At 62.1% G+C, this 56,761-nt stretch carries 55 protein-coding genes and 2 pseudogenes (2 of these 57 only partly in view); 47 read left to right on the top strand and 10 right to left on the bottom strand.

Annotated features, from left to right (window positions below; genetic code table 11):
• From fliS to AC3WS7_RS09990, 3 genes are all read right to left on the bottom strand, one after another.
• A protein-coding gene (fliS, locus tag AC3WS7_RS10000; RefSeq protein WP_296471998.1) for a flagellar export chaperone FliS crosses the window boundary here: on the bottom strand, positions 1-344 show its 5' portion. The gene continues 76 nt to the left of window position 1, outside the view; 344 of the gene's 420 nt are visible here — the first part of the coding sequence; it begins with the start codon at positions 342-344; its stop codon lies off the left edge, out of view.
• 94 nt (positions 345-438) lie between these two features.
• Positions 439-1,917 (bottom strand): flagellar filament capping protein FliD, encoded by a 1,479-nt coding sequence (gene fliD / locus AC3WS7_RS09995; RefSeq protein WP_492656245.1) that lies wholly within the window; start codon positions 1,915-1,917, stop codon positions 439-441.
• Between the two features lie 161 nt (positions 1,918-2,078).
• A complete protein-coding gene (locus tag AC3WS7_RS09990; RefSeq protein ID WP_296471995.1) occupies positions 2,079-3,569 on the bottom strand; it encodes a flagellin N-terminal helical domain-containing protein in 1,491 nt (496 codons plus the stop codon).
• 438 nt (positions 3,570-4,007) lie between these two features.
• Here AC3WS7_RS09990 and AC3WS7_RS09985 point away from each other — a divergent pair, with 438 nt between their 5' ends.
• The 12 genes from AC3WS7_RS09985 (at position 4,008) to AC3WS7_RS09930 (ending at position 16,109) form a co-directional block, all read left to right on the top strand.
• Complete coding sequence (locus AC3WS7_RS09985) at positions 4,008-5,540, top strand: flagellin N-terminal helical domain-containing protein (RefSeq protein ID WP_492656244.1); 1,533 nt, start codon at positions 4,008-4,010, stop codon at positions 5,538-5,540.
• 333 nt (positions 5,541-5,873) lie between these two features.
• Positions 5,874-6,200, top strand: coding sequence for a flagellar transcriptional regulator FlhD (gene flhD, locus AC3WS7_RS09980; RefSeq protein ID WP_296471991.1), 327 nt, complete (start codon positions 5,874-5,876; stop codon positions 6,198-6,200).
• A 24-nt stretch (positions 6,201-6,224) separates the two neighbouring features.
• On the top strand, positions 6,225-6,764 hold the full coding sequence (flhC, locus tag AC3WS7_RS09975) for a flagellar transcriptional regulator FlhC (RefSeq protein ID WP_296471989.1): 540 nt from the start codon (positions 6,225-6,227) through the stop codon (positions 6,762-6,764).
• 164 nt (positions 6,765-6,928) lie between these two features.
• Positions 6,929-7,786: a flagellar motor stator protein MotA gene (gene motA / locus AC3WS7_RS09970; RefSeq protein ID WP_296471987.1), complete on the top strand. Its 858-nt coding sequence runs from the start codon at positions 6,929-6,931 to the stop codon at positions 7,784-7,786.
• 18 nt (positions 7,787-7,804) lie between these two features.
• On the top strand, positions 7,805-8,749 hold the full coding sequence (motB, locus tag AC3WS7_RS09965; protein WP_296471985.1) for a flagellar motor protein MotB: 945 nt from the start codon (positions 7,805-7,807) through the stop codon (positions 8,747-8,749).
• Positions 8,750-8,809: 60 nt separating this feature from the next.
• The gene (gene cheY, locus AC3WS7_RS09960; protein ID WP_296471983.1) at positions 8,810-9,199 is read left to right on the top strand and encodes a chemotaxis response regulator CheY; all 390 of its coding nucleotides are present in this window, start codon (positions 8,810-8,812) and stop codon (positions 9,197-9,199) included.
• A gap of 2 nt (positions 9,200-9,201) precedes the next feature.
• Positions 9,202-9,831 carry a protein phosphatase CheZ gene (locus AC3WS7_RS09955; RefSeq protein ID WP_296471981.1) on the top strand — a complete coding sequence of 210 codons (630 nt, stop codon included), beginning with the start codon at positions 9,202-9,204 and terminating at the stop codon, positions 9,829-9,831.
• 94 nt (positions 9,832-9,925) lie between these two features.
• Complete coding sequence (locus AC3WS7_RS09950) at positions 9,926-11,080, top strand: EscU/YscU/HrcU family type III secretion system export apparatus switch protein (RefSeq protein WP_296471980.1); 1,155 nt, start codon at positions 9,926-9,928, stop codon at positions 11,078-11,080.
• Positions 11,077-13,158, top strand: coding sequence for a flagellar biosynthesis protein FlhA (gene flhA, locus AC3WS7_RS09945; RefSeq protein ID WP_296471978.1), 2,082 nt, complete (start codon positions 11,077-11,079; stop codon positions 13,156-13,158). Before AC3WS7_RS09950 ends, flhA begins: the two co-directional genes overlap by 4 nt.
• Positions 13,155-14,600, top strand: a complete 1,446-nt coding sequence (flhF, locus tag AC3WS7_RS09940; RefSeq protein ID WP_492656243.1) for a flagellar biosynthesis GTPase FlhF — start codon at positions 13,155-13,157, stop codon at positions 14,598-14,600. The genes flhA and flhF overlap by 4 nt, the downstream gene beginning before the upstream one ends.
• The gene (locus AC3WS7_RS09935; RefSeq protein ID WP_492656242.1) at positions 14,593-15,393 is read left to right on the top strand and encodes a hypothetical protein; all 801 of its coding nucleotides are present in this window, start codon (positions 14,593-14,595) and stop codon (positions 15,391-15,393) included. Before flhF ends, AC3WS7_RS09935 begins: the two co-directional genes overlap by 8 nt.
• Positions 15,393-16,109, top strand: coding sequence for an RNA polymerase sigma factor FliA (locus tag AC3WS7_RS09930; protein WP_296471971.1), 717 nt, complete (start codon positions 15,393-15,395; stop codon positions 16,107-16,109). Before AC3WS7_RS09935 ends, AC3WS7_RS09930 begins: the two co-directional genes overlap by 1 nt.
• A gap of 10 nt (positions 16,110-16,119) precedes the next feature.
• Here the strand turns inward: AC3WS7_RS09930 and AC3WS7_RS09925 are convergent, their stop codons facing one another.
• From AC3WS7_RS09925 to flgA, 3 genes are all read right to left on the bottom strand, one after another.
• The gene (locus AC3WS7_RS09925; RefSeq protein WP_492656241.1) at positions 16,120-16,503 is read right to left on the bottom strand and encodes a hypothetical protein; all 384 of its coding nucleotides are present in this window, start codon (positions 16,501-16,503) and stop codon (positions 16,120-16,122) included.
• A 39-nt stretch (positions 16,504-16,542) separates the two neighbouring features.
• Positions 16,543-16,875: a flagellar biosynthesis anti-sigma factor FlgM gene (gene flgM, locus AC3WS7_RS09920; RefSeq protein ID WP_296471967.1), complete on the bottom strand. Its 333-nt coding sequence runs from the start codon at positions 16,873-16,875 to the stop codon at positions 16,543-16,545.
• A gap of 94 nt (positions 16,876-16,969) precedes the next feature.
• Positions 16,970-17,707 carry a flagellar basal body P-ring formation chaperone FlgA gene (gene flgA / locus AC3WS7_RS09915; protein WP_296471965.1) on the bottom strand — a complete coding sequence of 246 codons (738 nt, stop codon included), beginning with the start codon at positions 17,705-17,707 and terminating at the stop codon, positions 16,970-16,972.
• 218 nt (positions 17,708-17,925) lie between these two features.
• Between flgA and flgB the strand changes: the two genes are divergently transcribed.
• From flgB to AC3WS7_RS09815, 20 genes and pseudogenes are all read left to right on the top strand, one after another.
• Positions 17,926-18,372 carry a flagellar basal body rod protein FlgB gene (gene flgB / locus AC3WS7_RS09910; protein ID WP_492656240.1) on the top strand — a complete coding sequence of 149 codons (447 nt, stop codon included), beginning with the start codon at positions 17,926-17,928 and terminating at the stop codon, positions 18,370-18,372.
• Between the two features lie 28 nt (positions 18,373-18,400).
• Positions 18,401-18,805: a flagellar basal body rod protein FlgC gene (gene flgC, locus AC3WS7_RS09905; RefSeq protein ID WP_094475704.1), complete on the top strand. Its 405-nt coding sequence runs from the start codon at positions 18,401-18,403 to the stop codon at positions 18,803-18,805.
• A 14-nt stretch (positions 18,806-18,819) separates the two neighbouring features.
• Entirely contained in the window at positions 18,820-19,473 is a 654-nt protein-coding gene (locus AC3WS7_RS09900) for a flagellar hook assembly protein FlgD (RefSeq protein ID WP_296471958.1), read from the top strand.
• A 31-nt stretch (positions 19,474-19,504) separates the two neighbouring features.
• The gene (gene flgE, locus AC3WS7_RS09895; protein ID WP_296471956.1) at positions 19,505-20,905 is read left to right on the top strand and encodes a flagellar hook protein FlgE; all 1,401 of its coding nucleotides are present in this window, start codon (positions 19,505-19,507) and stop codon (positions 20,903-20,905) included.
• 16 nt (positions 20,906-20,921) lie between these two features.
• On the top strand, positions 20,922-21,662 hold the full coding sequence (locus AC3WS7_RS09890; protein ID WP_296471955.1) for a flagellar basal body rod protein FlgF: 741 nt from the start codon (positions 20,922-20,924) through the stop codon (positions 21,660-21,662).
• Between the two features lie 18 nt (positions 21,663-21,680).
• Positions 21,681-22,463, top strand: coding sequence for a flagellar basal-body rod protein FlgG (gene flgG, locus AC3WS7_RS09885; protein ID WP_105261444.1), 783 nt, complete (start codon positions 21,681-21,683; stop codon positions 22,461-22,463).
• A 16-nt stretch (positions 22,464-22,479) separates the two neighbouring features.
• Positions 22,480-23,196 carry a flagellar basal body L-ring protein FlgH gene (locus tag AC3WS7_RS09880; protein ID WP_492656239.1) on the top strand — a complete coding sequence of 239 codons (717 nt, stop codon included), beginning with the start codon at positions 22,480-22,482 and terminating at the stop codon, positions 23,194-23,196.
• Between the two features lie 66 nt (positions 23,197-23,262).
• The gene (locus AC3WS7_RS09875) at positions 23,263-24,405 is read left to right on the top strand and encodes a flagellar basal body P-ring protein FlgI (RefSeq protein WP_296471949.1); all 1,143 of its coding nucleotides are present in this window, start codon (positions 23,263-23,265) and stop codon (positions 24,403-24,405) included.
• 1 nt (position 24,406) lies between these two features.
• Entirely contained in the window at positions 24,407-25,345 is a 939-nt protein-coding gene (gene flgJ / locus AC3WS7_RS09870) for a flagellar assembly peptidoglycan hydrolase FlgJ (RefSeq protein WP_296471947.1), read from the top strand.
• 12 nt (positions 25,346-25,357) lie between these two features.
• Complete coding sequence (gene flgK / locus AC3WS7_RS09865; RefSeq protein WP_492656238.1) at positions 25,358-27,355, top strand: flagellar hook-associated protein FlgK; 1,998 nt, start codon at positions 25,358-25,360, stop codon at positions 27,353-27,355.
• Between the two features lie 20 nt (positions 27,356-27,375).
• On the top strand, positions 27,376-28,626 hold the full coding sequence (gene flgL, locus AC3WS7_RS09860; protein ID WP_296471943.1) for a flagellar hook-associated protein FlgL: 1,251 nt from the start codon (positions 27,376-27,378) through the stop codon (positions 28,624-28,626).
• A 3-nt stretch (positions 28,627-28,629) separates the two neighbouring features.
• Positions 28,630-29,850 (top strand): HDOD domain-containing protein, encoded by a 1,221-nt coding sequence (locus AC3WS7_RS09855; protein ID WP_492656237.1) that lies wholly within the window; start codon positions 28,630-28,632, stop codon positions 29,848-29,850.
• Between the two features lie 357 nt (positions 29,851-30,207).
• On the top strand, positions 30,208-31,872 hold the full coding sequence (locus AC3WS7_RS09850; protein ID WP_492656236.1) for a ShlB/FhaC/HecB family hemolysin secretion/activation protein: 1,665 nt from the start codon (positions 30,208-30,210) through the stop codon (positions 31,870-31,872).
• A 38-nt stretch (positions 31,873-31,910) separates the two neighbouring features.
• Complete coding sequence (locus AC3WS7_RS09845; protein ID WP_492656235.1) at positions 31,911-32,543, top strand: outer membrane beta-barrel protein; 633 nt, start codon at positions 31,911-31,913, stop codon at positions 32,541-32,543.
• 52 nt (positions 32,544-32,595) lie between these two features.
• A complete protein-coding gene (locus tag AC3WS7_RS09840; RefSeq protein WP_492656234.1) occupies positions 32,596-33,174 on the top strand; it encodes a toxin-activating lysine-acyltransferase in 579 nt (192 codons plus the stop codon).
• Positions 33,171-33,233: pseudogene (locus tag AC3WS7_RS09835) on the top strand (ESPR-type extended signal peptide-containing protein); the annotation flags it as partial. The gene AC3WS7_RS09840 and the pseudogene AC3WS7_RS09835, both read left to right, overlap by 4 nt.
• 135 nt (positions 33,234-33,368) lie before the next feature.
• Positions 33,369-39,269: a two-partner secretion domain-containing protein gene (locus tag AC3WS7_RS09830; RefSeq protein ID WP_492656535.1), complete on the top strand. Its 5,901-nt coding sequence runs from the start codon at positions 33,369-33,371 to the stop codon at positions 39,267-39,269.
• Positions 39,266-39,484, top strand: coding sequence for a hypothetical protein (locus AC3WS7_RS09825; protein WP_492656233.1), 219 nt, complete (start codon positions 39,266-39,268; stop codon positions 39,482-39,484). Before AC3WS7_RS09830 ends, AC3WS7_RS09825 begins: the two co-directional genes overlap by 4 nt.
• A 429-nt stretch (positions 39,485-39,913) precedes the next feature.
• Positions 39,914-39,997 (top strand): annotated as a pseudogene (locus tag AC3WS7_RS09820) (XRE family transcriptional regulator); the annotation flags it as partial.
• Between the two features lie 17 nt (positions 39,998-40,014).
• Positions 40,015-40,527, top strand: a complete 513-nt coding sequence (locus AC3WS7_RS09815; protein WP_492656232.1) for a hypothetical protein — start codon at positions 40,015-40,017, stop codon at positions 40,525-40,527.
• A 50-nt stretch (positions 40,528-40,577) separates the two neighbouring features.
• Here the strand turns inward: AC3WS7_RS09815 and AC3WS7_RS09810 are convergent, their stop codons facing one another.
• The gene (locus tag AC3WS7_RS09810) at positions 40,578-40,883 is read right to left on the bottom strand and encodes an NIPSNAP family protein (protein ID WP_296471938.1); all 306 of its coding nucleotides are present in this window, start codon (positions 40,881-40,883) and stop codon (positions 40,578-40,580) included.
• Between the two features lie 44 nt (positions 40,884-40,927).
• On the bottom strand, positions 40,928-42,394 hold the full coding sequence (locus AC3WS7_RS09805; protein ID WP_492656231.1) for an aminotransferase-like domain-containing protein: 1,467 nt from the start codon (positions 42,392-42,394) through the stop codon (positions 40,928-40,930).
• Between the two features lie 99 nt (positions 42,395-42,493).
• Between AC3WS7_RS09805 and AC3WS7_RS09800 the strand changes: the two genes are divergently transcribed.
• From AC3WS7_RS09800 to AC3WS7_RS09755, 10 genes are read left to right on the top strand one after another with little or no spacing between them, the layout of a single operon-like run.
• Positions 42,494-43,129 carry a LysE family translocator gene (locus AC3WS7_RS09800; RefSeq protein WP_296471934.1) on the top strand — a complete coding sequence of 212 codons (636 nt, stop codon included), beginning with the start codon at positions 42,494-42,496 and terminating at the stop codon, positions 43,127-43,129.
• Positions 43,126-44,049: a DMT family transporter gene (locus AC3WS7_RS09795; RefSeq protein ID WP_296471932.1), complete on the top strand. Its 924-nt coding sequence runs from the start codon at positions 43,126-43,128 to the stop codon at positions 44,047-44,049. Before AC3WS7_RS09800 ends, AC3WS7_RS09795 begins: the two co-directional genes overlap by 4 nt.
• The gene (locus AC3WS7_RS09790; RefSeq protein WP_492656230.1) at positions 44,046-44,648 is read left to right on the top strand and encodes a LysE family translocator; all 603 of its coding nucleotides are present in this window, start codon (positions 44,046-44,048) and stop codon (positions 44,646-44,648) included. The genes AC3WS7_RS09795 and AC3WS7_RS09790 overlap by 4 nt, the downstream gene beginning before the upstream one ends.
• 10 nt (positions 44,649-44,658) lie before the next feature.
• Positions 44,659-44,988, top strand: coding sequence for a DHCW motif cupin fold protein (locus AC3WS7_RS09785; protein WP_492656229.1), 330 nt, complete (start codon positions 44,659-44,661; stop codon positions 44,986-44,988).
• A 42-nt stretch (positions 44,989-45,030) separates the two neighbouring features.
• Positions 45,031-46,257: an aminotransferase-like domain-containing protein gene (locus AC3WS7_RS09780; protein WP_296471927.1), complete on the top strand. Its 1,227-nt coding sequence runs from the start codon at positions 45,031-45,033 to the stop codon at positions 46,255-46,257.
• Positions 46,258-46,259: 2 nt separating this feature from the next.
• Positions 46,260-46,883 carry a glutathione S-transferase family protein gene (locus AC3WS7_RS09775; protein WP_296471925.1) on the top strand — a complete coding sequence of 208 codons (624 nt, stop codon included), beginning with the start codon at positions 46,260-46,262 and terminating at the stop codon, positions 46,881-46,883.
• 24 nt (positions 46,884-46,907) lie between these two features.
• Positions 46,908-47,780: a PhzF family phenazine biosynthesis protein gene (locus AC3WS7_RS09770; protein WP_492656228.1), complete on the top strand. Its 873-nt coding sequence runs from the start codon at positions 46,908-46,910 to the stop codon at positions 47,778-47,780.
• A gap of 27 nt (positions 47,781-47,807) precedes the next feature.
• Positions 47,808-48,746, top strand: coding sequence for a PhzF family phenazine biosynthesis protein (locus tag AC3WS7_RS09765; RefSeq protein ID WP_492656227.1), 939 nt, complete (start codon positions 47,808-47,810; stop codon positions 48,744-48,746).
• On the top strand, positions 48,746-49,408 hold the full coding sequence (locus AC3WS7_RS09760; protein ID WP_296471920.1) for a LysE family translocator: 663 nt from the start codon (positions 48,746-48,748) through the stop codon (positions 49,406-49,408). The genes AC3WS7_RS09765 and AC3WS7_RS09760 overlap by 1 nt, the downstream gene beginning before the upstream one ends.
• A 23-nt stretch (positions 49,409-49,431) precedes the next feature.
• Positions 49,432-50,403 carry a threonine dehydratase gene (locus AC3WS7_RS09755; protein ID WP_492656226.1) on the top strand — a complete coding sequence of 324 codons (972 nt, stop codon included), beginning with the start codon at positions 49,432-49,434 and terminating at the stop codon, positions 50,401-50,403.
• On the opposite strand, the gene AC3WS7_RS09750 is transcribed toward AC3WS7_RS09755, so the two are convergent.
• Positions 50,400-51,599, bottom strand: coding sequence for a diguanylate cyclase (locus tag AC3WS7_RS09750; RefSeq protein ID WP_492656225.1), 1,200 nt, complete (start codon positions 51,597-51,599; stop codon positions 50,400-50,402). The genes AC3WS7_RS09755 and AC3WS7_RS09750 overlap by 4 nt on opposite strands.
• A 250-nt stretch (positions 51,600-51,849) precedes the next feature.
• Between AC3WS7_RS09750 and AC3WS7_RS09745 the strand changes: the two genes are divergently transcribed.
• The 5 genes from AC3WS7_RS09745 (at position 51,850) to AC3WS7_RS09725 (ending at position 55,832) form a co-directional block, all read left to right on the top strand.
• Entirely contained in the window at positions 51,850-52,518 is a 669-nt protein-coding gene (locus AC3WS7_RS09745) for a histidine phosphatase family protein (RefSeq protein WP_492656224.1), read from the top strand.
• A 77-nt stretch (positions 52,519-52,595) separates the two neighbouring features.
• The gene (locus AC3WS7_RS09740) at positions 52,596-54,032 is read left to right on the top strand and encodes an ammonium transporter (protein WP_492656223.1); all 1,437 of its coding nucleotides are present in this window, start codon (positions 52,596-52,598) and stop codon (positions 54,030-54,032) included.
• 25 nt (positions 54,033-54,057) lie between these two features.
• The gene (locus tag AC3WS7_RS09735; protein ID WP_296471913.1) at positions 54,058-54,405 is read left to right on the top strand and encodes a hypothetical protein; all 348 of its coding nucleotides are present in this window, start codon (positions 54,058-54,060) and stop codon (positions 54,403-54,405) included.
• 48 nt (positions 54,406-54,453) lie between these two features.
• Positions 54,454-54,849, top strand: a complete 396-nt coding sequence (locus tag AC3WS7_RS09730; protein WP_492656222.1) for a hypothetical protein — start codon at positions 54,454-54,456, stop codon at positions 54,847-54,849.
• Entirely contained in the window at positions 54,849-55,832 is a 984-nt protein-coding gene (locus AC3WS7_RS09725) for a CapA family protein (protein WP_492656534.1), read from the top strand. Before AC3WS7_RS09730 ends, AC3WS7_RS09725 begins: the two co-directional genes overlap by 1 nt.
• Positions 55,833-55,943: 111 nt before the next feature.
• Here the strand turns inward: AC3WS7_RS09725 and AC3WS7_RS09720 are convergent, their stop codons facing one another.
• Positions 55,944-56,761, bottom strand: the 3' portion of a protein-coding gene (locus tag AC3WS7_RS09720; RefSeq protein WP_492656221.1) for a creatininase family protein. The gene runs 13 nt beyond the window's last position; the window shows 818 of its 831 coding nt (coding positions 14-831); its start codon lies beyond the right edge, outside the window; it ends in the stop codon at positions 55,944-55,946.

Below are 56,761 nucleotides of genomic sequence, written 5' to 3'. Positions count from 1 at the left end.
GCGACTTCATCCAGACCGGCCTCGTCGTTGCGCGCATTGGCCATCACCAGGCGGTTCACGCAGTAGTCGTACAAGGCATTCAGATTGGCCGCAATTTCGCCACCCCGCTCCAAATCCAGAGGGGCTTTCAAGCCTTCCTCCAAGATGCGCACGGCAGCGCCAATTTGCTTGCATTTCTGAGGCACGTCTTTGGCCTGCAAAGCCAACTTGGCGGCGGCAATATGACGCTGGAGCGCTTCGAACAGCAGCGTCACGAGCTGGTGGGGGTCAGCCATTTCCACACTCGCCTCTACGCTGGCCCGTTTGTAGGCGGCTGCGGTGCGGCTTTGAACAGAGGTAAACATGGTGCAGATCCTTAGTTTCTTGTACTTAGTATCGGCAGTCTGTGGACCAACTGAAGACCTTCTCTCAGATCATTGCGCTATGCAGACGCGCCACTCAGCTGGTGGACTTGTTCCAAGTGGCCACCTGCTGGCTCACGTAGGCATCCAGCGCGGACAGACTGGCCATCTTGGCATCCAGTGCGCTGTATTGCTTGCGCAGGCGGGCTTCAAAGCTAGCGGCCCGGTTGGTGACACGGGTTTGCTCCTCGATATTGCGCTTCAGGACACCCTCCAGTGCTTCACCCTTGTTCTTGGCCGCGCCACCAGTGGCCAGCACGCCCTGGGCCAGCTCCTTGAACTTCAATGCAAAACCGTTGGTCTGGGCGTTCTTGTTGTCGGTGATGAAGAGTTTCTGCAACTCAGTCCCGTTGTTGGCAGCTGCCGCCAGTTTGGTGGTGTTCATGGACAATGTTCCATCCAATTCACGCGTCAGCCCTACGTCGGCCAAGCGCTGGTAGGCACTGCCAGCACTCACAGAGCTCGCCATGCTGCGCAAGACGCTTTGCATACCCACAATAGTGGAATCCCCCTGAAACAACGAAGCCGTCTTGGTGGCATCGTCGTATTTGGTAATGTCCGCCAGGGTTTGGGCCAGCGCGTTGTACGCTGTCACAAAGTTTTGAACATTCTTGACGGCCAGCGTCACGTCCTCACTCACGGTCATGGTCGCAGGTGCCAGCACTTCGCCGGGCAGCCCATAGTTGGTCGTGGTCGTGGCCAACAGGTTGATGGTGACCCCGGGAATATTGCCCGTAAGGGTGTTGCTCTTGGAGGTCACTGCCAGTCCATTGATTCGCGCCTTGGCGTCTGTGCCGTACTGAACAGCACCGGCCGAAGCACCAGCCATGCCAAAAGCGCCCGACTCCGGGTCAAAAGACAAGCGGGACAGACCCGCATCGTCATTGGTGACCGTGTCAGCGTCCACGGTGGTCTGCACACGAAAGCCGGAAGCCTCCCCGGTTTCCTTGGATCGCAACAGCAATCGGTCCTGCGTACCATCGTTGAAGGCCGTGGCCACCACACCCGAGTTGGTGGCATTGATCTTTGCGGCAATGGTGGCCACAGTGTCCGAGGCAGTGACATCAATGCTCACATCCGCACTGGAGGCGGATGGCGTGAAATCAGCCGGGCCCGTCGTCCACTTGCCCAGGCGCAGCACCAAGGTACCCGCGCCCACAGCCGAACCGGCAGTGATAGGGGCAGATGCGACAGACTGCGACTTGGCCAACTGGTCCACGTCCAGCGTGAACGAAGTTGCCGCTGCGGTGGAGGTAACGGTGATCGCCGCAGCATTGGTATTGGACGACGAGCCGTTGCGGGCCGCCCAGGCGCTGGCTGTTGACATGGCCGCAGCGGCATCCGCCAAGGCTGAAAACTGGGATTTGATTTGGCCGAAAGCCGAAATCTGCTGCTGAATAAACGTGGCCTTGGTTTCCAGCGCCTTGAGAGGCTGCTTCTCCAGGGCCACCAATTTGGTCACGATGGCCTCAGAGTCCAGGCCACTGCCGATGCCGAGGGATGAAATGGTAGCCATAGGAACCCCTTGTTCTGTCTGTAGCCTTGGATTTTGCGTCTTCTACACCACCCCAAAGCCCGGAAAAAGGCCAATTTCCAGAACCAAAGCGGCGACAGGCCCAAGCCCGTCGCCGCTCCCAAGCTTCGCAGTATGACCCGCGAAGCCTTGTGTGACCAGTCTTAACGCAACAGGGCCAGCACACCCTGGGGCAACTGGTTGGCCTGCGCCACCATGGCGGTACCAGCCTGCTGCAGGATCTGGGCGCGGGACAGGTTGGCCGTTTCCACCGCGAAGTCCGCATCCTGCACCCGTGAACGCGATGCGCTCAAGTTTTCAGAAGTGGTATTCAGACTGGCGATGGTGGTCTCAAAGCGCGACTGCAGAGCACCAAACTTGGCGCGCTGGCTGGCCACCGCACCGATGGCAGCATCCACTGTGGACAAGGTGCGCGTTGCGGACTCCACGGTCGACACGTCCAGCGTGCTTACAGCTTGCAGTTGACTGGCAGAAGTGGCACCGGTGAAATAACCAATACCAGCCGCTTGCGCTGCGTTGGCAATACCAAACGACTTGTCGGAGTCCAGTGTCACAGCACCCTTGACAACCGCATCGCCGCCTGCAGCAGCCATCGCGACTGCGCCTGCGGTCACGACTGCCGTCGCAGAATTGTTTTCCAGGATGATGTCATTGCCACTGGCATTGGTCAGTGTCAAGCCTGTACCGGCGGCATTGAGCTTGGCCGTCACGCCAGTTTGAGAGGTCTTCTCGTTGAAGGCTTGGACAGCAGAGGCCAATCCATCCGCATTCAATGCGGCGCCAGTGCTGAACGACACCGCGACAGCAGTACCGTTGTCAGAGGTCACATTAATCGAGAAGGAACCTGCAGTGCTCAGCGCCGTAAGATCGATCTCGGTACGTGCTGTAGCAGTCACGCCGGTAATGCCCGATTGCGCATTGAACAGGGAGGCCACCGTCTTGGCACTGGCACCTGCGGCGTAGGTCACGGTCGTCGTACCAGAGGCACCGTTCACAGTAACAGTATCCCCAGCAATGGTGTCTGTCGCAGTTGCAGTGGATGCGTTGGCACCAGCGGTGGAGCCAACCACCAAATCACCTGCGGCGCCAGCAGAAGCGGCCACCACAGAGCCGATACGGTTGTTGCCGTACTTTTCTGTAGTGAAATTCGCTGTGGTGGCGGTGATGGTTTGGTGGGCATTGGCGCCGACCTGGAAGGTGGCGCTGGCAAAGCTGCCGTCCAACAGGTTCTGGCCGTTGAACTGCGTGGTTTGTGCAATGCGGTTCAGTTCGGATGTCAGCTGCGAGACTTCCTGGTTCAAAGCAGAGCGGTCGCTGGCGCTGTTGGTCGCGTTGGCAGACTGCACAGCCAGTTCGCGGATACGTTGCAGGATGGTACCGGCACCACCCAATGCACCTTCAGCGGTTTGCGCCAAAGAGATGCCGTCGTTGGCGTTGCGAGCTGCTTGCGTCAGACCGCGGATTTGGGAAGTGAAACGCTCGGAGATGCTCAGGCCGGCGGCGTCGTCCTTGGCACTGTTGATGCGCAAGCCAGAGGACAGGCGTGTGATCGAAGTGCTCAAAGAAGACTGGCTGGCTGTCAAGTTGCGCTGGGCTGTCAACGAGTTGATGTTGGTATTGATGGTGGCTGCCATTTTGATAACTCCTAGTAAAAACTCACGTACTCCGGCGAAATGCCGATCTCAACGTCAGCATTGCTGCTGACCGCCATGACCGGTGCGCCGACCTTGACGCCTTCCGGACGACGAGCCCGCTATGAGCCCGTTGCAATTGTTTTCGGGTGGTACGTGGAAAACTTTAGGGCGTTTGCAAAATGCACGCGCAATATCACAGCGATCCGACCCCAGAAAACACAAAAGCAGGGGATTCGTACCGCAATCCATAGATATAAGGGTTTACCCCTATTAAGAATTGCCATCCACTGGCAATTTGGGCCGTTTTTTCCGCGCTTATCTGCCAAATAGCCCAGACGGGCATCTCCAGAATTCACCCATCGTTACTGATTGTCTGCAGGTCAGCAGGCTTTGCAATCGGCGGCGACGCTGATTTCATATCTTTTTAGGAGTTACGCAATGGCCTCAACCATCAACACCAATATTCAGTCGCTGAATGCGCAGCGGAACTTGGCGACCTCGCAAAGTTCCTTGAGCACGTCCATGCAGCGCTTGTCTTCGGGCCTGCGTATCAACAGCGCCAAAGACGACGCCGCTGGCCTGGCCATTGCAGAGCGCATGACATCCCAGGTACGCGGCCTGAACCAGGCTGCCCGCAATGCCAATGACGGTATTTCTTTGGCCCAGGTGGCTGAAGGCGCACTGGGCAGCGCATCCGCCACACTGCAACGTATCCGCGAACTGGCGGTGCAGTCTGCCAACGCGACCAACAGCGCCAGCGACCGCGCCGCGCTGAACGCCGAAGTCGGCCAGCTCACCGCCGAACTGGACCGCATTGCCAAGACCGCGCAGTTCAACGGCCAGAACATCCTGGACGGCAGCTTCACCTCAGCCACCTTCCAGGTCGGCGCCAACGCCAACCAGACCATCATCGCCACCACTGGCAACTTCAGTACCAACAAGTACGGCAACCACCGCATCGGCTCGCAAGTCGCGGCCACGGCTGGCGGCCCCGGCGACCTGGTGACCGGTTCGACAGCAGGAACCCGCACCTCCCAAGCTACCCCCGCGGCAGACATCAGCGCCACCAGCCCCATCGCGGCAGATGCCACGTTCCGCATTGACGGGTCATCCGGCTCAGCCACGATTGGCATTACGGCTGGCCAAACGGCAAAAAGCTTGGCAGCGGCCATCAATGCACAGTCGGGAACCACCGGCGTGACCGCAACGGCACGTACCGACATTGACTTGAGCAGCTTTACTGCCAATACGAGCTACTCGCTCACCATGCGCTCCAACAACACAGTGGCGACCACCGTGGCATTCACCGTGGGCACACTGGATGGAGATGGCCTATCCGCCGCTGTCTCCGCGTTCAACGACAAGAGCTCCACCACAGGGGTGACCGCCAAACTCAACGCTGCGGGCACTGGAATTTCCTTGACGAATGCAGCCGGCGAAGACATCGTCATTGAGGTCCCAGCGGCTTCGACGGCACTCGCTGTGGGTGGAGTCACCATACCCAATGCCCCCAACAATGCAGCCTTCGTGACCGGCACTTTGACTCTGGACTCTGACAAGTCGTTCGGCATGGTCAATGCAGCAGTCAACGACCCGGTGGGCCCACCTCCCGTCACCGACTTCTTTTTGGCGGCGACCAGCGCCAGCCAGCTGCAAACCGTAGACACCTTGGATGTCGCCACCGTCGAGTCGGCCACCCGTACCCTGAGCACGGTCGATGCCGCGATCCAGGTCATTGCTGGCCAACGGGCCAAATTTGGTGCCTTGCAGTCTCGCTTTGAAAACACCATTGCCAGCCTGCAGACCATGGCTGAGAACCTGAGTGCCTCGCGCTCGCGGATTCAGGACGCTGACTTTGCCTTGGAAACCGCCAACCTGTCACGCACCCAGATCCTGCAACAGGCCGGCACTGCCATGGTGGCGCAGGCCAACCAGCTCCCGCAAGGCGTGCTCGCCCTGCTGCGCCAGTAAGCACGCACGTCGGTACCGCGCTGCCAACACGCATTTGCGTGAGGCGTGAGCATCACTGCCGTCGAATCGTTGGCGTTGCCTCTTCAGTTTCGGCACGCGCTGCCGATAAGTCATCTGTTACTGCAAATCTCTGCACCCGGCGATGCGCCAGGGCGCGGTGCTATTTTGCGCAAGCTCAGTCAGTGCCTCCACGCATGTAGGAATTCGCCCTACAGGCGATGTTTGCGTTTCTGACATGCGGATTAGCGGTTTTCCAATTCAAGTTTTTGCGCCTGCCAACCAGAATTCGCTCCATGGTGATTCACATGAATTGCCCCCAAACAGGAGTCGAACATGAGCAAGGAACAACTACTCGCCGAGATCCGGGAAGCCAATATGACTTACCTGATGCTGGCCCAAAACCTGATCCGCCAGGACAAGGCTGAAGCACTGTTCCGCCTGGGCATGTCCGAAGAGGCAGCAGAGATGATCAGCGCCTTGTCTCCTGCCCAGATCATGCGCATTGCATCCACCAACATGCTGCTGTGCCGCTTCCGGGTGGACGATGACATGGTCTGGAACCTGTTGACCAACCACTCGGCCACCAAAGTGGACAACGACGCCACCACCAAGCTGCACGCCAGCATCCTGATGGCCGGCCGTTTTGCCGAAGCCGTCTGATCCCACGCAGCACAGGAGCACACCATGGCCACCCAAAAAAGTGTTTTGAACGACTCTAAGCAAGTGGAGCGCGCTGTCTCCTTGATCCAGCTGGGTGCCCGGCTGCAGGTGCTGGAAAGTGAAACCGACCTGTCTTACGAGCGCCTGCTGCGTCTCTACAAGGAAGTGGCGGGCCGCTCGCCCAGCAAGGGGCAGTTGCCCTTCTCCACCGAATGGTTCCTGACCTGGCAGCCCAACATCCATGCCTCGTTGTTCCAGAACACCTATGAGTACCTCACCAAGGTCAGCGCCATGGAGGACATCGACGCCATCATGGCCGCCTATCGGCTGTACACGGAGCAAATTGCTGCCTGCGGCGTCGAGCCCCTGTTGTCCATCACCCGCGCCTGGCGCTTGGTCAAATTCATCGACAACAACATGCTCTCCATGACCAAGTGCTCCAAGTGTGGCGGTCACTTTGTGTCTGAGGCCTACGAAAATTCCCGCCACTTCGAGTGCGGCCTGTGCGCGCCCCCAGCCCGTGCCGGCAAAGGATCGGCGGCGGGTGGAATTTTGCTTCACTAAACGCTATCATTTTCATAGCTATTCGCGCAATATCCACGGAGGCCACAGGCCGATTTGGCAATAAATTCAAGCCAGGCGAGCTTGCGACGATATGATAGAGACGGGCCGAAAAGGCCCGCTTCTTCCACCCTTGAGGCTCCCAGCCTCCCTGTCACAATGCGCCTATGTTTGTAATCGTTGGTTGGCTTGTCTGTTTGGGCTGCGTGTTCGGCGTGTTCATCATCCACGGCGGAAATATCAGCGTGATTCTGAAGGCCCTGCCCTGGGAAATGCTGACCATCGGGGGAGCGACGGTGGGCGCCTTTCTGGCCAACAACCAGATGAAGGTCATCAAGAAGACCCTGGCCGGCCTGGGCGCCTGCTTCAAGGGCAGCAAGTACACCAAGGCGCGCTACATGGAATTGATGGCGCTGATGTTTGACATCCTCCAGAAAGCCCGCAAGGAAGGGCTGATGGCGATTGAGAAAGACGTCGAAGAGCCCGAGCAATCCGAGATTTTCAAGAAGTACACCACCGTCGGCTCCGACCACCATGTGGTGGAGTTCATCACCGACTACCTGCGCATGATGGTGTCTGGCAACCTCAATGCCCACGAGATTGAATCGCTGATGGACAGCGAAATCGAAACCCACCACCACGAAGAACACGCGGCGGTGGCGGCCATCCAGCGCGTTGCGGGTGGCTTGCCTGCCTTCGGTATTGTGGCCGCCGTGTTGGGTGTGGTGAACACCATGGGCTCGGTGGGGCAGCCCCCCGCCGTGCTGGGCGGCATGATTGGTTCGGCGCTGGTGGGAACGTTCCTGGGCATTTTGCTGGCGTATGCGTTTGCAGAACCCCTGGCCGGCCTGCTGGAGCAAAAAGTCGAAGAAGGCAGCAAAGAGTTTCAGTGCATCAAGACCACGCTGCTGGCCAGCATGCAAGGCTACAACCCCTCCACCGCCATCGAATTCGGCCGCAAAGTGCTTTACTCCACCGAGCGCCCCACCTTCTCCGAGCTGGAAGCCTATGTCAAAAAGAAGTAAGCGCAGGAGCGCCTGAGCATGGCTGGAGACGCCAAAAAACTTCAGCCCATCATCATCAAGCGGGTCAAGAAGGGCGGCCACTCGGCGCACGGGGGTGCCTGGAAGATCGCCTACGCCGACTTTGTGACCGCCATGATGGCCTTCTTTTTGCTGATGTGGCTGCTGGGCAGCACCACCGAAGGCGACAAGAAAGGTATCTCCGATTACTTCCAGACGCCCCTCAAAGTGGCGCTGCAGGGGGGCGCAGGTGCGGGCGCGAGCAACAGCATCATCACCGGTGGCGGCAATGACCTGACGCAACAGGCTGGCCAGTCGCGCCGCGGCGACGGCGAAGAGAAATCCGCCAAGAAGATGTCGGGTGACCAGGCCAAAGTGGAACGGGCCAAAAAAGATGCGAAAGACCTGGCCACGCTGGCTGCCAAGATCGCTGGTGCCATCTCCAACAACCCCAGAATGGCCGAGTTCAGCTCACAGATCAAACTGGAGATTACGCCGGACGGCCTGCAAATCCAGATCGTGGATGACCAGCGCCGCCCCATGTTTGACAGCGGCAGCGCATCCGTCAAACCGTATATGCGCGACATCCTGACCGAAATCGGGCGTGCCCTGCTGGATGTAGACAACAAGATCAGCCTGGACGGCCACACCGACAGCCAAGCCTATGGCAATGCTGCACGTGGCTACAGCAACTGGGAGCTCTCTGCCGACCGCGCCAATGCATCACGCCGCGAGCTGATTGCCGCGGGCATGCCCGAGGCCAAGCTGGCGCGGGTGGTGGGCATGGCCTCCAGTTTGCCGCTGGAGCCCGAGAATCCGCTGGCCGCCAGCAATCGGCGCATCAGCATTTTGGTCATGACCAAAGACGCTGAGGAGCGCCTGCTCGGCAACAAAACAGTGGCCTTGGACGCGGGGGAAGAAAGCGCTGGCAACGCAAGCGCACCAGAGGCAAAATCTGGTCCTTGACCCCGCAAAAATTACGTCATACTTGCAGAAATTCGAAAATCGCCCGGTTAAAGGTTATCTATGTCCAAAGAATTGCGCTTTCTCATCGTTGATGACTTCTCCACCATGCGGCGAATTGTGCGCAACCTGCTCAAGGAAAGCGGTTATGCCGATGCGGATGAAGCAGAAGATGGTGTAGCCGCGCTCCAAAAGCTTCGCAACAGCAGTTTTGACTTTGTCGTCAGCGATATCAACATGCCCAATATGAACGGGTTTCAGCTGCTCGCCGAGATCAAAAAGGATGACAAACTCAAGCACTTGCCCGTCCTGATGGTCACCGCCGAAGCCCGCAAGGAAGACATTGTGCTGGCGGCCCAACAGGGCGCTGCAGGCTACATCGTCAAACCCTTCACCAAGGCGACGCTGGAAGACAAGGTCAACCACATTTTGACCAAAATGGGCTTGAAGTGAGCATGTCTGAAGCCCCCACCCCAAGCTCGCTGACCACAGTTCAGGTTCACCAACAGCTGGGTGCCCTGACCCGCCAGTTGCACGACTCCCTGAACGGACTGGGTTTGGCTGAAAAAGTCAAAGACTGGGCAGGCGAACTGCCGGACGCGAAAAGCCGTCTCTCCTACATCGCCCGACTGACGGGGCAGGCGGCTGAAAAAGTGCTGAACCAGGTGGACCAAGCCAAGGCACAGCACGACCACATTGCAGCGGAAACACGTCGTATCGGTGAACTGATCGTGAAAGATCCGGTGGCGGCAGTTGCCAAAGGCCATGTGATGAACTTCATCACCGATGTGGAGCAGGCCAGCAAAAAGGTCGATGACCACCTGACAGAAATCATGATGGCCCAGGACTTCCACGACCTCACCGGACAAGTGATTGCCAAAGTGGTCACGCTGGCCGCCACCATCGAAGAGCAACTCGTTTTGCTCTTGCTGCAAACTGCCCCGGCAGACGCAAAGGTCAATGCCCCTAGCGGGCAAGAGTACGTCCCTGCACTGGCCGGTCCGGTGGTCGATGGGCAGGCCAACCAGGACGTGGTGACCGACCAGTCCCAAGTCGACGACTTGCTGGCCAGCCTGGGCTTCTAAACCTTTTCAATTAAGCGGGGGAATGCCCCGCTTATTGCACTTTAGTTTCAGGGGTCGGTCGCGACAATGGTGAGAACTCAAGAGCTTCTTCACCATGGACCAAGGCAGCCAAGACCGCAATTTACCCGCGTCGGAACGCAAGCTCAAAAAAGCGCGCGATGACGGCCAGGTAGGGCGCTCACAAGACCTCTCGCACCTCGCGGTATTGGGCTCCGGCGCCATGGCCGTGCTGGTGCTGGCCCCCATTCTTTTCGACCACCTCAAGCAGAGCATGGGACAGCAATTGTCCTTTGATGCGGCCACCGTCATGCGTCCTGGCAACATGCTGCAGCGCTTGGGCGAGGCGTCTACCGTCGGCCTGGCAGGCTGCGTAGCGTTTGCGGGCATTGTGATGACCGCTGCCATTTTGGCTGCGGTGGCCTCAGGCGGCTGGGTCAACAGCCTCAAACCCCTGATGCCGGACTTCAGCCGCCTCAACCCGCTGTCCGGGCTGGCCAATATGTTCACCAAGAAGAAGCTGGTCGACACACTCAAGATGTTGCTGATGACCAGCATCCTCTTTGCCATCGCCGCGTGGTTTTTGGTCTCCGGCCTGCAAACCATGGCAGCGCTCATTCGCCAACCTTCTAGCGCCGCCATTGCACACCTGACCCAATGGATCACCGGAGGGATTGGCTTATTGCTGCTGGTGGTGTTTCTTGCGGCGATGGTGGACGTCCCGTTGCAGTCTTTTTTGCACAAAGACCAAATGAAGATGTCCCACCAGGAGGTGAAAGAAGAGAGCAAGGAATCCGACGGCAACCCCCAACTCAAGGGAAAAATTCGCCAAAGACAACGCGAACTGGCGCAGAGAAGCAGTGTCAATGCGGTGCCCAAAGCCGACTTCGTGGTGATGAACCCTACCCACTTCGCCGTGGCCATCCGGTATGACGAAAAAACCATGCATGCGCCCCGTGTAGTGTCCAAGGGGGCCGACCTGTTGGCCATGAAGATTCGGGATGTTGCCAAGCAACACGCCATTCCGGTTCTGCAGTCGCCCATGCTGGCCCGCGCGCTGTATGCCAACGCCGAACTGGACCAGGACATCCCCTCATCGCTCTACACCGCCGTCGCACAGGTTCTGGCCTATGTGTACCGCGTCCGCGCGGCTTTGCGTGGCGAGGGCAGCATGCCCCAAGACGTACCACAACCGTACGTTCCTCCTGAACTGGATCCGCAATCCAAAACCCTGAAGGCGGCCACCGCATGAACGCGCAACTCAAAACACTGCAGCAGTGGTTCGGTAGCAATTCCGCCGCGGTCCAGGGGGCTGCCGCCCCCATGCTGGTGGTGGCCATCCTGGCCATGATGGTGTTGCCGCTGCCGCCCCTGGTGCTGGATGCATTTTTCACCATCAACATTGCAGTGGCCCTGATGGTGATGATGGTCGCCGCCTATATGGTGCGCCCGCTGGACTTTGCCGCCTTTCCTTCGGTGCTGCTGCTCACCACCCTGATGCGTCTGTCGCTCAACGTGGCCTCCACCCGGGTGGTGCTGCTAGAGGGCCACACCGGCCCCGGCGCAGCGGGCGCGGTGATTGAGGCCTTCGGCCACTTCCTGATTGGCGGCAACTTCGCCGTGGGTCTGATCGTGTTTGCGATTCTGGTGGTCATCAACTTTGTCGTGGTGACCAAGGGGTCGGAGCGCATTGCTGAAGTCTCGGCCCGCTTTACCCTGGACGCCATGCCAGGCAAACAAATGGCAGTGGATGCCGACTTGAACGCCGGCCTGATTGACGAGCGGGAAGCCAAGCGCCGCCGGGCTGAAATTGGCGAAGAGGCGGAGTTTTTTGGTTCGATGGATGGTGCCTCCAAGTTTGTGCGCGGTGACGCAGTCGCCGGCATCCTGATTCTGCTGATCAACATCTTTGGCGGCTTTGCCATTGGCATCTTGCAACACGACCTGAGCGCCAGCCAGGCCGCCAACTCCTACATCTTGCTGGCAGTCGGTGACGCACTGGTCGCCCAGATACCCGGTTTGCTCATCTCGGTGGCAGCGGCCATGGTGGTCTCCCGCGTGGGCAAGGACAAGGACATCGGCAAACAAATCGTGGGACAAATGTTTGTATCGCCACAGGTGCTGGGGGTCACAGCGACCATCATGTTCATCCTGGGCATCATCCCCAACATGCCGCACCTGGTGTTTCTGAGCATCGCTGCGGTACTGGCCTATGGCGCCTGGATGTTGGCCCACAAACCCATCCCGGTTGATCCACAAACCCAGGCAACCGCACCGGTGGGAGATGGCGAGGCCTCGTGGGACGACCTGCAACCGGTGGACCAGCTCGGCCTGGAGCTGGGCTATCGCCTGATTGCCCTGGTCGACAAAACACGCCAGGGTGATTTGCTCAACCGCATCAAAGGCGTGCGACGCAAGTTTGCGCAGGAAGTAGGCTTCTTGCCCCCTGCCGTGCACGTGCGTGACAACCTGGAACTCAAACCCAGTGCCTACCGCATCACCTTGCGTGGCGTGATTGTGGGTGAAGGCGAGGCATTCCCTGGCATGCACCTGGCCATCAACCCTGGCGGCATCACCACCCCGTTGATTGGAACAGCAACCACCGACCCGGCATTTGGTTTGCCAGCGCACTGGATCGACGAACGCCAGAAGGAAGCGGCGCAAATGGCGGGATTTACGGTGGTTGATTCTGAGACTGTTATGGCCACCCATTTGTCACACTTGATGCAAGTTCAGGCCTCCAAGCTGCTGAGCCGAACAGAGACACAACAACTCGTGGAACACGTGGCAAAACTGGCCCCCAAACTGATCGAAGAAGTGGTACCCAAAATGGTCTCGGTCGCCGTCTTCCAAAAGGTCTTGCAGTTGCTGCTGGACGAGTCTGTCCACATTCGTGACATCCGCACCATCATCGAGTCGATCGCCGAACACGCAACCTCCACCACAGACCCTGTGGAGTTGGCCAAACGCGTGCGTATCGCGCTCTCGCCAGCCATCGTGCAACAGATCTATGGGCCCACCCGCGAACTCAATGTCATTGCTATTGACCCCAGCCTGGAGCGGCTGCTGGTGCAAGCCTTGGGCAGCGCCTCCGGCCCGGCACTGGACCCCGGCGTAGCCGACATGCTGACCCGTACCGCTGCCGAGACCGCGTTGAAGCAAGAAGAAATCGGCGTCCCCGCCTGCCTGCTGGTACCGGATCCGATTCGCGGTGCTATCTCTCGCCTGGTGCGCCGCGTAGCACCACGCCTGCAAGTGCTTGCCCACAGCGAAATTCCTGAAACCCACACCATCCGCATTGGTCCGATTCTCCGAGGTGCCACACCATGAACATCCAACGCTTTACCGCAGCAACCTCCCGTGAAGCCTTGGCCAAGGCCCGACTGGCCTTTGGCGAGGGCACACTGATCTTGTCCAACCGTCCCACCGAACACGGTGTGGAAGTAGTGGCCACCGCCGAGGACACCCTGGCCAGCCTGGACCGGGGCGCCGCCTCTGCGGCCAACAAGCTGCAGGCAGCACCACGCCGCCCCAGCACCCCCGCCAGCTACCAGGAAGTAGCCAGCAAAGTGGAAGAAGATGCGGAGCAGCTGGCCATGAGCACGCTCTCGTTCCAGGACTATGTGCGCGAACGCATGCTGCGCCGCCGGCACGAGGCAGCACAAGGAGCCCCAGAGGCATTGCCAGCGCCAGCACCGGCCGCACCAGAGCGTCCCCGCCCTCCCGCGCTGACACAACGTATTGCCGTGGATATTGCCCCCCCTGCGCCCAAACCGGCCGCCGCACGCAAGCCCCAAACCCTGCCCGCAACCGCAGCGGTCAGCAAGGGCGTGATGGATGAACTCCACGCCATGAAAGAGCTGATTGAAGACCGCTTCAATACCCTGACTTGGCTGGGGCAGGCCCGCCAGAACCCCATTCAATCCAACATGATGCTCAAGATGATCCGCGCCGGGTATTCACCGACCCTGTCGCGCGCCATTCTGGAGCGCATGCCTGAGGAGATGGATGCCGCGGAATCGGTCCGCTGGGTCATGGACGTCCTGGAGCGCAATCTGCACACCGATGCTGGGACCCCTGCCCTGCATGAAGAAGGTGGTGTCTTTGCCCTGATTGGCGCAACCGGGGTTGGCAAAACCACCACCGCCGCCAAGCTGGCAGGCCTGTGCGCTCGCACCCATGGCCCGGGCAGTGTGGGCCTCATCACGCTGGACACCTACCGCATAGGCGCCCACGAGCAGTTGCGCGCCTACGGCAAGATGTTGGGTGTGGTAGCCCATTTGGCCCACGACAAAGCAGCCCTGCAAGACCTGCTGGGCCTGCTGTCCAACAAAAAGATGGTGCTCATCGATACCACCGGCATTGCCCCGCGGGACCCGCGCAAGCGCGAACTCATGGAGTTGCTGGACCTGCCCGCCATCAAACGTCTACTGGTGCTCAACGCCGGCGGCCACGGGGACACACTGGACGAAGCGGTCAACTGCTTCAAGACCAACACCTCGCAGCAGGCCATCTTCTCCAAAATTGACGAGGCCGTGAAACTGGGTCCGGCCATTGATGCCGCCATTCGCCACCAACTGCTGCTGCGTGGCATCACCACCGGGCAACGGGTCCCTGAAGACTGGGAGTCCGCAGTGGCCAGCAAGCTGGTGCGGATGTCCATGCGTACGGCAGGCATTTCGGCCTATGACCCCAAGGTCAGCGATTTGGGATTCTTCTTCAGCCAGCCCACCAGCACCCAGGGCGCCGCCAAGGGGCGCATGGATGCGTGAACGCACCAACAACCAAGCCGCCGGTTTGCTGGACCTGGCAGCCATGCCCAGCCCCAAACTCACGGCCATGGTCGCGCATGGTGATGAGCAGGCCGAGCTGCCTTTGCTCTTGCGCATGTGCGCCGCTTGGGTAGGGTTTGGGTATCCGGTCACCGTGCTGGATGGCACCGTCCGCGAAAGTGCCGACAATCCCGGCCTGGAACAATTGCTGGACTACAGCTACGCACCGGCCCCGCTGTCGGATGCACCCTCCTGGTCGGTGGTTCCCGCCGCCTGGGGCCTGCAAACCCTGGCCAGCCAGCCGCGAATCGAACATAACGCACTGGCAGACACGGGGTGGATGTTTCCCCATGAAAGCGTGGTGGTGGTGTATGGCACTGCGCAAATGCTGGTGCCTCTGCTGCAGGGCAGCAGTGTTCGCCCGGTCCTCACCGTATCCACGGCCAAAGCCTCACTGCTGACCAGTTATCTGGCCCTCAAGCGCCTGTTGCTCAAAGGCAGGCTTGAGCCTACCATTGTGAATGTGCTCCCAGCCCAACATACCGTATCCTCACGGTCTGGCACCCAGACCGCAAGCACCGGCTTGCGGGACTACGCCAAGTATTTTTTGGATTACGAAGTGAACGCACTGACGATCCCCGCTCCCGGGGTAGACGACCGCCCCAGCGCCAACACGGAGCGCCTGGCATTGGGCCTGCTCGAGAACGCCATGCCCCTGGACGTACAGTGGGCACCGACGCCGAGATCCGTCAGCACGCGCCCGCCCCTAGCCGCCATGGTGGGGAGCCATTGATGTACACCGCCAAAGGCCAGCTTGACCGCAGTGCGCTGATCAAACAGTACCAGCCCTTGGTAAGACGTTTGGCGCACCACATGATGGCCAAGCTGCCGCCCAGCGTCGAGGTGGACGACTTGATCCAAGTCGGCCTGATCGGTCTGTCCGATGCCTTGACCCGCTACGAGGCCTCACAAGGCGTTCAGTTCGAGACCTTTGCCACCCAGCGCATTCGCGGCGCCATGCTCGATGAGCTTCGCGAGAACGACTGGATGTCGCGGGGCTCACGCAAGAGCCAGAAAGAAATTGAAGTGGCGTTGCGCCGCCTGGAGCACAAGCTGGGCCGCAGCCCCGCAGAATCCGAAATCGCGGCGGAGCTGGGCATGAGCCTGGCGGACTACCAGAGCCTGTTGGGTAAAGTGCGCGGCACGCAGCTGGTGTACCTGGAAGACATGTCACGCCGTGACGATGACGATGACACATTTCTGGATCGGCACGTGGCCGACTCCGATGCCGACCCACTGAACATGCTGCGCGACCAGCGCCTGCGAGAGTCTCTGGTTGCGGCCATCAAGACGCTGCCCGAGCGGGAGCAATACATCATGAGCATGTACTACGAGCAAGACATGAACCTCAAGGAAATTGCTGCCGTGTTGGACGTCACAGAGTCCCGCGTTTGCCAACTGCACAGCCAATCGATTGCCCGCTTGCGCGCCAAGATGCGCGCACACTGAGAGCAGATTTTTAGGCGCTGAAGGCCTGAAAACGGCCAGACGACTTGGCGCCTGCGCCGTAGGGCCCTGCAGCAGCGGCATACACCGGTGTGTACATGGCCGGCACCACCATGTGCAAGGCTTGCTCTACCAGCGCTTGGCGACGCAGCATCTGCTCGCGTACCTGGGCCAGCCCCGCCGCCAAAGCCCGCAAACGCGCCGCATCTGCACTCTGCAGGTGGGGGCCCAGGGGTTTCCATGGCGCCAACAAGGCATTGGCCTCTACCACCAAAGACTGGAAGCTTTGCGCCTGCACCGCCATGTCGTCAACGGCCCCCGTTTTGAGCGCCAACGACAAAAACGCCAGCTGCGCCTCAAGCGCACTGAGCGTGGATTCCAAGGTAGGTTGTGACATATCAGGTTCCTCGCACTTCTGTAAGTGCGCAGGACCTGTTTACCGCGCGGAGCGGTTCAGCATTTCCTGCGCGTTGGACAACAATTTGTCGGCAATGGCTTCGGCGTTGACCACGTACGTGCCATCCTGGATGGAGGCTTTCACGCTGGCCACTTTCTGGGTGTCGATGTCTGCAGAATCGCTGCGCTCGGTTTTTTCCAGCGAGCGCGCCAAAGTGGAGACGGTCACAGCCACACCCGCTGCGCGCGTGCTTTGTGTCGCCTTGCTGGTGGCAGCAGTACTCGCGTTGGCGTTTTGGGCTGCCTTTTGGGCAGCACCAGACACCGTGGGCGATACGGAAGCGGGGATTTCTGTGGGTTGACCTATTTTCATGACATTCTCCAAAACTACGGTAGGCGTAGCCTCGTACGGTAGTTATCGGCCGCATCATGACTGACTTTAGGGCTTTCTGCACAAATAAGGCCGCTCAAAGCTCGATTTTGACTGTACGCATATCCAGTACAACACCCGAGGCGACGCGACCGTTCTCCATGCGCACACGCGCCAACTGCCCAACCACCCCGGCCGACAAGGCCTGTGCCTGGCTGCTGACCTGAAAACCGGCACCCTGCGCCAGTACCCGCACAGAGGCACCCGCCTGAAACACCTGCGCCGGCTTGACCATACCCTGACGAAGCGTCTGTCCGGTACTGAGCAAGCGGGTCGCCGTCTGCCCCACCCAGAGCGTACGGTCCGCGAGCACCGGACTGGGCTCCTCCGCCCAATCCACCTCGGCTTCCATCACGTCCGACTCCGTCACCATGGCCCCCGCAGCCACCTGGCCACGCATAACCCAGGCTTTGCCAGTCGCCTTCACCACAACGGGCAAGGTAATGTTCCAACGCGTCACACCATCCACGCAGCGCAACCCCACTCGGCTACGACCCCACAACCGGGCGCCCGCCGGCACATGCGGCTCAATATTGCCGCAAGGGGCCAAACGCAGACGGCTGTCCAGCGCACCAACCTCGGCCTGCATGCGCAGATTGGCACCGGGCGGTTGGGACTTCAATACAGCCTCAGAGGCCCAGCGCTGGGCCTCTTGCCGCAAAGCCTCCAGCCCCGCGTCTTGCGCCTGGGCCAACGGGATGCTGGCGCACACCAGCGCAAGAGCCTTCAGGCCACGCGCGATGGCTGGGTGGTTCAACGCAAAAGAAAACAGCATGGCGGACTCCAGGGTAGGACCTGTGCACGCCCCGACCAAGCAGTAGGGACAGGGCACCTCAGGCCATCACTATAGGTAGCCCCACCCCCGACAAGGGCCGCAAATATGCCCCATTCACCCCGCTATTCCACGTCTAAAAAATTTAAGCTTTTTCCATAATTGCCGCACGCCCCAAGCCCACAACCGTAGTGCAAGGACGCTCTTCGCTGAGGTATGCCATGTTTGCCAATCTGACCAACGCCCTGGACTTTCAATCGAAAGCTTTGGTGCTGCGCGCCGAGCGCCAGCGGGTGATTGCCAGCAACATCGCCAACGCCGACACGCCTGGCTACACCGGCCGCGACATCAACTTCAAGCAGGCCATGGGCCAAGCGATGGGCGAATCCTCCGGCCTGACGCTGGCCTCCAGCACCAGCCAAAGCATGTCCCCAGCAGGCACCACCCATACACGCCATATTCCGTTGCCCAGCAGCACCGCCGACGGATCTAGCGCCAATGGCAAGCTCGACTACACCGTGCAGACCCAGCCTGCCATGGACGGCAACAGCGTGGACCTGGACCGTGAACGCGCAAGCTTTGTCGACAACTCAGTGCGCTACGAAGCCACTCTCCGTTTTATTAACGGCTCTTCCCGGACGATCTTGAGCGCCATTCAGGGGCAATGACGCGACCACCTGACCAAAGAGGCACACCATGTCCATGTTCTCCATATTTAATGTGTCGGGCAGTGCCGTCAGCGCGCAATCCCAGCGCCTGAACGTTGTCGCCAGCAACCTGGCCAACGCCGATGCTGTGGCAGGCCCGGACGGACAGGCCTACAAAAGCCGCCAGGTCATTTTTGAAACCGTGCCCATGGAGTCCCCGGCATCGTCGGGCGTCAAGGTCAGCTCCATCAAAGAGAGCAATGAGCCCTTCAAGCGCGTGCACAACCCCATGCATCCGGCCGCCGATGCGGAAGGGTATGTCACCCAATCCAACGTGAACCCGGTGGAGGAGATGGTCAACATGATCTCCGCCTCGCGCTCCTACCAAAACAATGTGGAAGTCATGAACACAGCCAAAACACTGCTGCTCAAGACCCTGCAAATGGGTCAATAAACCAGGAGACCACCATGGTTACCAGCGTCACATCCTCCACCGATCTCAACTCCCTGGTGAACAGCAGCACCACCAGCAAGCAAACCGATGCGGCCGCCCAGCAAGACCGCTTCCTGAAACTGTTGGTGGCGCAACTCAACAACCAGGACCCCATGAACCCCATGGACAACGCCCAGATGACCAGCCAGATGGCGCAGATCAACACGGTCTCCGGCATCCAGCAGCTCAACGAAACCATGAAAAGCATGTCTACCCAGTTCAGCGCCATGCAGGTGCTGCAGGGTGCATCACTGGTGGGCAAGGGCGTCTTGGTCGAGTCCAACACACTCACCATCAAAGACGGTATAGCCGCAGGCGCGGTGGACCTGGCGACCAAGGCCGACAAGGTGACCGTGCAAGTACTCTCCCCTGGAGGGCAGGTCCTCGACAAGTTCGAACTGGGCGCTCAGGACGCCGGCATGCATGGCTTCCAGTGGGACGCCTCCAGCTACCAAGGCACCGGAGCCCCCACCTTCAAGGTCACTGCCACGCTCAAGGGCGTTGCAGTCACCAACACCGCGCTGGCCCACGACACCGTGGTGGCCGTGGGCTCCAGCAACGGCAACATGACGTTGGAACTGGCGGGTCGCAGCGCTGTGGCCTACACCGACGTCAAATCCATTCTGTAACTCTTTCCAACCGCACCCCAGAGGAAACACCATGAGCTTTCAAACAGGACTCTCCGGCTTGAACGCCTCCAGCAAAAGCCTGGACGTGATTGGCAACAACATTGCCAATGCCAACACAGTCGGGATGAAATCGTCGCGGGCCGAGTTTGCCGACCTGGTCGCTTCATCGCTGGGTGCCGCCGGTGGTGCCTCCAAAGGCGCCGGCATCGGCGTATCAGTGGCCACCATCGCGCAGCAGTTCTCGCAGGGCAACATCAACATCACCGGCAACAGCCTGGACGTGGCCATCAACGGCGGCGGCTTCTTCCAAGTCACCATGCCTGACGGCTCAACGGCCTTCACACGTGATGGCCAGTTCAAGCTGGACCGCGATGGCAACATTCTCACCAATACCGGTGCCAATGTGATGGGCTACCCCACGGACTTGCTGGGCAACTCCACCAGCGTGACGCCACAGATCATTTCCATCCCGACAGGCGCCCCCATCCCGGCCCAGGTCACCACCGAAATCACCGCCGAGTTCAACCTCGATGCACGCGCCAAAGTAGCGGCAAGCGTCACACCGCCCACCCCCATCAGCACCTACGGCACCTCGCTCACCGCCTTCGACTCCCAGGGCGTGGAAGTACCCGTGAGCCTGTATTTCGTCAAAACCGGGCCCGACCTGACCGCCAACCCCGCTGTGGCAGCAGATACTTGGGAAGTATTTGACTCCACCACACTGGCCGCTGGCACTACGGCCCTGGCGACCAATGCCGCCACCTACGCCACCCACAACGCCAACAGCACCTGGAACACCGCCAATCCGGGACCAGACCAACGCGCCACCTTCGCTGCCGCTGGCACCGGCATTTATGCCGCCGACCCGCAGCTAACCACGGTGGCTGCAGGCAGCCTGTTCCAGATGACCTTCGACGTGAACGGCGGCCTGGTCACCCCCGCGGCCCCGCAGACCCTGACACTGACCTCGCCCAACGTGGCGATTGGCAACTTCAATGCCACGCTGGACCTGAGCGGCGCCACCCAGTACGGCACCGCCTTCACTGTGTCCAACCTGACGCAAGACGGCTACACCGCCGGCGAACTGACCGGCATCAGCATCGACCCCTCCGGCGTCATCATGACCCGCTACTCCAACGGCGAAAGCCAGGCCCAGGGCAAGATTGCGCTGGCCGACTTCCGCAACGTGCAAGGCCTGACACCCACCGGAGGCGGCAACTGGGTCGAAACCTTTGCGTCCGGACAACCGGTGCTGGGTGAAGCCGGCATCGGCAAGTTTGGTGAATTGCGCGCGGGTGCACTGGAAGACTCCAACGTAGACCTGACCGCCGAGCTGGTCAACATGATGACCGCCCAGCGCAACTACCAGGCCAATGCCCAGACCATCAAAACGCAGGACCAGATCATGTCGACCCTGGTCAACCTGCGCTAAACGGAGCTGACACACCATGGACCGCTTGATCTACACAGCGATGACGGGCGCCAATGCGGCGGCAAACCGCCAGGCGGTCCTGTCCAACAACCTGGCCAACGTCTCGACCAACGGATTTCGGGCGCAACTGGCCACCTACCGTGCCGTCCCCCTACGGGGCGAAGGTGCAACCACCCGGGTATTCGCACTGGAAGCCTCGGCCGGCCACTCCACCAAACCCGGCCCGGCCATGCGCACCGACCGCGCCCTTGACGCCATGGCGCTGGGCGATGCCTGGTTCTCGGTACAAGGCCTGGACGGCAACGAGGCTTACACCCGCAACGGCCACTTTGAAGTCAACGCAGAAGGCGTACTGACAACTGGCAACGGCCTGCAGGTGCTGTCCAGCGACGGCTCGGCCATCACCGTGCCAGCCGGTGCGGATGTCAGCATCAGCCCGGACGGCAACATCAGCGCCAAAATTGGTAACCAGCCTGCCAACAGCGTGGGCCGCCTCAAGCTGGTGGTGCCGACCGCCGAAGACCCGCTCAAGCGCGGCGACGATGGCCTGTTTCGAGCCCTGTCGGGTGACCCACTCAACACGGAAGACACCGCACGTGTACACCCCGGCATGCTGGAGGGCTCCAACGTCAACGCCATCGAGGCCATGGTCGGCATGATCCAGACCGCCCGCCAGTTCGAGGCGCAAATGCGCCTGATGCAAACCGCCGAATCCAATGACCGCGCCGCCGGCCAATTGCTGAGCCTGCAAGGCTAACCCACCAGGACACGCACCATGATCAATTCCCTCTGGATCTCCAAAACCGGCATGGAAGCCCAGCAAATGCAGCTGGACGTCATCTCCAACAACCTGGCCAACGTCTCCACCAATGGCTTCAAAAAATCGCACGCCGTCTTTGAAGACCTGATGTACCAAAACCTGCGCCAGGTCGGCACCGCGGTGAACGAACAAGCCGTCCTGCCCACCGGCCTGCAAATCGGCCTGGGTGTGCGTACCGTCGCCACCAGCCGCTCGTTCTCCCAAGGCAACTTGCAGCAGTCCAGCAACAACCTGGACGTCGCCATCCAAGGCAACGGTTTTTTCCAGGTCACCATGTCCGACGGCACCGTGGGCTACACCCGCGACGGTGCCTTTCAGCTCGACAACCAGGGCCGTTTGGTCACCTCCGGCGGCCTGCCCGTGCTCAACGGCATCACCGTGCCTGCCAACGCCACCAGCCTGGCCATTGCACAAAACGGCGAAGTCACCGTGCAAGTCCCTGGCAACACCGCACCGCAACCCGTGGGCACCATCACCCTGGCCAGCTTCATCAACCCCGCCGGTCTGGAGCCCAAAGGCCAGAACCTGTATGCCGAAAGCGTGGCCTCGGGCCAGCCCAATGCCGGCAATGCCGGCGAAAACGGCTTGGGTGGCCTGATGCAGGGTTTTGTGGAAACCTCCAACGTGAACGTGGTGCAGGAGCTGGTCACCATGATCCAGACCCAGCGCGCCTACGAGATGAACTCCAAGGCCATCCAGACCTCGGACCAGATGCTGCAAAAACTCGGCCAGCTCTAAACCTGCGAGGTAAGCCATGACCCACCGCCCCCACGCACCCCAAGTGCCACGCCTGCTGCGCGCCACCGCCGCAGCGGCAGCCGTACTGGCGTTCACCAGCGCCTGCCAGCAGTTGCCGCAAAAAGTCACCGTCGATTTTGCCGAGCCCCGCGTTGCGGCAGCCCCGGCCACCACCCAAGTGGCAGTGCGCCCCAACACTGGCAGCCTGTACCAAACAGTGGCCTACCGTCCGGCTTTTGAAGACCGCCGGGCGCGCCAGGTGGGCGACACCGTCACCATCCAGATTGTGGAAAACGTAACCGCCAGTCAGAAGTCCACCTCCACCGTCAACCGCAACACCTCGGTCGACGGTGCGGTGACGGCACTGCCGTTTAACGACCTGTCCGGGCTCGCCAAATTCAACGTCGGGGCGACCACCAACAACAACTTCTCAGGCAAGGGCGGCACCGAGAGCGCCAACACCTTTGCCGGCTCCATCACCGCCACCGTGGTGGAACTGCTCCCCAACGGCCACATGGTGGTCACCGGCGAGAAGCAAATCGGCGTGAACCAGAACGTGGACGTGTTGCGCTTCTCGGGCACCGTGGACCCACGCATGGTGCAACCCGGCAGCGTGATCAGCTCCACCCAGGTGGCCAATGTGCGCGTCGAGTCACGCGGACGCGGCGCCCAGGGCGAAGCCCAAACAGTTGGCTGGTTATCCCGGTTCTTTTTGAACGTTAGTCCCTTCTAAAGATCTCCAGAATTGTGCCGAGGGGTAACAGGTCCAGTCGGACCGTCCCCGTTACCGACTCTGCACATGAAACACTGGAACCCAACACCCCTCAGTACCGGCCGCCGCTGGCTCGGCGGTCTGTGTGTGGCACTTGTCATGGCAGGCAGCGGGTCGGCCCAAGCTGCCCGCATCAAGGAAGTTGCCTCCATCGAAGGTGTGCGCAGCAACCAGCTCACCGGTTTCGGCCTGGTGGTGGGTCTGGACGGCACGGGTGACCAGACCACCCAGATGCCCTACACCACCCAGGGCCTCAAAAACTACATGGAGCAGCTGGGCCTCACGCTCACCACAGCCTCCCAAGCCCAGTTGCAAATGAAAAACGTGGCCGCCGTGCTGGTCACCGCACAGTTGCCCGCCTTCGCCCGCCCGGGTCAACTGATGGACATCAACGTCTCTTCGCTGGGCAATGCCAAGTCGCTCAAGGGCGGCACCCTGATTGCCACGCCGCTCAAGGGCGCCGATGGCGAGGTCTACGCCCTCGCCCAGGGCAACCTGATTGTGGCTGGCGCCGGTGCCGCCGCAGGGGGCAGCAAAGTCCAGGTCAACCACCTGAGTGCCGGTCGCATTCCGGATGGTGCGCAGGTGGAACGCAGCGTGCCCACCGCCCTGCAAGAGGGCCCCACCATCAACCTGAGCCTGAGCGCCTCCGACTTCCAGACCGCCCGCAAAGTCGCCCAGTCCATCAACAACCGCTTTGGCGGCAGTATTGCCCAGGCACTGGACGGCCGCACCGTACAGGTCAAGGCCCCCACCACCCCCAATGAACGTGTCAGCTTCATCGCCGAGATGGAGGAGCTGCCCGTGGAAAACTCTGTGGCAGCGGCCAAGGTCATCATCAACTCCCGCACCGGCTCCATCGTGATGAACCAGGCCGTGACCCTGGGCCCCTGCGCGGTGGCACACGGCAATTTGTCCATCAGCGTGTCCTCCACCCCGGTCATCAGCCAGCCCAATGCCCTGTCGGGCGGCCAAACCGTGGTGGGCGAACAAGCCGCCATCGACATCAAACAAGAAGCCGGCAAGCTCATCCAGCTGCCCGCTGCCACGCAGCTCACCGACGTGGTGAAAGCCCTCAACTCGCTGGGCGCCACGCCGCAAGACTTGTTGGCCATTCTGCAAGCCATCAAATCGGCTGGTGCACTGAATGCGGAGCTGGAGGTCATCTGACATGGGCTACGGCAACAGTCTCGGAACGCCCTCACTGGGCAATATGCAAAGCCTGGCGGTAGACACCCAGTCGCTGGGCGCCCTCAAGCTGCAGGCGGGCAAAAACTCGCCCGAAGCCATCAAGGAAACAGCCAAACAATTCGAATCGCTGTTCATGCGTGAGCTGGTCAAGAGCATGCGCGAAGCCACCATGAAATCCGGCATGCTGGACAACCCCGGCAGCGACCTCGGCACCGACCTGCTGGACCAGCAACTGGCCGTCAGCATGTCCGGCCAACCCGGTGGCCTGTCGGACCTGATCGCCCAGCAGTTGACCCGGCAAATGGGCATCACCGCAGAGCCTGGCACCGATGCCGCCACGCCCACACGCCCCCAGACGCTGGGCAGCGCCACCCCCTCCACCGCGCCACGGGCCACGGCGTCAGATGCCACCCTGCCCCCCGTCAAGATCAAGCGCACCCCCACCGAAAGCCAGGCCAGCTTTGTACGCCAGCACTCCGACGTGGCCAGCAAGGTAGAGAAGGCCACCGGCATCCCCGCCAGCTTCATGCTGGGCCAGGCCGGCCACGAGACCGGCTGGGGCCGCGCCCAGATCAAGACCAAGGGCGGCGGCAACTCCTTCAACCTGTTTGGCATCAAGGCCGGTGCCAGCTGGACCGGCAAGGTGGCCGAGGTCACCACCACCGAATACGTGAACGGCGTGGCCAAAAAACAAGTGGCCAAGTTCCGCGCCTACGACTCGTATGAAGACTCCTTCAAGGACTATGCCCGACTGATCTCCGAGAGCCCGCGCTACGCCAAGGCCCGTGCCCAGACGGGCTCGGCCCAGGCCTTTGCCAGCGGCCTGCAAAAAGCAGGCTACGCCACCGACCCCGAGTACGCCGCCAAACTGAGCCGCGCCATCAACACCACCCTGCATCTGCGCCGCCTGCAGGTGTAACCGGACGCCACCATGAGCATTCTCAACATCGGCACACGCGCGCTACAGGCCAACCAGGTAGCGCTGCAGACGGCGGGCAACAACATTGCCAACGTCAACACGCCTGGCTACTCGCGCCAGACCGTCACGCTGCAAACCGTGGAGGGCCAGTTCACGGGTGGTGGCTACATCGGCAAAGGCGTGGATGTGCAAACCATCCAGCGCAATTTCAGTGCCTTTTTGACACGCCAGTCCACCCTGGCCAGCTCGGTACAGGCCGCCGACGTGACCCGTTCCGACAAACTCAGCCAGCTTGAGGGCATCTTTCCCGGTGGCGCCAGCGGCCTGGGCTCCGCCATCAGTGAAATGATGAACGCGTTTTCGGACGTAGCCAGTGCCCCCACCGACCTGACCGCCCGCACCGTGGCCCTGACCCGGGTCGACGAAACCGCCTCGCGCATGCGTGCAGCCTCGCAGTCGCTGGACGACCTGCAGCAGGGTGTGGACCAGGAGTTGCGCCAAAAGGCCGACGCCATCAACACCCTGGCGCGCGGCATTGCCGAGGTGAACGACGAGATCGCCCGCGCCCAAGGCACCGGCCAGCCGCCCAACGACCTGCTGGACCGGCGCGACCAACTGGTGCGCGAACTCAACCAGTACGTGCAGACCACCTCCATCCCGGCGGACGACGGCACGGTCGGCATTTTTCTGGCCAGCAGCCAGGCCCTGGTGCTGGGCACCACGGTGTCACCCGTGTCCATCGTGAGTGACGACTTTGGCGACACCCTGAAGAACAAACTCGCCATCACCCGCAACGGCCTGACCGTGGTGCTGGATGAAAACGCCCTGGGTGGCGGCGAAGTGGCAGGCCTGCTGCGCTTCCAGAACAGCGACCTGGTGGAAGGCCGCAACCTGCTGGGCCGCCTGACCATGGCCGTGAGCACCGCCATGAACGCGCAGCACCAACTGGGCCTGGACCTGGATGGCAACTTTGGTGGCAACCTGTTCACCCCGACCACCTTCAATGGGCAAAACATCCGCCAGCCCGTGCCGCCGGCCACGCTGAACACCGGCACTGGCGGCCTCACCCTGGCCATCACCGATGTCAGCAAGTTCGCCGCCTCAGACTACGAAATCAGCTTCAGCTCCGCTACCTCCGGCTCCATCACCCGCCGCTCCGACGGCCTGGTGGTGAGCTTTCCGCAAACACCGGCCCCCACCTCCGGTGCGCTGGCCAATGTGGACGGGCTGGACATTTTTGTGTCGGGCACGCCCAACGTGGGCGACCGCTTCTTGCTCAAGCCCTTCAGCACCTCGGCCAGCAACATCGACAGCGTGTTCTCCACCCCGCGCAACCTGGCCGTAGCCAGCCCGATTGCGGGCTCCATGGGCAGCACCAACCAGGGCAGCCTCAAGCAGGTGTCCATCAGCGCACGCACGTTGCCGATGTCGCTGGCCACACCCGTGGTGTTCACCTTCACCGGCACCAACACCTACACCCGCAGCGACGAAACCCCGGTGGCCAACACCACCGTGTTCACCTACACCCCGGGCCAGGCCATCGAGGCGGAGTTTCCCAACAACTACCCCACGCTGCCGCCCACCTACAACGACCCGCTGACCGGCTGGACCTTCACCCTGCAGGGTTCGCCCAAGCCGGGCGACACCTTCACGGTCATCGACATCAAAGACCCGGCCTACGGCGTGGACTACAAGCTCAACTCCGGCAACGCCACCGCCATGATGAACCTGCGCGACGTGGCCATGTTTGACGGCGCCGCCCTGACCGACGGCTACGCCAGCCTGATCTCGCAAATCGGCATTCGCAGCCAGAGCGCCGCCTACGCGGCCGAAGTGTCCAGCTCCATTGCCACCAACCTGGAGAAAGACCGCACTGGCGTATCGGGCGTGAACCTGGACGAAGAAGCTGCCAAACTGCTGCAATACCAGCAGGCCTACCAGGCCTCGGCCAAAATGATCCAGATCGCGCAGAGCATTTTTGACACCCTGATGCAAGGCCTCAACCGCTGAGGCACCGGAGGACGACCACCATGGCCACTTCTTTATCTCGCCTGGGCACGGCCAACACCTACGACCTGGCCATGCGCAACCTCACGGCGCGCCAGACCAAGCTGGCCGACCTGCAAGAAAACCTCACCTCAGGCAAACGCGTGGTGCGCCCCAGCGACGACCCCACCGGCGCCGCCCAGGCCGAGCGCTCGCTCACCCGCCTGGCCCGCATTGCCACCGACCAGCGCGCGCTGGAGGCGCAAAAAAACTCCATCGCCTCGGCCGAGAGCACGCTGGGCGACATCACCAGCGCACTGCAGCGTTTTCGCGAGCTGACCGTGTCGGCCGGCAACGGCAACAACACCCCCGCCGAGCGCCGCACCATTGCCGTGGAACTGCAGGGCCTGCGCGAGCAGGTGCTCACCATGGCCAACCGCAAGGACAACAACGGCCTGCCCCTGTTCGCCGCGCTGGGCAGCGGCCAGGTGCCGTTTGCCGGCCCCAACTCGCCACCTGCCGACTACAGCTTTGTGGGCCTGCCCGGCCAGGCGGCCGCCAGCGAAAACGCCATCCCCGGCACGCTCGATGGTGAAAGCGCCTTTATGCTGCAAGGCCGCCGCGACGGCGCCTACAACGTCACCCTGTCCCAGATCCCGACCGACCGCACGCTTCAAACTGGCCCCGTCACGGTGGTCGACCCCACCCTCGTCAACGGCTCCAGCTATTCCATCACCATCGATGCCGTGTCCACCGTGGCCGGCACCACCACCGTGACCTACAGCGTGGCCGAAGGCCCGCCCGTGGCCGGCCCCACCCAGTCGGGCCTGACCGCGTCCTTCCCGTCCAACCTGCCCCCCAGCTTCACCATCACGGCCATGCCCGGCCTGTCGATGACGGTGAACGGCCTGCCGGTGGCCGGCGACAGCATCACCGTGGACACCAGCCCCAGCATCTTCAGCGTCATGGACGACGCCATCCGCGACATCGGCACCGCCGTCAACGCCAACGCCGCCTCGCAAGCCGTGGCCCAGGCGCTGGGCAACTTGGACATTGGCATGGAGCGCGTATCGGCCGTGCGCGGCCAGGCCGGTGACCTGCTCAACCGGGCCGACCGCATCACCTCCACACAAGAGTCGCGCAGCATCCAGCTCGAGGCCGACCGCTCCCGCGCCGAAGACCTGGACATGATCAAAGGCATTGCCGACTTCCAGAACCAGCAAACCGGCTACTCCGCGGCGCTGCAGTCCTACGCCCAGGTACAAAAGCTCTCGCTGTTCAACTTCATAAGCTAAGCCATGAGCAATTCCGTCTTGGGCAGCGTGACACTGGGCTACCAACTGGTGTGGAACGCGTGGCGCCAGCGCTGCGCCACACGCCTGCTGGTCGAGCCCCACCTGAGCGGCGCCGTGGACGCCCAACACCTGCTGCACACCCTGCACGAACTCTGGCCGGCTGGGCTGGACGCCCAGATCTTGGTGGCGCGCACCCCCGCCCTGCTGAGCGACCTGCTGGACCACGCCCCAGCGCAGGCCCTGTGGCTGGAAATTCCGGACACCTGGCTGGGTGATGCCCTGTTGGCCGGCCGTATCCGCAAGGCCCGGCAACGCGGCGTGCGTCTGCTCTGGCGCGGCGAAACCGGCCAACCACCCGCCGCCGAGCTGCAAGACCTGTTTCACAAGACCCTGCGCAGCATCACCCCGCACGAAGCACTGGCCGCCCTGCGCGCCGCGCTACAGCGCACCCACGACGGCGGCGGCTCCCACAACAACTGGACCTCCCCCATCTTGCCCGGTGCGCTGTACGAGGGCCTGGCCAGCCAAGCCCTGGTAGAACATGCCCTGGACCACCAAGCCGTGTGGGGCGTGGCCGGCTGGCCCACCGAGGAAATGCTCTACAGCTACCGCTACAAACAAATCCAGCCAGGACGCCAGCTGCTGCTGGACCTGGTGCACGCCATCGACGCCGACGAATCACTGGAAGCGCTGGAACACCGCATGGGCAACGAGCCGCTGCTGACCTACCGCTTTTTGCGCTACGCCAATTCCGCCGCCCTGTCATTGCGCACCGAGATCGGCAGCGTGCGCCAAGGCCTCATGACCCTCGGCTACAGCCGCCTGCGCGCCTGGCTCATGGAGCAAATGCCCCACGCCAACAGCGATGCCAACCTGCAGCCCATCCGCGCATCCATCGTGCTGCGGGCACGCATCATGGAGCGGCTGGCCGACGCCGGCATAGAAGACGACCTGCGCCGCGAAGTGTTTTTGTGCGGCATCTTTTCGCAGGTGGACCTGCTGCTGGGCGAAACCCTGGGCGCCGCCCTGCACCGCCTGCCCCTGCCCGGCCGGGTGGCCTCCGCCATCCTGGGCCAAACCGGCCCCTACGCCCCCTGGCTGGAAACCGCCAGCGCCCTGGAGAGTGGCAACACCAAGGTCATCCGCGACGTCTGCCGCGCCCACGACCTGGAAGCCGATGAGGTCAACCGCGCCCTGCTGCGCTCGCTGGCCGCACCGACCTGATTTTTAAGCCTTTTAGGGCTCTAGCCCCCGCGGATATTACGCAAGAAGCTATTAAATATGTAGCAAAAAGTCCGGTACTTTTGCAAACCGCCAGGCAAAAATCACTGCACCCACCGCCCGCCCGAAGCCAGCGGATAACAAATTTCCGCAAAAAACAAGCTCTAAAACCCCAAATTCACCCGAACGGGGGATATCCAAACGGACTATTGCTGCTTAAAGTCCGTTGCAGTAAAAGCAGCCCCTTTTTGAATGATGGGTGCGCTCTATTGCCCCCACATGACGACACAAACACCCGCTCCCCCTCTTTTTCATCCGCGACAAGTAGTACTCGCAGCCCTTTTGCTGGTGTCGGTGCTGATGAGCGCTGGGGCCCAGACCCTTACCAATGCACAGCGGGATGCTGCCGAACAGCGTCGTATCCAGGAACGCGATGCCCAACTGCGCGGACAGCAAGAAACAGCCCCAGACGCACGCCTGAACACGCCCATTTCTGCAGCGCAGCGCCTGCCCGAGACTGAATCCCCGTGTTTCCCCATTCGCGAGCTGACATTGCGCGGAGAACGCACAGAGCAATTCAGCTGGGTGCTTGGCAGCTTGGCTGGCCCCAACAAAACAGACAGCCCCCTGGGCAAATGCCTGGGCACACACGGCATTGCCATGGTGCTGGAGCGCGCCCAGAACGCACTGGTAGTCAGGGGGTTCGTCACCTCGCGCGCACTGACAGAGCCGCAGGACATCTCCAAAGGCACGCTGGTGCTGACTGTGGTGCCTGGCCGTATTCGCACCATCCGCTTTGCAGACAAAGACGGCAAGGCGGTTGTACCTCACACATCGCTACAAACCGCAGTCTCTGCGGCACCCGGCGACATCCTCAACCTGCGTGACATCGAACAGGCACTGGAGAACTTCAAGCGGGTGCCCACCGCTGATGCGGACATCCAGATCACCCCTGCCGACCGCCCCGACCACAGCGACCTGGTCATTGCCTACCAAAGCACCACGCCCGTACGGCTCTCGCTGGCGCTGGACGACAGCGGTGGCAAAAGCACTGGCCGCTACCAAACCAGTGCCACCCTCTCCTGGGACAACCCGCTGGGTTTGAATGACCTGTTCTATGTGTCCCAGAACCACGATGCAGGAGGTGGCGAACCAGGTCCGCGCGGCACGCAGGGCTACACGCTGCACTACTCCATCCCCTACGGCTATTGGGTGCTGGGCACCACCTTCAGCGAGAGTCGCTACCACCAGACCGTGACCGGGCTTACCCAGAACTATGTTTACAGCGGCACCAGCGGTAATGCAGAAGTCAAACTCTCACGCCTGTTCTACCGCGACGCCACCCGCAAAAGCACCGTGCACCTCAAAGCGTTTGAGCGGCACTCCAACAACTACGTGGACGACACCGAGGTGCAGATCCAGCGCCGCGTGGTTGGCGGCTGGGAGCTGGGCGTGGGCCACAAAGAGTTTGTAGGCAGCACCACGCTAGACGCCAACCTGGCCTACAAGCGTGGCACCCGGGACTTTGCAGCCATCGATGCCCCCGAAGAATCCACCGGGCAAGGCACCGCCCGCTTCAACCTATGGGTGGCAGACGTCACGCTAACCCAGCCTTTTAAGTGGCTGGGCCAGTCGCTGCGCTACCAAGGCAATTTGCGCCTGCAGGGCAATGAGACGCCGCTTACCCCGCAAGACCGATTCAGCATTGGCGGGCGCTACAGCGTGCGCGGCTTTGATGGCGAAGGCAGCCTCTCGGGCGACAACGGTTGGCTGCTACGCCAAGAACTGGGTTGGGCACTGGGCAATAGCGGGCAAGAGCTGTACTTGGGCATTGATGCGGGCGGCGTCAGCGGCCAGAGCACCGAACAACTGGCAGGCAAAGCCCTGAGTGGTGGGGTTATAGGCCTGCGGGGCAACTACCGCAAGCTGCAGTACGACATTTTTGTAGGCGCACCGCTGTACCAACCCGCAGGTTTCAAGACCGCAGAGACCACCGCGGGCTTTAGTTTGAATTTGGCGTTTTGATCCGTTAGCTATTTTTTCTCCACTCTTAAGGAAACCTCATGAAAACCACCAGTACCGCCTTGATTGCAGCCACATTGCTGGTCAGCACAGGAGTTGCTTTTGCACAGAGCGCACAGCAAAACTTCGTAGGCCCAGCCGTCGGTTTGACCGTCTCCGCCATCCAAAACAAGGTGGACTTTGAAAGCACCGTCCCCTCCATCAACGGTCAAAGCACGCAAACCAATGACACAGAAGCCGCGCTGGTTGCTTCCTACGGTTTTGCAATGTCGCCCGATTGGGTGGGAACGGTGGGCATTTCCTACAGCGTCAAATCAATGGACGCTGGCAAAGTGAACTACACCGCAGGCACCGCGCAATCTTTCTCCGGTACCTTCAAAGACCACTTGGCCATCTCTTTTGCCCCAGGCTACCGGGTTGGCCCCAATGCATTGGTCTACGGCAAGCTGGCGTTTCATCAAGTCAAGGCTGAGTACACCGACACGGCGGCTGCAGGAGGCACCAACACACATACCGGCACGGGCATTGGCCTGGGCGTTGCCTTTGCGCTCAGCCCCAAGGTAGAGCTTCGCACCGAGTATGAGATGGTCAATTTCTCCAGTGAAAAAGCCAACCTCACTACCGGCAAGCCCAAGATGTCTGGCCTGACAGTGGGCCTGCTTTACAAGTTCTGAACAAGCGTAGCCAGGGCAAACAGCGGCCTCTTCTCACATATTCCAGCACCACATGACAGACAGCATCAGCTTCCAAATCATTGGGCCCGCTTTCAATCTGCCACCCCATAGCGATGCCGAAGCCTTTGGCAGCGCAGTGTGGTTATGGATGCATGGGCTGAACCACCGCGACATGCCACTGGCGGCTTTGAATCAGGCCCTTCTGCCAGCCATCCACTTGCAACAGTACGCCCTGGTTCTGGACACCAACCAGCAGGCCGCCAAGCCCGTGGGCTACCTGTCTTGGGCCAACCTGAGCGCCGAATCGGAGCAGCGCTACCTACACAGTCCCCATCTTGGGTTACGCCCGGAAGATTGGAACAGCGGCGACCGCATGTGGTTCGTGGACTTCTTCGCCCCCTTTGGACATAGCGCACAAGTCCGCACGTTATGGAAGCCTCTGTTTGCGGGCATCAGTGCCCGCTACATGTACCACCGCAGCAACGAGCGTGGTGTGCTCGTGCGTACCTTCACAGGTGAGCGCGTAGACCCCGCTTATGCACACCAATGGTGGGCCGACCGCCCCATGCTCGCCGCCTCAAGTGACGCCACCACGCCCCCCCCTAGCCAAACACGGAGCCCAGCCCCATGAACAAGAACCTATTCCGCCTTGTCTTCAACGCAGCCCGAGGCCAGGTAATGGCAGTCAGCGAGGTAGCCAGTGGCAAAGGCAAAAGTAGCAGCGGCGAAACCACAACACCCGGTACATCCACATCAAATCAGCCACCAGATCTCATAGATATTGCGCAAGCAGCTATAAAACCAATAGCACTTTTATTGGGCCTTTTGACTATCACGCCGTGGACTACGGCGCAAATCGTGGCCGACCGCACGGCCCCCGGCAACCAGCAGCCCACCATTTTGCAAACGGCCAGCGGGGTCACCCAGGTCAACATCCAGGCCCCCAGCGCGGCAGGAGTCAGCCGTAACACCTACAGCCAGTTTGACGTGAGCCGCCAGGGCGTGGTGCTCAACAACAGCCGCACGGACTCCAACACCCAAATTGCCGGGTACGTCCAAGGCAACCCGTGGCTGGGTGGTGGTGGGGCACGCGTCATCCTCAACGAAGTCAACTCCACCAACGCCAGCCAGATCCGGGGCTATGTGGAAGTGGCGGGCCAGCGCGCCGAGGTCATCATCGCCAACCCGGCAGGCATTGCCGTGAATGGGGGCGGCTTTATCAACGCCAGCGCAGTGACCCTGACGACAGGCACCCCGGTGTTCAACGCGGGTAACCTGGAGTCGTATCAGGTGCGCGGCGGCACGGTTGTGGTGGATGGTGACGGCCTGGACACCCGCAGCGCCGACTACACCAACATCCTGGCACGCGCAGCCCAAATCAACGCGGGCATCTGGGCCAAAGACATCAAAGTAGTCACCGGCGCCAACGACATCAACGCCAGCAATGCGGACACCCCCACGGCAAGCGTCACGCCCGCTGCCGGCACGGGTGCCACACCAGCCTTTGCACTGGACGTCGCCGCGCTAGGCGGCATGTACGCCCAAAAAATCACCCTCGTGGGCACCGAGTCGGGACTGGGTGTGCGCAACAGCGGCGTCATCGGCGCCACGGCGGGTGACGTCACGGTCAACAGCCAAGGCTGGCTCTCCAACAGCGGCACCCTCTCGGCCGTGGGCAGCACCCGCATCCAAGCAGCGGGCGACATCACCAACACAGGCGAGATAGTCGCCACCGACACCACCCGCCTGGACACCGCAGCCCAGCTGATCAACCGGGGGCTCATTGACAGTGGCAACGCCGCAGGCAGCAGCCAGACCCAGATCAAAGCCACCACGGTGGAGAACCTTGGCGACGCACGCATCTATGGCGACACCGTTAGCGTTGCAGCCACTACCCTGACCAACGACAAAGGCACGACACCCGGCACCACCGCAGCGGCCACCCTGGCCTCTCGCCAAGGGCTCAACATAGGGGTAGACACCCTCAACAACCGCAACGGCGCCAACATCCTGAGCCTGGGCAATATGGCCGTCGGCGCCAGCCTGGACGCCAATGGCCAAGCCACCGGATCCGCCACCACCCTCACCAACAGCGGCAGCACCATCGAAGCCCAGGGCACCCTGCGCATCCACAGCGCCACCATCAACAACCTCAACCCCTTGCTTGAATGGGAGAAGGACGCGGGCACCCCCGGCGTCAGCGGCACGGTCTACTACACCACCGGCGGCACTTTTGAGAGCAAAGACGGGGCAACACTGGCTGCAGGCTCAGGCACCCTCTCCGGCATGTCACATGGTGGATATGCCTATTACAAAGTTATTGCCTATGAGGCGGAGGAGACCTGCTCAGGCGGGCGCAATCCGGTTTGCACGCCCACGGGCAACATGCTGCCGATCTATGGCTACGGCCAAGGCGCAGCCCAAGCCAATAGCACCTCTGGCGCCTACAGCTTTGGCGCATTTGCCAGCTACGTGCAGACCGACTACAAAGCCGTCGTCACCAAAAGCACCCCTGGCCGCATCGCCAGCGGTGCAGACATGACGCTGGTCGCCAGCACGGGCGTCGTCAATGACCAAAGCATGATCGTCTCTGGCGGCGCACTCACCATCACCGCCCCCAGCATCGACAACCGCGCCCGCACCATCCAGCTGGATTCGGTGCGCAACGGCACCATCTATAGCTGGGCCCAGTACGACGAAGGCTGCGGCAACGTCAAAGGCTGCAACTACAACTACCAGGCCTACCGCCCAGACACCTATGCAAGCGCTGTAGCCTCCACCCAGGTGTTAGACACCAGCGTGCGCCAAGCCGCCAGCGCAGTGCCGCTCACCGCGCCCGGCACCACCCCGTCTGCCCAAACCGGCCACAACCTGCCCAACAGCAGCCTGCTGCGCATCCAGAGCGACCCCAGCGCCCCCGTGCTGGTACAAACCGATCCGCGCTTTACCAACTACAGAAGCTGGCTCAGCTCCGACTACATCACCAGCCGCATCAGCCTGGACCCCAGCGTTACCCAAAAGCGCCTGGGCGACGGCTTTTACGAGCAGCGCCTCATCAACGAACAAGTGGCCCAGCTCACCGGCCGCCGCTTCTTGGCCAACTACACCAGCGACCAGCAGCAGTACCAGGCCCTGATGGACTCGGGTCTGACCTTTGCCCAGGCCTACGACCTGCGCCCAGGCATTGCCCTTACGGCCGCGCAAATGGCCGTGCTCACCACCGACATCGTCTGGCTGCAGCAAGAAACGGTGAACCTGCCCGATGGAACCCAGACCGTGGCCCTGGTGCCCCACCTCTACGCCGCTGTGCGCCCCGGCGACCTCAACGCCCAAGGCGGCCTGCTCAGTGGCAACACGGTAGCCATCAACAGCACGGGCGAAGTGCGTAACGGCGGCACCATCCTGGGCCGCACGCTGCTGGAAATCAATGCACAGAACATCAACAACCTGGGTGGCCAAATCGCCGCCAACGATGTCAAGCTCTCCGCCCGCGACGACATCAACATCACCGGCGGCAGCGTAACGGCCCAAAACAGCCTGATTGCCGTGGCCGACAAAGACATCAATGTCACCAGCACCACCGCCAGCACCGAGGGCGGCAGTGGCAACTACACCTACAGCCGCACCGGGCTGGACCGCATGGCCGGCCTGTATGTCAAAGGCCCCGGTACGCTGCTTGCCAGCGCGGGCAACGACCTCAACATTATTGGCGCCACCATCCAGGGAGAGGGCAACACCCAGCTCAGCGCAGGCAACACCGTCAACCTGGGCACGCTGCAGGCCAGCCAGAGCAACAACGTGGGTGCGGGCGACGCCAAGAACCACCTGCTCACCAGCCAGACCAGCGATGTAGGCAGCAAGGTGGGGGCAGGCAAAGACCTGACCATCAGCGCCGGGCAGAACGTCATTGCCAAGGCGGCGGATCTGCAAGCCAAGGGGGACGTGGCCATCGCAGCCCAAGGCACGGTGCTGCTCAACGCAGGCCAAACCCGCTCCAGTTATGACGAGGTGCTGACCAAGTCCAGCTCCGACCTCATCAGCACCACGACCACCCGCACCCAAACCCAGGCCAGTGCGGCCACCGCGCAGGTGAGCAGCGTGCAGGGCCAGAACGTGTCCATCGTTGCCGGGCAAAACCTCGTCAGCGTAGGCACGCAGTTCAAGGGTACCGACAGCCTGCGCGTAGAGGGCAAAGACACCAGCACCTTCTACGCCGCCACCAACGTCCACCAAAGCACCACCACCGTCCAGAGCACCACCACGCTGAGTGGTCTGGCCGCCCTGGGCGACTACATGGGCCTGTCGCAACTGGTGCCGCTGGAGAAGAAAGAAAGCACCGACAGCCTGGCCACCAGCACCGCCATTGGCACCCGCCTGCTCTCGGATAAGAAAATTGAGATTGGTGTGGGCAACAAGACGGAACTGCAAGGCGCCACGGTAGAAGCCCAGCAGATTGCATTCATCCAAACAGACCCCACCAAGGCAGGTGAACTGATCCTAGGCGGCAGCATCGACACCACCCAGACCAGCCATACCGAGAAAACCGAGACCCTGGGCCTGTACCAGGAGATGAAGGGCAAGGGCTCTACGGTGGAGACGCTGAACCAGACCCAAATCAAGGGCAATGTGTCATTCGATGCGGCGCTCAAGATCACCGTGCAAATTCCCGACACCAAGGGTGGGCAGGCGCTCAAGAGCCAGATCAATGCGCTGGTTATTCAAAGTGGCGGTACAGGTCTGGAGTATCTGAACACCCTGGCCAACGACCCCAGCATCCAATGGGACAAGGTTGCACTGGCCAATGAGAAATGGAGCTATGACCAAGCGGGCTTGACACCCGCGGGTGCGGCATTGGTGTCCATTGCCATGGCGGTTGTGACAGGGCCGGGGGCTGCATCATTCGCCTCCGGCCTGACCACCTCCGGCGCCATGAGTGCGGCAATGGCTGCGGGCATGACATCGCTGGCTAGCCAAGCCGCTGTAGCTCTGATCAACAACAAGGGCGACCTTGGCAAAACGCTGGAGCAACTGGGTAGTGAGCAAAGCATCAAGGGCTTGTTGACCAGCATGGTGACGGCGGGGGCTTTGAATGCCCTGGGGAACTCCACCCTGTTCAACGGCCAAAGCGGTACAGCCGCCGCGGGTAGCAACGGCATCTCTACCGCGCAAACGGCAGCCACCTTTGGGGACAAGCTGCTCAAGAACATCACCAACAACCTGGCGGGCAGCGCCATTGATGCGGCCATCAATGGCAAGGCTTTTGATGAAAAGATGCTGACCAATGCCTTGGCCAGTGCGCTGGTCACTACGGGGATGGCACAGGGGGCCAAAGCGATTGGAGACGCGAAGTACGACGGAGACATCAACGGCTTTACCCAAAAGGTGGCCCATGCGGTGCTGGGGTGTGCCGGAGGTGCCGCCACGGCGGGCAATATGTCAGGCTGTGGTGCGGGTGCGGTCGGGGCTGTGGTCGGAGAAATGGCCGCCGAGTACTACATGGACAGCAACAAGGACAACGGCAAGTCCTTTGCAGAGAACAAGGCCGATGCCTTGGCGTTTGCGAAGGTGATGTCTGCAACGGCGGGGGTGATTGTTGGGGGTGGTGGGGATAACGCGCAAGCGGTGAATATTGCGAATACGACGGGGACGAATGCGGCGGAGAACAATTATCTGAAGCATGCGGAAGTCCTGCGTTTGAATGACCTAGAAGCTAAAAAGGCTGCCGGAAAATGTGATGCGGACTGTGACCAACAGATTGCTGACCTCAAAGACTTAGATGCCAAACGCAATCAGCAACTAGCGGACTGCGTGGGCGTAAAAAGCACCCGTTGCAACGCAGCGCGTCAGGATGTGCGCAGTGCCGCTGCGGACTACATCCGCAATGGTGAAATCCTGAACACGCGCGGAGCAACCTATGCGGGTGAGTACATAGAAACCACCCAACTGGCCTACGGAACTATCAATAACAAGAGCAGTGGCGTATTGGTAGCCGTGGTGGACATGGCTAAAGAATTTGTTTCAGCGCTGGAGACTGGCTACAAAGCCAAGGACGGTGACCCTGCGGCAATCCAACAAGTGATTGCCAGCAGCAAGGCCATGAAAGAGTTCTTGAGCGATACGAGCAACCTACCTTACTTGCTGGGATTCATGACGCCGGGTCAACGGCAGGAATTTGCAGCTGCGATTGAGAGCAATGACGGCACCAAAGTGGGCAAGATGCTCACCGACCAGACGCTGGCATTGGTCGGGACGATCACCACTGTGGGTGGGGCCGCGAAGGCAACGTCATTGACTGCTACTGCGCTTAGAGAGGCAGCGGTTGCCAGTGCGGCAGCACGCGCGGCCAAGTTGGAAGAGGCGGCTGCGGTAGCTGCGGCTAAGGTGGAGGGCAACATCTATTCTGATGGCAGCAATCCAGCAAGTTGGACAAATGGGAAGCCTGGTGACGGAAGTTTGAATTTGGCGACTCACTGGGAAAAGCATAAAGCAGAATTTCCTAGCTTTATTTCTCAGAATGACTATTACAGAGCAGCGCAGGATTTTGTTAGCAAACCAACGCCTGGAACGCTAGTTAAAGCCACTCCCAATGGTGATCTTTTGCTTTATGAGCCGAAAACCAATACGTTTGCAGTGAAATCAAAAGATGGACTTCCTCGGACCATGTTTAAGCCTAGTCCGGCGGAACATGGGTTTGCAACTAACATGGACTTTTGGAATTCAAAATGACCACCTCGAGCACTTGCTGTCGTGTTTGTGGCTTTGACAATAAGCCGCTGTTACCTTGGGGGGAAAACGGTAATGAGCCGTCCTATTCAATATGTCCCAACTGTGGTGTCGAATTTGGCTATGAAGATTCGAGTCCGCAAGGAATAGCAAGATACAGGGAAAAATTAGAAAAGGAAAAAGTCGGCAAGGAAACTATTCAAGCAAAGGATCCTTGAATATTCATTTGCCAGTACGCATAGAGACTAACCTTTGACCTGTGGGTGTTGGCGTCTATGTATCAAATCGACCTTTAGCGCCCATTAAATATGCGCCAGCAGCTCCTAAATATGTAGCAATACTGCGCCAACCTCCAGCTACAGCCAAACCGGCATAGACCGGGTAGCGGGCCTCTACGTCCAAGGCCCCGGCATACTCCTGGCCACTGCCGATAACAGCATCGCTGCCCGCGCCGCCTCCATGAGTGCAGCAGACACTGCTTCGCTGGCCGCCAAAGGCAACATCGTGCTCGACGCCGGTGTCATGTCCAAGTGTCCACAACTGTTGATTTCCGTTGAAAACTGATCCACTTCGAGCAGATATTTCCGCCCAAATTTGATCCACGTTGGCCCTACCCTGCTAGTTTTTAAAGCAGGGGGAATTTAGGAGTGATAGACGTGGCGACATTGAATGTCATCAGGCGTTGGGCACTACGGGAACAAATGTCCATGCGCGAGATTTCCAGGCGTACACCCCCGAGCAACTGGCCGTGCTCACCACCGACATCGTCTGGCTGCAGCAAGAAACGGTGAACCTGCCCGACGGTACCCAGACCGTCGCCCTGGTGCCCCACCTCTATGCCGCCGTGCGTGCTGGCGACCTCAACGCCCAAGGCGGCCTGCTCAGCAGCAACACAGTTAGCAAGGTCAGTGTGGGCAAAGACCTCACCATCACCGCCGGGCAGAACGTCATCGCCAAGGCGGCGGATCTGAAGGCCAAGGGCGATGCGAGCATTACCGCCCAAGGCACCGTACTGCTCAATGCAGGCCAAACCCGCTCCAGCTATGACGCGGTGCTGACCAAGTCCAGCTCCGACCTCATCAGCACCACCACCACCCAGACCCAGACCCAGGCCAGTGCGGCCATGGCAAAGTTGAGCCAGGTGCAGGGGCAAAACGTCAACATCGTGGCCGGGCAACACCTGATCAGTGTGGGCACGCAGTTCAAGGGCAGCGACAGCCTGCGCGTAGACCTACAAGCTGCGCCCCGGCATTGCGCTTAGCCTTCGTGGGATATGCGCAAGCAGCTAGAAAATAAATAGCAATTTCAGACTCAACGAAACACCGGGCGGAAAAACGTGCGCTCGTAGCTCACGATGCAGCGGGTCTCTTCGGCATACCGAAATGCGGCCTGGCATTCCGCGTCGTTGAAGGACTGCTGGCGGTAGGTCTCGTAGGCCGCCAGGCTGGGGAAGCTGAACATGGCCAAGGCGATGTTGTTGGCACCTTCGGACGGCAAAAAGTAGCCATGGTGCTGGCCGCCGAAGCGTTCTACCAGCGGAATCCACAGCTTGCCGTAATGCTCGAATTCGGCGAGCTTGTAAGGGTCGATCACGTAGCGCAGATAGCAGGTCACCATGGGAAATTCCTTGAAAGCGGGGTGGGGTGAGTGGATACGGTGGGTTACTTCGCCACCGATGTGGCCTTGCCCAATTGCTCGTCACGCAGGCGCGCAAAGGTCTTCCAGAACTGCGCCTCTTGTGTGCTGGCAAAGTTGATGCGCATGAGGCTGCTGGGCGTGCGCTGGGCGTGGAACAGCGCGCCGGGCGCCAGCAGGTAGCCCTCGTCCAGCATGCGCTGGCTTAGGGCGTCGGTGTCCACCCCGGTTTCCACCCAGCCAAACAGGCCCACGGGGTCGGACGCAAAGGTGCAGCCATGCGCCAGCGCGAGCTTCACGCTGCGCGCCCGCGCGCCGTCCAGCTGGGTGCGGATCCGCTCGGCGTGGCGGCGCAGCTGGCCCTGGTCGATGCACCAGGCCAGCGCTTTCTCCAGCAGCGCGGGCGTGGTCAGGGTGGACAGCAGCTTGGTGTCCAGCAGGCGCTCGGCCAGGTCTTTGGGCGCGGCCAGGTAGCCCACGCGCCAGTTGGGCGCCAAGATTTTGGCAAAGCCCCCCACGTAGATGGTGCGCTGCAGGCCGTCCAGAGCGCACAGGCGGGTGGCGTGTTCGGGGGCAAAGTGGCTGTAGGTGTCGTCTTCAACAATGTGAAAGTCGTGCTGGTTGGCCAGCTGCAGGATGCGGTAAGCGCTGCTGGGCGAGAGGCAAAACCCGGTGGGGTTGTGGAACACACTCACGCTCACAAACAGCTTGGGGCGGTGCGCCTCGCAGTAGCGAGCCATCACCTCCAGGTCCGGCCCGTCGGCGCGGCGCGGCACCGGCAGGATGCGCATGCCCAGCGAATCGAGCCGCGCAAACTCAATGGCCCAGCCGGGCTCTTCCACCATCACGTAGTCGCCCGCGCGCAGCAGGGTGCGGCTCACCACGTCCAGCGCGTTGGTGGCGCCCACGGTGGTGATGATTTGCTCGGGCGCAGCATGTACCGACAGGCCCGCCAGCTTGGTCGACAGCGCGCGGCGCAAACCGATGTCACCCGCGGGCTCGCCGTACTGCAACGAAAACGCGTTGAGCGCCTCCACACTGCAGCTGCGCCGTACCGCCGTGGCCAAAAAGGTGGACTGCAACCACTCTTTGGGCAGCACGCCCATGCCGGGCTGGGGCTTGTTGCTCACGCCCTTGAACATGCCGCGGATCAGCGCCGTGGCGTTGAGTGGCGCGTAGCGCTGGGGCACGGTGAGCATGAGGTTGGCAACGCCATGCGCTCCTGATTCGATAGCAGCCTGCGCACTACCCACGGCCACCGAGGGCAATTCGCGCACATAAAACCCGCGGTTTTTGCGCGCCTCCACCAGGCCCTGGGCCAGCAGCTGGTCGTAGGCGCCCACCACGGTGGACGGGCTCACGCCCTGCTGCTGCGCACACAGGCGCACCGAGGGCAGGCGCGCGCCGGGCGCCAGCAGGCGGTCGCGGATGCGCTGGGCAAACAGCGCCGCCAGTTGTTCGGCCAAGCTTTGGGCCGCGGTTTTCATGAGCATGGGCTGTCCTCTGTGCTGGCCGTGCCAGCAGTACAGTTTGGTTTCTGTTTGCACAAACTGTACTGCAAGTGTGTTGTTTTTCCAAGTACAGTGAATCGCATGTTCACCACGTTTACCGCTGCCGAATTCACGGCGCTGTTGCTGCTCTCCACCGCAGCCAGCTTCACGCCGGGGCCCAACACCACGCTGTCCACCGCACTGGCAGCCAACCGGGGGCTGCGTGGTGCGCTGCACTTTGTGCTGGCGGTGCCGCTGGGCTGGGGCCTGCTGTTCACGCTGTGTGCCGGTGGCCTGGGTGCGCTGGTGGTGGCCCTGCCGCTGCTGCGCAGTGCCATCCAGTGGCTGGGCATTGCCTACCTGCTGTGGCTGGCCGTCAAGCTAGCCCGTGCCAGCAGCCTGGGGGAGGCCGATGCCAGCCGCCTCAACGTGACCTTTTGGCAAGGCGTGGCGCTGCAGTTTCTCAATATCAAGGCCTGGATGCTGGGCCTGACGGTGACCGCCGGCTGGCTGGCCGGGCGCGAGGATGTGCTGGCGCGTTTTGCCATCACGCTGCCCCTGATGCTGGCCTTTGGTTTCTTCAGCAACCTGCTCTATGCAGCCATTGGCTCGCTGCTGCGCGACTGGTTGGGTGGCCCGGTGGTGGCCGGTGTGGCCACGGCGCAGCGCCTGCGCTGGTTCAACCGCGGCATGGCTGCCGTGTTGGTGGCCACAGCCGCCTGGATGGGGTCGTTATGAGCACGTCACACACCGCCAACCTCAAAAAAGGCCTGTGGCTGGGCCTCTTGGGCATCACCATTTTTGCCATGACCCTGCCCATGACACGGCTGGCCGTGGGCACGCCCGAGGCGCCGCTGATGTCGGGCCTGTTCATTGCGGTGGGGCGCGCCGTGGTCGCAGGACTGCTCTCCGCGCTGTTGCTGTGGTGGGGCCGTGCGCCGCTGCCGCCGCGCGACACCTGGGGCCCGCTGGTGCTGGTGGCACTGGGGGTGGTGTTTGGCTTTCCCATCTTTACCTCGCTGGCCATGCGCCATGTGGAGGCGGTGCACGCCAGCGTGATGGTGGGCGTGCTGCCACTGGCTACCGCGGTGGTGGGGGCGTTCTTGAACCGGCAGCGGCCCTCCCCCGGCTTCTGGGTCTGCGCACTGGCCGGCACGGCGCTGGTGGTGGCGTTTGCGGTCTTGCGCTCGGGCCACAGCGGCTTGTCGCTGCAAATGGCCGATGTGCTCTTGCTGCTGGCCATGGCCTGTGCGGCCGTGGGCTACGGCCATGGCGGGCGGCTCTCGCAGCGCATGCGGGCTGAGCATGTGATTTGCTGGGCGCTGGTGATTGCGCTGCCCATCAACCTGCCGCTGGCCGTGTGGCAGTTCCCCAGCGTGGCGCTGCCCACCAGCGCCTGGGTGGCGTTTGCCTATGTGTCCGTCTTCTCCATGTGGCTGGGCTTTTTTGCCTGGTACAAAGGCCTGGCCCTGGGCGGCACCGTGCGGGTGAGCCAAGTGCAGCTGCTGCAGCCGTTTTTGGGCATGCTGTTTGCCGTGCCGCTCTTGGGCGAGCGGCTGGACGCAGTGACCGTGGGCTTTGGCGTGGCCGTCATTGCCACCGTGTTTGTTGGCCGGCGCATGCCGGTGCACGCTGCGCTGAAAGTGGCCCCCGCATGAGCCACGACCTGCTGATCGCCGCTGCCCTGTTCCTCGTCGTGAGCTCCATCACGCCGGGACCCAACAACACCATGCTGATGGCATCGGGGGTGAACTTTGGCGTACGCCGCTCGCTGCCGCACCTGCTGGGCGTGCAAATCGGCTTTACCGTCATGCTGCTGTGCGTGGGCTTGGGCTTGCACGCCGTGCTGGACCGCTTTCCGGCGCTCTACCAGCTGATGCGCTGGGGCGGCGCGGCCTACCTGCTGTGGCTGGCCTGGAAGCTGGCAACAGCACGCCCCGCCAGTGCCGACCCCGATGCGCCAGCCGCACAGCCGCTGGGCTTTTGGGGCGCAGCCGCCTTCCAGTGGATCAACCCCAAGGCCTGGGTGATGATCGTCACGGCCATGAGCGCCTACCTGCCGCCCGACGCTACTCTGCCCCAGGTGCTGCTGCTGGCCCTGATGTCGCTGGTGCTGGGCAGCCCCTGCTCGGCGGTCTGGGTCGGCTTTGGCCAAGCCATGCGCGGCCTGCTACAAGACCCGCTGCGCCTGCGCATCTTCAACATCACCATGGCGCTGGCCCTGGTGGCCTCGCTCTACCCCATGCTGAGAAACTGAAAGCCGAGTGATGGAACTGCACAACATTCCCTTTGGCACCACTGACTGGTCCACCATCCCTGCCGAGGAAAAAAGCGCCCAGGCCGGCCGCGCGCTGTGGCGCACGCAACACTTTGGCACTGTGCGGGTGCGCATGGTGGAGTACACGCCGGGTTATGTGTCCGACCACTGGTGTGTCAAAGGCCATATCCTGCTGTGCCTGCAGGGCGAGCTGCGCACCGAACTGGAAGACGGCCGCACCTTCACCCTGCGCCCCGGCATGAGCTACCAAGTGGCCGACAATGCGGAACCGCATCGCTCGACCGCGCCCCTGGGTGCCACCCTGTTTGTGGTGGACTGAGCGAACACTGACAAGACGACCCCGAATTTCTCTGGAGCTTTTATGACGCAATGGACCCTGGCCGAACGTGCCGCCAAGATGAACCCCTCGGTGATCCGCGAGATCCTCAAAGTGACCGAGAAGCCCGGCATCATCAGCTTTGCCGGCGGCCTGCCCAGCAGCAAAACCTTTCCGGTGGCCGAGTTTGAAGCCGCCAGCGCCAAGGTGCTCAAAGACGACCCCGCGGGCGCCCTGCAGTACGCGGCCAGTGAAGGCTACGGCCCGCTGCGCGAACTGGTGGCCGCCCAGCTCAAGGCGCAGAGCGCCGCTGCCGGTGTCACCTGGAATGTGGACCCGGCCCAGGTGCTGATCACCACCGGCTCCCAACAGGGCCTGGACCTGGTCGCCAAAATTTTGATCGACAAAGACAGCAAGGTGCTGGTGGAGTCGCCCACCTACCTGGGTGCAGTGATGGCCTTCACCCCCATGGAGCCCAAGGTGGTGAGCGTGGCCAGCGACGACGAAGGCGTGGACATTGCCGACCTGGCTGCCAAGTCCAAAGACGCGCGCTTTCTGTATGTGCTGCCCAACTTCCAGAACCCCACCGGCCGCAGCATGACCGAGGCACGCCGCGCCGCGCTGAGCGCCGAGGCAGCGCGCAGCGGCCTGCCCCTCATGGAAGACAACCCCTACGGCGACCTGTGGTTTGACCAGGCCCCACCCGCACCCCTGACCGCCCGCAACCCGGAGGGCGGCATTTACCTGGGCTCCTTCTCCAAGGTGTTGGCCCCCGGCCTGCGCATGGGCTTTATCGTGGCGCCCAAGGCGGTGTACCCCAAGCTGCTGCAAGCCAAACAGGCGGCCGACCTGCACAGCCCCGGCTTCAACCAGCGCCTGATTTTTGAGGTGATGCAAAACGGCTTCCTGGACCGCCATGTGCCCACCATCCGCGCGCTCTACAAAGCCCAGCGCGACGCCATGCTGCAGGCACTGGCCCAGCACTTCCCCGAGTCGCAAGGGCCGCACGCCGCCAACGCCGACAGCACCTTCACCTGGAACACCCCCGCGGGCGGCATGTTCCTGTGGGCGCGCCTGCCTGCGGGCATGAACGCCGTAGACCTGCTGCCCCATGCGGTGGACAAGGGCGTGGCCTTTGTGCCCGGTGCGCCGTTTTACGCCGACAACGCCGACGCCCGCTCCATGCGCCTGAGCTTTGTGACCCCCAGCGTGGAAGAAATCCACCGCGGTGTGGCCGCTTTGGCCGAAGCCATCCACGCCCAAAGGAACTGACCATGGCGGTGCATATCTGGGGGCGCCTGAGTTCGCTCAACGTACGCAAGGTGGTGTGGGCCGCACAGGAAACCGGCATGGCCTTCACCCGCAGCGATGCGGGCATGGCTTACGGCGTGGTCAAAACGCCCGAGTACCTGGCCATGAATCCCAATGCGCTGGTGCCTACGCTGCAGGACGGTGACTTTGTCCTGTGGGAAAGCAACGCCATCGTGCGTTACATCTTCGCCAAATATGGAGCCCCTACGCTCTACCCCCAGGACCTGGCGCAACGCTTTGACGCCGAGCGCTGGATGGACTGGCAGCAAACCACCCTGAACCGCGAAAGCGGCGCCGCCTTTGTGCAGTGGTTCCGCACACCGGCGGACCAGCGCGACCCGGCCGTCATTGCCCGCTCCACCGCCGCCACCGAGCCGGCCATGGCCCAGCTCAACGCGCACCTGGCCGACCGTCCGTGGATGTGCGGCGCACACTTCAGCATGGCCGACATTCCCGTGGCCTGCGATGTGCACCGCTGGTTTGCCCTGCCCCAGCCGCGGCCGAGCTGGCCGCACCTGGAACGCTGGTTTGCAGCCATCCTGGCCCGCCCCGCCACGCGCGGTGTGCTTGATCTTCCGCTTTCATAACGCTCCTCCCCAGAAAGGTCTCTCGTGCCCCTGCAACGCCCGTTCGCCCAAGTCGATGTGTTCACCGCCCAGCCTTACCTGGGCAACCCGCTGGCCGTGGTGCTGGATGGCGCGGGACTCAACGATGCGCAGATGCAGGGCTTTGCACGGTGGACCAACCTGAGCGAGACCACCTTTGTGCTGCCGCCCACCCCCGAGGCGGCGGCGCAGGGCGCGGACTACCGCGTGCGCATCTTCACCCCCGGTGGTGAGCTGCCCTTTGCCGGCCACCCCACGCTGGGCAGTTGCCACGCATGGCTGGAGGCCGGTGGCACGCCCCAGGCCCAGGACCGCATCGTGCAGGAGTGCACCAAGGGCCTGGTGCAGATCTGCCGCGACGGCACGCGCCTGGCCTTTGCGGCGCCCACGTTCCAGCGCAAAAACCCCAGCCCCGGCTTGCTGGCGCAGGTGGCGCACGCGCTGGGCCTGACGGCCAAGCAAATCATCTCGGCCCAGCACCTGAGCAACGGCACCGACTGGCTGGGCGTGCTGGTGGACGACCGGCAGACCGTGCTGCAGCTGCAACCCGACCACCCCACACTCAAGAATTTAGGGGTCAAAGTGGGCGTTGCGGCCGTGGATACTGCGCGAGCAGCTCCTGATTTAATAGCATCCACACTGGAAGTGCGCGCCTTTGCGTCGCTCAACGGCATCCAGGAAGACCCGGTGACCGGCAGCCTGAATGCCAGCCTGGCCCAATGGCTGATAGCGGACGAATACATGCCCGCCAGCTACGTGGTGCACCAGGGCACCTGCATCCAGCGCGAAGGCCGCATCCACATCCGCCAGGACGCCAGCGGCCAGGTCTGGGTGGGGGGCGACTCGGTCACCTGCATCCGTGGCACGGCCACTATCTAAAACCCAACTTCAGTTTTTGGAGCTTCCATGCGCCAACGCCGTTTCAAGCAGGTGGACGTGTTCACCGCCCAGCCGTACCTCGGCAACCCGCTGGCTGTGGTGCTGGATGGCAGCGAGCTCAGCACTGAGGAGATGCAGTCCTTCGCCCGCTGGACCAACCTGAGCGAAACCACCTTTCTGCTGCCGCCCAGCCCCGAAGCCGCCGCCCAGGGCGCCGATTACCGGGTGCGCATCTTCACGCCGGGCGATGAGTTGCCGTTTGCCGGCCACCCCACGCTGGGCAGTTGCCACGCCTGGCTGCAGGCAGGCGGTGTGCCGCAGAACGAGGGCCTGATCGTGCAAGAGTGCGCCAAGGGTTTGGTGCCCCTGCGCCGCGATGGCACGCGCCTGGCGTTTGCCGCGCCCAGCCTGCAACGCAGCACGCCCGATGCCGCGCTGATCGCGCGGGTGGCTGCGGCGCTGGGTCTGCAGCCAGCGCAAATACGGGCCGCGCAGTGGCTGAACAACGGCCCCACCTGGCTGGGCCTGCTGCTTGACAGCATGGACACCGTGCTGGCACTGCAGCCCGATGCGGCCGCACTCAAAGGTTTGGCGGCTGGCGTGGGTGTAGCCGGCATGGACAGTGCGCCAGAAGCTCCTGATTTGATAGTGCGCAGCAACCGCGAGGCGCGGGCCTTCGGTGCCCGTGACGCTAGTGCCAGCACCGCGGATGACGACACGCCTTCTGTGGAAGTGCGCTTCTTCGCGCCCGACATCGGCGTGCTGGAAGACCCGGTCACCGGCAGCTTCAACGCCAGCCTGGCGCAGTGGCTGATTGCCGATGGCATCGCCCCCGCCCGCTACGTGGCCGCCCAAGGCACCTGCATAGGCCGCGCCGGGCGCGTCTTCATCACGCAGGATGCGCAGGGCCAGGTGTGGGTGGGCGGTGATTCGGTCACCTGCATTGACGGCCAGGTGACGCTGTGATGGCCGCGCTGGAGGCCTGGCTGCACGCCCCGCTGGCGGCGCAACTTGCACTCGCCTGGACCACCTACCTGATTGGCGCTGGAAGCCCCGGCCCCAGCAACATGGCCATCATGGGCATGGCCATGAACGCCGGTCGCCGCCCCGCGCTGTGGCTGGCGTCGGGCATTTTGTGTGGCTCATGGTTTTGGGGCGTGCTGGCGGCGCTGGGCATCTCGCAGCTGCTGGCCAGCTTCAGCACCGGGCTGATCGCCATGAAGGTGCTGTGCGGGCTCTATTTGCTGTGGCTGGCGTTCAAGTCCGCGCGCGTGGCCTGCGCGCCGCACGCCGATCTGCAGGCCACCCAGGCGGCCAAGGCCACGCCGCGCCAACTCTATTTGCGCGGCCTGGGCATGCACCTCACCAACCCCAAGGCGGTGCTGGCATGGATGTCGACCGTCACCGTGGGCATTCCGGCCGGCGCGTCGCCCCACCTGGCCTGGGTGGTGGTGGCAGGTTGCATGGTGATGGGCGTGGGCATCTTCACGGGCTATGCACTGGCGTTTTCCACCCCGGCCGCACGGCGCGTGTATGCCGCATCGCGCCGCTGGATGGAGGGCCTGCTGGCGGCCGTGTTCGGGCTGGCCGGGTTGCAGCTGCTGCGCACCAGCACCCACGCGCATTGATCTCTCGTTTGTTTGGACCCCTCATGACCACTAACGCCCTGCTCCCCACCCTGCACGACATTGAAGCCGCCGCACACGTCATCTACCGTGAATTCGGCCCCACACCGCAGTACCGCTGGGGCCAGCTCGCCAACCGGCTGGGGGCGACCTGCTGGGTCAAGCACGAGAACCACACGCCGGTGGGGGCATTCAAGATCCGCGGCGGCCTGACCTACTTTGACCAACTGGCCCAGCGCGGCGCGTTGCCCGCAGAGGTCATCAGCGCCACGCGCGGCAACCACGGCCAGAGCATCGGCTGGGCTGCACGGGCCCACGGCGTGCCCTGCACCATCGTGGTCCCGCACGGCAATTCGGTGGAAAAGAACGCCGCCATGCGCGCACTGGGCGTCACGCTCGTCGAACACGGCACCGATTTTCAGGAAAGCCGCGAACACGCCATGCGCCTGGCCCAAGAGCGCGGCGCCCACATGGTGCCCAGCTTCCACCCCGACCTGCTGCGCGGCGTGGCCACTTACTGGTGGGAGTTGCTCAAGGCAGCGCCCGACATCGACGTGGTCTACGTGCCCATCGGCCAGGGCTCAGGCGCCTGCAGTGCCGTGGCCGCCAAACGCGCGCTGGGCCACCCGGCCCGCATCGTCGGTGTGGTGAGCGCACACGCCACCACCTATGCGGATTCGTTGAAGGCTGGCAAAGTCGTCGAGGCCCCGGTCACCACCCAGTTGGCCGACGGCATGGCCTGCCGCGTGGCCGACCCCGAAGCCTTGCAGATTCTGATGGGCGAGATCGACCACATCGTGCAGGTGACCGACGCCGAGGTGGCCCAGGCCATGCGCGACATCTTCGCCTGCACCCACAACGTGGCCGAAGGCGCAGGCGCCGCCAGCTTTGCGGCGGCCATGCAAGAACGCACCAGCCTGCAAGGGCAGACGGTGGGGATCACGCTGTGCGGGGGGAATGTGGACTCAGCGGTGTTTGCCGAGGTGCTCAGAAGCTAAGGCTTGCCTATCTGTTCTGACTTTTCGGAGCGTCCAGCCATTGAAGTGGGCTCCGAATCGATGCACACAATTTGATTCCGCCCTTGGGCTTTGGCAGCGTACAACGCAACGTCTGCACGCAGTAGCGTTTTTTCTATCGTGTCCCCAATGCGGTGGGGGGTTGTGCCGATGGAGACTGTCATTTTCAGACAATCGTCTCCAACCGACATCGCTATGTCGGCCACTTTGACGCGCACTCTTTCCAGGCACGTCTTGCCCACCGAAACATCGGTGTCTGTGAGCAACGCAACAAATTCTTCGCCGCCCCAGCGCGCTAGTGTGTCGTTGGCACGCAGGTTGTTTTGTACGACGGAAGAGAACACCTGCAAGGCACGATCTCCAACTTGATGTCCATATTTGTCGTTGACGCGTTTGAAGTGATCAATATCGAACATGGCCACAAGCAATGGCGAGGATGTCCTCTGTGCACGCTGTACTTCTTCCCGCATTTTTTCCAGCATGAAGCGACGATTGGCCAGCCCTGTGAGTTCGTCGCGCGTGGCAATTTGTTGGATCTGGTCGAGAGCCAAGGCCAACTGGTTTTTTTGTTTGCGCATGTACGCGCCCATTTGCTGCAACCGCCACGTTAAAAAAGTGGTCGCTGACAACACGATGAACAGCATGCAAACATAAGCGACGAAGATGCCAGCCGGTTCGTCAGTGGTCACGTAGTGCCACGTATAGACAGCTGCAGCGCCAAACAGGGCCAAACCATATACCGCCACCAGCATCACCTGGCGCATGGATAAACCAAACATGCCAAACATCAATATCACTGACAGTATGGGCAAGGCCACACCACGCCCATTGCCAGCGATCACAAAAGCGATGGCATTGCAGGCAATCGCGAAAAGCATCTGGAAAAATGCGAGAGAGGGGTCTTGCATCCGCAGAGAAAACCCGCTGCGGATCAGTACGTAGAACACCACCAATCCAGCGCTGCAGATGAGGGCCCATGTGTCTACATCACCCATGCCTTTGGTGCCGACGGTGCGCATGAAGTAGAGCACCCCCATACAGGCCAGCATCAACATCGCCGCCAGCAAGAACTGGCTGGTGCGAATGCGCATAGATTTTTGCTCGCCAAGCAAATAGTCACCGACGCGGCGGAATCGTTGCTCGGAAATCAAAGCGCTTTTACACCCATGAATATCCATAACGCTATTCGCACAAATTGAATATCGCCCCGGTCAAGTAGCTGTGATTGGACCCACTACTTTGGACAAGTGTATTCAATACCAGGTGCGCGCGCCAATCGTTTGTCAATGCTGTGGCACACGCCCCTACACAACTCAGCTTGTAGTCCGCACCAGCCGCCGCATCAACACCGATGCATAGCTACCAAATTCATAGCTGCTGTCGCAAGTGCAACAAGCGCCCCGTGCCAATTCGGCTTAAATCCTCCCCATGGGAAATCTCTATTTGGTACGCCACGGGCAGGCTTCGTTTGGGGCCGCGGACTACGACAACCTGAGCGAGCTGGGCCATCGGCAGAGCGTGCGACTGGGGGAGTACTTTGCGGGCAAGGGGCTGCAGTTTGAGGCGGTCATCGTCGGCACGCTGCGCCGCCACGCGCAGACCTGGACTGGCATTGCCCAGGGCGCCGGGCTGACGCAGCAGGCACTGGAATGGCCGGGCCTCAACGAATATGACAGTGCGGCGGTGATCCACGCCATTCACCCCGCCCCGCTGGAAAAGCCGGACACCCCCGAGATGTACCGCCACCACTTCCGCCTGCTGCGCGATGGCCTGACGCAGTGGATGAATGGGGTGGTGAGCCCGCAGGGCATGCCGAGTTACGACGCGTTTGTGGAGGGTGTGACCAGCGCGCTGGACCACGTACGCCGACAGCACACCGGCAATGTGCTGATCGTGAGCAGCGGCGGGCCCATCTCCACTGCCGTAGGCCATGTGCTGGGCACCACACCCGAGACGACGATTGAGCTGAACCTGCGCATCCGCAACAGCTCGGTCACGGAGCTGGCCTACACCCCCAAGCGCCACATGCTGGTGACCTACAACACCCTGCCGCATCTGGACGATGCACCGTACGCGGACTGGGTGACGTACTCCTAGCGGGTGAGGGCCTGGCCCCGTGCCGACTGGCACGGCTTGTGCTTTGTGGCCTCTGTTGGACCGCACAGAGGAACACGATGCACCGATTCGGAACGAAGTGGGTAGCCCCTTGCTTGGGGATTTGTATTCTGGCCTGGAGCTTGGCGGCCCCTGCGCAAACGGCGGCCAGTGGCGCGGTGGCCGATGCCCCGCCCGCTGCCACAACCTCCGCCCCTGCCGCGGCACCTGTCCCGGAGGCCCCTGCCAGCGCACCCGCGGCGCCCCCCGCACTCACCAAACCTGGGCTCGTGGCCCAAAGTAGCCTCAATACGGCCGACACCGCATGGATGATGACCAGCACCGCGCTGGTGCTGCTGATGACGCTGCCCGGCATTGCCCTGTTCTACGGTGGCATGGTGCGCAAGAAGAGTGTGATCAACACCATGGCCAGTGTGGTGGCGATTGCCGCCATGGTGAGCCTGCTGTGGTTTGCGGTGGGTTACTCGCTGGCCTTCACCCCTGGCAGCACCTGGCTGGGTGGCACCGAGCGATTCTGGTTCACAGGCCTCAACTACCTGAAAGAGGCCGGCCAGGTGGCGGTGAGCCATGTGGCACCCAATATCCCCGAGTCGGTCTACGCCATGTTCCAGCTCACGTTTGCCATCATCACGGGCGCACTTATTGTGGGCGCCTTTGTGGAACGCATGCGTTTCTCGGCCATGTTGTGGTTCATTGGCATGTGGTCCATCGTGGTTTATGCGCCCATTGCCCACTGGGTGTGGGAGCCTGGTGGCTGGCTGGTGCAAATGGGTGTGCTGGACTTTGCGGGCGGCTCGGTGGTGCACATCAATGCCGGCATGTCGGGCCTGGTGTGTGCCTACATGCTGGGTGCGCGCAAGGGGTATGGGCGCGAACCGTTTGAACCCTTCAACCTGGGCCTGACCATGGCGGGCGCAGGCTTGTTGTGGGTGGGTTGGTTTGGCTTCAATGCGGGTTCGGCCGTGGCCTCAGACGGGCGTGCGGGCCTGGCCATGGCAGTGACACACATTGCCGCCTCGGCCGGTGCCATGGCCTGGATGTTTGGCGAGTGGATCATGCGCGGGCGGCCTTCGTTGCTGGGCCTGTGCTCCGGTCTGGTGGCGGGCCTGGTGGCCATCACCCCCGCGGCGGGTTTTGTCACGCCGGGTTCTGCAGTCATTTTTGGTGGTGTGGCTGGCTTGGCCTGCTACTGGGGTGCCACCGGACTCAAACGCATGCTCAATGCCGATGACTCGCTGGACGTGTTTGGCGTGCATGGCATTGGCGGCATCGTGGGCTCGCTGATGACGGGCTACTTTGCCAGCAAAAACATTTCGGGCGTGAGTGGCAGTGTGGCCACCCAGGCGCTGGGCGTACTGGTGGTGCTGGTCTACAGCGGCGTCATGAGCTGGGTGCTGCTGTGGGTGACCCAAGTGATAGTGGGCCTGCGGGTGGACGAAAACTCCGAACTCACAGGCCTGGATGTGTCCCAGCACCGGGAGCACATGGGAACCTGAACGGTGAAACTCAAAGGAGTGTTGCATGTTGAACAGTGAAAAACTGGCGATTGCCGCCCATTTGCACGTGCTGCTGCGCCGCAAGACCGGCCGCGTGACCGACACCGAATGGATGGCCAGCAACACCGAGTACGCCGCCGAGATCGTGCGGTTTGCCCGTGCCGCGGCCGAGGAGGATGGCCACACCGACCTGGCCGAATGGGCCGCCAAGCTGGAATTGGCCATGGTGCCGACCCATACCCCCCGCACCACACGCAACAGCCTGTTTGGGGTGATTGGTGGCGTGGCCAAACCAGCCATGCCCGGCGCCTCCGACTCGCTCATGGGTGCCAGCGAGCAGGACGCGCACCGCTACATCCGCGGCATCCGCTAAACGCCCACCCCGGGTTGGCGCAGTGCGGGCGTGACGCACAATGCCGCCATGCCCAAGACCCTGCACCTTGCCTTTGCCTGCGCAGCTGCCTGTGCCCTGACGGCGGCCCACGGCACGCCCACCCTGCGCTGCCAGCTCACCTACGCCGGCAGCACCCAAACCTTGGAAGCCACACCCGTGGCCAACCCCTACCCCGTGGCCGCGGTGGACGTGGGCGGGCGCTTTCGCTTCAAGGCCGTGATGGTGGGAGACGGCACGCAGCTGGACTACATCAAGCTCTACGCCTACCTGGACACCCGGCGCCAACCCGTGCTGGTACAGCAGATCACGTACCTGCCTCCTTTTGTGGCGACGGCGTCCCTCACGGGCAAACAGTTTGTTTATGCCGGTGAAGTGGAGCGGGAACTGCAATACGAATGCAGCTTGCAGGGAGTGGCCCCATGATGCGCGCGCTGCTACGGGTTTGCCGCTGGGGGGTGGCTGGCTGGTTATGTGTGACGACCGCACTTGCCCAGCCCACGCCGGTGACGCTGGTGTTTGCCGGCGACATCGTGCTCGACGACGATGCGGGCCGCATGATGGAACGCGGGGGCGACCCGTTTGCAGGCTTTGCCACATTCTTCAAAAATGCCGATATTCGCCTGGGCAATCTGGAGTGTGTGGTGGCCACCACCGGATCGGCCGGGGACAAAAACTACACCTTCCGCGCCCACCCACGCGCACTGCCCGTGCTCCAGCGCCACTTCGATGCCATGGCGCTGGCCAACAACCACTCGGGCGACTACGGGCGCGAGGCCTTTGCCGAGATGCTGGGCCTGATGCGCCAGGCCAGGCTGGACTACTTTGGTGGCGGCCACACCCTGCAGGAGGCGCACACGCCGCTGATCATCGAACGCAAGGGGCTGCGTATTGCGCTGCTGGGCTACAACGAGTTCATGCCACGCAGCTTCGAGGCCGACTTTGATGCCCCCGGTTCCGCCTGGAGCGAGGACGAGCAAGTGGTGGCCGACATACGCGCCGCGCGCAGCGTGCACAAGGCAGACCTGGTGATCCCGGTGATGCACTGGGGCTGGGAAAACGAGCCGCTGGCCAATGCCCGCCAGCGCCAGCTGGCGCGCCGGATGGTGGATGCGGGTGCCGATGCCGTGATTGGCGGCCACCCGCATGTGACGCAAGACATGGAGCACTACCGGGGCAAACCGATTGTCTACAGCGTGGGCAATTTTGTGATGAAGGAAACCGACAACGCCAACCAGCGTGTGGGCTGGGTGCTGCGCCTGCGCCTGGACGCGGCGGGTGTGCAAGCCTTTGACACCCGCGTGGCCCGCATCGACCTGCAGGGCATTCCCACCCCCGACCCCAGCACCGCCAGCCCCTGCTGGCAGCGCGGAGATGCCGCGGTGCGGCAGTGCCGCAACCCGGACTAGGTTTCGCCCACAGCGGCGGAGCGTGGGGGCAACATCTCGCCGCCGAGCCGCCCCAAGGCGAGTTAGCCCCCTTGGGGGGCAGCGACCCGCACAGCGGTGGAGCGTGGGGGGCTAGTTGCGCAGCGTGTCGGCCGGGAGCCGGTGAATCTCGGCCAGCGTTTGCGCCAGGGCGCGGCCTGCGGCGTCCAGCACGGCGCGGCCTTTGTCGGCCGTGGCGGCAGCCGCATTGCCCACGGCCCCGGCGGGGTTGTAGTCCTGCATCTGCCAGCCCAGCTTGGCGCTTTTGCCATTGCCCAAAATCGCAAATTTCTTCGCGCGGTCTTCAGAGGTGGACGCAAAGTTTTGTGCCTGCGCCATGGCCACCTGCTCGGGCGCCAGGGCCAGCATCATGGAGGTTTCAATCTCACCTGCGTGGATACCAAAGCGGTGTTCGTGCGCGCTGAACAAGGCATTGACATCCTCACCGGCCGGGCCGGCAAGCGGCAGGCCAAACCAGTTCACGCTGTAAACCAGTATGCCCAGCCGCGCACGCAGGTCACGCGCCACCACATCCAACAGGCCCACCTGCCCGCCGTGGGAATTGAGCAAGACCAGTTTCTTGACGCCCGTGGCCGCCACGCTCTCGCCCAGCTCGGTCCACAGGCGAATCACCGTCTCGGCCTTGAACGTCAGGGTGCCCGCGAACTGCGCGTGCTCGGGGCTGAAGCCTACTGCTTGCGTGGGCAAAAACAGCGCGGGCAGGTCGGCGGGAAGATGCGGCACCGCAGCGGCCACCACCCCATCCACCAAGGCGGTGTCCACCCGCAGCGGCAGGTGTGGGCCATGCTGCTCGGTGGCGGCCACGGGCAACACGGCGATGGTGGAACTCAGCTGACCGTCGGCTTGCCGTTGCGCAAAGTCGCGCGTGCTCCAGTCGGCCCAGAAGCGGG

The sequence above is a fragment of the Rhodoferax sp. EU05-FHT12H12 genome (genome assembly GCF_058791215.1).
This window is presented reverse-complemented; position numbering and strand designations above follow the sequence as displayed.

Coding starts and splice junctions, on each gene's coding strand:
- AC3WS7_RS09880 (WP_492656239.1), top strand. CDS start 22,480: ATGACCCACCGCCCCCACGCACCCCAAGTGCCACGCCTGCTGCGCGCC.
- AC3WS7_RS09755 (WP_492656226.1), top strand. CDS start 49,432: ATGACCACTAACGCCCTGCTCCCCACCCTGCACGACATTGAAGCCGCC.
- AC3WS7_RS09950 (WP_296471980.1), top strand. CDS start 9,926: ATGGACCAAGGCAGCCAAGACCGCAATTTACCCGCGTCGGAACGCAAG.
- AC3WS7_RS09735 (WP_296471913.1), top strand. CDS start 54,058: ATGTTGAACAGTGAAAAACTGGCGATTGCCGCCCATTTGCACGTGCTG.
- AC3WS7_RS09780 (WP_296471927.1), top strand. CDS start 45,031: ATGACGCAATGGACCCTGGCCGAACGTGCCGCCAAGATGAACCCCTCG.
- AC3WS7_RS09745 (WP_492656224.1), top strand. CDS start 51,850: ATGGGAAATCTCTATTTGGTACGCCACGGGCAGGCTTCGTTTGGGGCC.
- flgL (WP_296471943.1), top strand. CDS start 27,376: ATGGCCACTTCTTTATCTCGCCTGGGCACGGCCAACACCTACGACCTG.
- AC3WS7_RS09760 (WP_296471920.1), top strand. CDS start 48,746: ATGGCCGCGCTGGAGGCCTGGCTGCACGCCCCGCTGGCGGCGCAACTT.
- AC3WS7_RS09930 (WP_296471971.1), top strand. CDS start 15,393: ATGTACACCGCCAAAGGCCAGCTTGACCGCAGTGCGCTGATCAAACAG.
- flgM (WP_296471967.1), bottom strand. CDS start 16,875: ATGAAAATAGGTCAACCCACAGAAATCCCCGCTTCCGTATCGCCCACG.
- AC3WS7_RS09810 (WP_296471938.1), bottom strand. CDS start 40,883: ATGGTGACCTGCTATCTGCGCTACGTGATCGACCCTTACAAGCTCGCC.
- flhA (WP_296471978.1), top strand. CDS start 11,077: ATGAACGCGCAACTCAAAACACTGCAGCAGTGGTTCGGTAGCAATTCC.
- flgE (WP_296471956.1), top strand. CDS start 19,505: ATGAGCTTTCAAACAGGACTCTCCGGCTTGAACGCCTCCAGCAAAAGC.
- AC3WS7_RS09855 (WP_492656237.1), top strand. CDS start 28,630: ATGAGCAATTCCGTCTTGGGCAGCGTGACACTGGGCTACCAACTGGTG.
- AC3WS7_RS09750 (WP_492656225.1), bottom strand. CDS start 51,599: ATGGATATTCATGGGTGTAAAAGCGCTTTGATTTCCGAGCAACGATTC.
- flgC (WP_094475704.1), top strand. CDS start 18,401: ATGTCCATGTTCTCCATATTTAATGTGTCGGGCAGTGCCGTCAGCGCG.
- AC3WS7_RS09985 (WP_492656244.1), top strand. CDS start 4,008: ATGGCCTCAACCATCAACACCAATATTCAGTCGCTGAATGCGCAGCGG.
- flgK (WP_492656238.1), top strand. CDS start 25,358: ATGAGCATTCTCAACATCGGCACACGCGCGCTACAGGCCAACCAGGTA.
- AC3WS7_RS09725 (WP_492656534.1), top strand. CDS start 54,849: ATGCGCGCGCTGCTACGGGTTTGCCGCTGGGGGGTGGCTGGCTGGTTA.
- AC3WS7_RS09730 (WP_492656222.1), top strand. CDS start 54,454: ATGCCCAAGACCCTGCACCTTGCCTTTGCCTGCGCAGCTGCCTGTGCC.
- motA (WP_296471987.1), top strand. CDS start 6,929: ATGTTTGTAATCGTTGGTTGGCTTGTCTGTTTGGGCTGCGTGTTCGGC.
- flgG (WP_105261444.1), top strand. CDS start 21,681: ATGATCAATTCCCTCTGGATCTCCAAAACCGGCATGGAAGCCCAGCAA.
- AC3WS7_RS09955 (WP_296471981.1), top strand. CDS start 9,202: ATGTCTGAAGCCCCCACCCCAAGCTCGCTGACCACAGTTCAGGTTCAC.
- AC3WS7_RS09795 (WP_296471932.1), top strand. CDS start 43,126: ATGAGCACGTCACACACCGCCAACCTCAAAAAAGGCCTGTGGCTGGGC.
- AC3WS7_RS09925 (WP_492656241.1), bottom strand. CDS start 16,503: ATGTCACAACCTACCTTGGAATCCACGCTCAGTGCGCTTGAGGCGCAG.
- AC3WS7_RS09850 (WP_492656236.1), top strand. CDS start 30,208: ATGAGCGCTGGGGCCCAGACCCTTACCAATGCACAGCGGGATGCTGCC.
- AC3WS7_RS09845 (WP_492656235.1), top strand. CDS start 31,911: ATGAAAACCACCAGTACCGCCTTGATTGCAGCCACATTGCTGGTCAGC.
- AC3WS7_RS09765 (WP_492656227.1), top strand. CDS start 47,808: ATGCGCCAACGCCGTTTCAAGCAGGTGGACGTGTTCACCGCCCAGCCG.
- AC3WS7_RS09890 (WP_296471955.1), top strand. CDS start 20,922: ATGGACCGCTTGATCTACACAGCGATGACGGGCGCCAATGCGGCGGCA.
- flgJ (WP_296471947.1), top strand. CDS start 24,407: ATGGGCTACGGCAACAGTCTCGGAACGCCCTCACTGGGCAATATGCAA.
- AC3WS7_RS09805 (WP_492656231.1), bottom strand. CDS start 42,394: ATGCTCATGAAAACCGCGGCCCAAAGCTTGGCCGAACAACTGGCGGCG.
- AC3WS7_RS09775 (WP_296471925.1), top strand. CDS start 46,260: ATGGCGGTGCATATCTGGGGGCGCCTGAGTTCGCTCAACGTACGCAAG.
- flgB (WP_492656240.1), top strand. CDS start 17,926: ATGTTTGCCAATCTGACCAACGCCCTGGACTTTCAATCGAAAGCTTTG.
- flgA (WP_296471965.1), bottom strand. CDS start 17,707: ATGCTGTTTTCTTTTGCGTTGAACCACCCAGCCATCGCGCGTGGCCTG.
- AC3WS7_RS09900 (WP_296471958.1), top strand. CDS start 18,820: ATGGTTACCAGCGTCACATCCTCCACCGATCTCAACTCCCTGGTGAAC.
- AC3WS7_RS09825 (WP_492656233.1), top strand. CDS start 39,266: ATGACCACCTCGAGCACTTGCTGTCGTGTTTGTGGCTTTGACAATAAG.
- AC3WS7_RS09875 (WP_296471949.1), top strand. CDS start 23,263: ATGAAACACTGGAACCCAACACCCCTCAGTACCGGCCGCCGCTGGCTC.
- flhC (WP_296471989.1), top strand. CDS start 6,225: ATGGCCACCCAAAAAAGTGTTTTGAACGACTCTAAGCAAGTGGAGCGC.
- cheY (WP_296471983.1), top strand. CDS start 8,810: ATGTCCAAAGAATTGCGCTTTCTCATCGTTGATGACTTCTCCACCATG.
- flhD (WP_296471991.1), top strand. CDS start 5,874: ATGAGCAAGGAACAACTACTCGCCGAGATCCGGGAAGCCAATATGACT.
- AC3WS7_RS09740 (WP_492656223.1), top strand. CDS start 52,596: ATGCACCGATTCGGAACGAAGTGGGTAGCCCCTTGCTTGGGGATTTGT.
- motB (WP_296471985.1), top strand. CDS start 7,805: ATGGCTGGAGACGCCAAAAAACTTCAGCCCATCATCATCAAGCGGGTC.
- flhF (WP_492656243.1), top strand. CDS start 13,155: ATGAACATCCAACGCTTTACCGCAGCAACCTCCCGTGAAGCCTTGGCC.
- fliD (WP_492656245.1), bottom strand. CDS start 1,917: ATGGCTACCATTTCATCCCTCGGCATCGGCAGTGGCCTGGACTCTGAG.
- AC3WS7_RS09935 (WP_492656242.1), top strand. CDS start 14,593: ATGCGTGAACGCACCAACAACCAAGCCGCCGGTTTGCTGGACCTGGCA.
- AC3WS7_RS09990 (WP_296471995.1), bottom strand. CDS start 3,569: ATGGCAGCCACCATCAATACCAACATCAACTCGTTGACAGCCCAGCGC.
- AC3WS7_RS09840 (WP_492656234.1), top strand. CDS start 32,596: ATGACAGACAGCATCAGCTTCCAAATCATTGGGCCCGCTTTCAATCTG.
- AC3WS7_RS09790 (WP_492656230.1), top strand. CDS start 44,046: ATGAGCCACGACCTGCTGATCGCCGCTGCCCTGTTCCTCGTCGTGAGC.
- AC3WS7_RS09785 (WP_492656229.1), top strand. CDS start 44,659: ATGGAACTGCACAACATTCCCTTTGGCACCACTGACTGGTCCACCATC.
- AC3WS7_RS09800 (WP_296471934.1), top strand. CDS start 42,494: ATGTTCACCACGTTTACCGCTGCCGAATTCACGGCGCTGTTGCTGCTC.